The sequence below is a fragment of the Sphaerisporangium album genome, assembly GCF_003323745.1.
In the GTDB taxonomy this organism is placed as follows: domain Bacteria; phylum Actinomycetota; class Actinomycetes; order Streptosporangiales; family Streptosporangiaceae; genus Sphaerisporangium; species Sphaerisporangium album.
In genome coordinates this window covers 57,672-114,371 of record NZ_QOIL01000026.1, presented here as the reverse complement: position 1 = coordinate 114,371, position 56,700 = coordinate 57,672, and the positions used below count along the sequence as shown (strand labels likewise).

Genomic DNA, 56,700 nt, shown 5'->3' with positions numbered 1-56,700 from the left:
TACGCGCGCGGCCCGGCGGTGTGGGACGCGGTGCTGGCCGACGACGAGGAGGCCCGCAGAGGCAGGTCCTCGTTGCGCTGCGTGGTGGCCGAGGACGACGGCGGCGTGCGGGGGTACGTCCTGTTCCGCACGAAGGCCGGCGTGACCGACCACGACCTGCCCGACGCCGAGCTGCGGCTGTCCGACCTGTTCGGCCTCGACCCCGCGGCTTACGCGCTGTTGTGGCGGCACGTGCTCGACCGCGACCTGATCGCGCGGGTGTTCGCCCCGAACCGCCCGGCGGACGACCCGATCATGCACCTGCTCGCCGAGCCCCGGCTGCTGAACGCCGGCTGGCTGGACGACATGTGGGCGCGCGTGGTGGACGTCGACCGCGCGATGCCGTACCGCGCCTACTCCTCTCCCGTGGACGTCGTCCTCGACGTCACCGACACGGTCTGCCCGTGGAACGCCGGGCGGTGGAGGCTGTCCGCCGACACCTCGGGGGCCACCTGCCACCGCACGAACGACCCGGCCGACATCGAGCTACCGGTGAACGTCCTGGGGGCGGCGTACCTGGGTGGGCGGACGCTCGGCGCCTACGAGGCCGCGGGGGTCATCCGCGAGTCGCGCCCGGGGGCGATCCGCGCGCTGTCGGCCGCGATGTCGTGGGACACCCTCCCGTGGGGAGGTCTCATGTTCTGAGTCGGGACGTTTCCGGCGCGGCGGCCTACCATCTGGACATGGCACTCCAGAGCTTGCAGATCACCCCGATCACGGCGATGCGGGCGCGGGACGTCTCGCGCCCGACCGGCGAGCAGCAGGACGCCGCGGACCGGCGCCCCCTGCGCGACGAGGCCCCGCGCAAGGCCGAACCCCCGGCCAGGAAGACCGACCAGATTCGCGGCACCGAACCGCACCGCAGACCCGAATCACGCCGCCGCGACTCCTGACCTGTAGTCCGGCCCTCCAAAGCCCCCGACCCGTCGAACGGAGCAAGACCACAGGCACGTTCGGCGCGCAGCGGTGATCTTCCGTCGTGCCGGAGGCGCGGCCATGAACAAAGTTCGGGGGGCGGCGGTGTTCTGGAGCCGTTGGGGCAAGGGTGGGGAACGATCCCTTGCCCCAACGGTGGAAGAACGCCGACTCTCAGGCGCCCCGAACCGCCGCGCCGGAGGCGCGGCCGTAGACACCGGCTCTACGGCAGGGGTGGGATCACTCCGGTGGCCTCGTAGGCCTCGATCTGGGCGATGCGGCGCCTGTGCCTCTCGTCGCCGGAGAACGGCGTCGCCAGGAAGACCTCGACGAAGCGCGCGGCCTCCTCGGCCGAGTGCATGCGCGCGCCCAGGCTGATGACGTTGGCGTCGTTGTGGCGGCGCGCCAGCTCGGCGGTCTCCTCGCTCCAGGCGAGGGCCGCACGGACGCCGCGCACCTTGTTGGCCGCGATCTGCTCGCCGTTGCCCGAGCCGCCGATCACCACGCCGAAGCTGCCCGGGTCGTGGACCACGGCCTCGGCGGCGCGGAGTATGAAGATCGGGTAGTCGTCCTCGGCGTCGTAGACGAAGGGACCTTCGTCCACGGCCTCGTGACCCCGCTCCTTCAGCGTCGAGACCAGGTGGTTCTTGAGTTCGTAGCCGGCGTGGTCGGCGGCGATGTAGACGCGCACTTTCCCATTGTCGCAGTCGCGCCTGGCGCGGGTCCATCAGGCCGCGCCGTAAGGCCGGCGGGCGCGCCACCGGTGCCGATTCCGTTACAGTAATGGGCACTACGCCAGGTGACCTCTTACAGGAGAGCTTCATGCGCGAGATCCGCGTGATCGGTGACCCCGTCCTGCGCACCCCCACCGAGCCGGTCACGGACTTCGACAGGGATCTTCGCAGGCTCGTCGACGAGATGATGGAGGCGATGTACGCCGCCGACGGCGTCGGGCTGGCGGCGCCGCAGATCGGCGTGTCCAGGAGGCTGTTCGTCTACGACGCCGCCGGGCGGAAGGGGCACGTGATCAACCCCGAGCTGACCGTCGACGACGCCGAAGAGGTCCTGGACGAGGAGGGCTGCCTGTCGGTGCCCGGCCGCGAGACCGGAAAGCCCCTGTACGCGCGCACGCCCCGCGCGGCGGGCGTCACCGTGCGCGGGTTCGACCGGCTGGGCCGGCCGGTCCGGCTGAAGGCGCGGGGCCTGCTGGCCCGCTGTTTCCAGCACGAGTACGACCACCTGGAGGGCGTCCTGTACGTCGACCGCCTGGCCAAGGACGCCGCGCGCAAGATCCTTCTTCAGGCCCCCTGACCACGCGCCGCCTCAGCGTCCGCAGTGATCTGCTCCCGGCGGGGGCGGGGACGAGGCCGCCGCAGCCGCAGAACGGGCCTGAGCACCAGCGCAAGGCCCGCGAGCAGCAGCCCGGCGACGACCGTCCACTCGTTCGAGCCCCCGGGGCCGTACACGTGGCCGCGCCTGCCGGTGTCGAAGGCGGGCGAGGTCGCCCCCGGGGTGAAGGTGCCACGCTCGCTGCCGTAGAAGGCGATTCCGTCCCGCGCCACCCTGGCGTCCCCGGACCGGAAGGTGCCGAGCCACGAGCACTGCTCGTGACCGGGGTGCTCCACGCATTCCAGCCGCCGCGCGGTGAAGGTGCCCTGCGTGCCCTCGCCCCGCAGTGCCGCCAGCGCGGGGCCGGCGTTCTGGAGGGCGAGCACGACCAGCAGCAGGCCGCCGAGCGCCAGCGCGACGTCGAACGCGCCGATCCGGCGGGCCGACCGCGTGCCCGCGCCCTGCCCGGCCGTCGCGCTCTGCCCGGCCGTCGCGCCGTCCCCGGCCACGGCGCTCACAACTGCAGGGACTTGAGCTCGAAGTACTCCTGCAGCCCGAACTCGCCGAGCTCGCGGCCGATGCCGGACTGCTTGTAGCCCCCGAACGGCGCCGCGGGGTTGAACCGGCCGCCGTTGATCGCCACCTGGCCGGTGCGCAACCGCCTGGCCACGGCGACCGCCTCGTCCTGGGTGTGCGCCCAGACCGCCCCCGCCAGGCCGTACGGCGTGCCGTTGGCGATCTCGACGGCCTGGTCGGCCGTGGTGTAGGGGATGATCGACAGCACCGGGCCGAAGATCTCCTCCTGCTCGATCACCATGCCGGGCTCGACCCCGGCGAAGACGGTGGGCTCGACGTAGTAGCCCGGCCCCGGGGGCAGGCCGCCGCCGGCGACGAGCCGAGCGCCCTCCTCCTGGCCCCGGGTGATGTAGCCGGCCACGCGGTCGCGCTGGGCGGCCGACACCAGCGGGCCGAGGCGGGTCTCCGGGTCGAAGGGGTCGCCGACGGTGTAGGCGGAGGCGGCGTCCACGGCGCGCTCGACGGCCTCGTCGTACAGGTCGCGGTGGACGAGCATGCGCGTCCACGCCGAGCAGGTCTGGCCGGAGTTCACGAAGGCGTTGGCGACGCCCGCCTTGACGGCCGTGCCGAGGTCGGCGCCCGGCAGGATGATGTTCGCCGACTTGCCCCCGAGCTCCAGCGCCACCCGCTTGACCGTCTCGGAGGCCAGCGCCGCGACGCGCCTGCCCGCCCGCGTGGAGCCGGTGAAGGAGACCATGTCGACGTCCGGGTGAGCGGCGATGGCCTCGCCGACGACCGGGCCGCGGCCGCTGACCATGTTGAACACCCCGGCGGGCAGGCCCACCTCGTGGAAGATCTCGGCGAGCGCGTACGCGGCCAGAGGGGCCACCTCGCTCGGCTTGAGCACGACGGTGCACCCGGCCGCGAGCGCGGGGGCGACCTTGCACACGACCTGGTGCAGCGGATAGTTCCAGGGGGTGATGGCCCCGACGACGCCGGCGGGCTCGCGCAGGACCAGCGAGTTGCCGACGCGTGTCTCGGCCTCGCCGTGCTCCTCGGCCAGGCGGGCGTGGTCGGCCAGCACCCCGGCGGGCATGAGCGTCTGTACCTTGAGCGCCAGGCCGTAGGGCGCTCCCATGTCGGTCGCGATCGTCCGCGCGACCTGCTCGGCGCGGGCCTGCAGCAGGTCGGCCGCCGACCTCAGCAGCTTGCCGCGCTCGGCCGGCGCGGTGGACGCCCAGCCGGGGAACGCCTCGCGCGCGGCGGCGACGGCACTGTCGACGTCGGCGGCCGCCCCGGCGGGCACCTGGTCGACGACCTTCTCGGTCGCCGGGTCGACCACGTCCACGGCCTCGCCCGACGCCGCGCCGGTCCAGGATCCTCGCACGTAGATCTGCCGCATGCCCCTCCACCCCTCGCGCGGGCTAACACCCTTGAGTCGACCACGGCCTCGAGGGCGCCGCAACCCTCGGCGGCGCCCCGAGCGCGGGCCGTGATCAGTCGAAGATCGGGGAGCGGGTGCGCGAGCGCTTCAGCTCGAAGAAGCCGTCGGTGCCGGCGACCAGGAGCACGCCGTCCCAGAGCTTGGCCGCGTCCTCTCCCTTCGGGGCCGGGGAGACGACGGGGCCGAAGAAGGCCACGTCGCCGACGGCGATGACCGGGGTGCCGACCTCCTGGCCGACGAGCCCGATGCCCTTGGCGTGCGACGCGCGAACGGCCTCGTCGTGGTCGGTCGAGTCGGCGGCCTCGACGAGGCCCGGGTCGAGGCCCGCGGCCTCCAGCGCCTCCCCCACCACCTCGCGGAACAGCGTGGAGGCGTCGCCCTCGTCGCCGCCGATCTGCGAGCTCCTGAGGCGGCCCTCGTTGTGGATGCGGGTGCCGAGCTCGGTGTAGAGCGTGCCGAGGACGCCCTCGCCGTACTTCTCGGCGGCGGCCTGGAGCACGCGGACCGGCTTGATCGCGTGCTCGAGGGCCCGGCGGTACTCCTCGGGGATGTCCTTGTCCTCGTTGAGCACGGCGAGGCTCATGATGTGCCACCGCGGCTCGACGGGCCGCACCGCGGCGACCTCGTGCAGCCAGCGTGACGTCATCCAGGCCCATGGGCAGAGGGGGTCGAACCAGAAGTCCACCGCGGTTCGTTCAGTCATGGCCGTCTTCCTGCTCGTGATTCCAGTAGCACAGCCACAACCTCCGCCGCCGCGCCTCCTATTCCGGTGAACTCGGTAGGTAATTGTCCGGCAAAGAAGACGATCACCATAGGCACATTCGTAACCCGCGTCACGGGCAGGATCTCCACGGGCCGGGCGTCCTTGACTGAATCATGACTTTTCTCGCTATCGCCCTTCACGAGGACCTTCCTCCCCGGCGCTTCGCGCGCAGCGTAAGCCCCTCACCGGCGGGGGAAGGAACGCTTCCGGTGCGGCATTCCGCCCACCGACGTGGCAGGATTCATGCATTCCTCTCGCGAAGGGGCGGGGGAGATTCGTGACGAGGAGCGGATGTGGCAGGCAACCTGACCCGCGACGAAGCCCGGGAGCGGGCCCGACTGCTGAAGGTCGAGTCCTACTCGGTCGAACTGGACCTCACCGAAGGTGACGAGCGGTTCGAAAGCATCACAACGGTCCGCTTCTCCTGCACCGACCCCGGCGCGGCCTCCTTCATCGAGCTGGCGGGGGCCAAGCTCCGCTCGGCCGTCCTGAACGGCGCCGACCTCGACATCTCCGCCTACGACGCCGAGACGGGCCGTCTCCCCCTGCCCGCGCTCGCGGCCGACAACGAGCTGCGCGTCGACGCCGACTGCACCTACATGCGCACCGGCGAGGGCCTCCACCGCTTCGTCGACCCCGTCGACCAGAAGGTCTACCTGCACTCGCAGTTCGAGACGGCCGACGCCCACCGCATGTACGCCTGCTTCGACCAGCCCGACCTGAAGGCGACGTTCGAGCTCGCGGCGCTCGCCCCGGCCGACTGGGAGGTCATCTCCAACGCCGCCCCCGACTCCGTCGAGGATCTCGAGGAGCACCACGGCCGCCACGGCACGCTGCGGACGGCCAAGCGCTGGCACTTCCCGCCGACCCCGGTGATGTCGACCTACATCACGGCCCTGATCGCCGGGCCGTACACCGCGGTCCGCGACGAGCACGACGGCATCCCGCTCGGCGTCTTCTGCCGCGCCTCCCTCGCCGAGCACCTCGACGCCGGCAACGTGCTGGAGGTCACCAAGCAGGGCTTCGACTTCTTCCACCGCGTGTTCGGCCTGCGCTACGCCTTCGGCAAGTACGACCAGATCTTCGTGCCCGAGTTCAACGCGGGCGCGATGGAGAACGCCGGCGCGGTCACGTTCCTGGAGGACTACATCTTCCGCTCCCGCGTCACCGACGCGATGGTGGAGCGCCGCGCCGAGACGATCCTGCACGAGATGGCGCACATGTGGTTCGGCGACCTGGTCACCATGCGCTGGTGGGACGACCTGTGGCTGAACGAGTCCTTCGCCACCTACATGTCGGTGCTGTGCCAGGCCGAGGCCACCCGCTGGGGCCAGGCGTCCTGGACGAGCTTCGCCAACGTCGAGAAGTCCTGGGCCTACCGGCAGGACCAGCTCCCCTCCACCCACCCCATCGCCGCCGACATCCCCGACATGCAGGCCGTCGAGGTCAACTTCGACGGCATCACCTACGCCAAGGGCGCCGCGGTGCTCAAGCAGCTCGTCGCCTACGTCGGGCTGGACAACTTCCTGGCGGGCGTGCGCGACTACTTCGGCGAGCACGCCTGGGGCAACACCGAGCTGAAGGACCTGCTGTCCGCCCTGGAGCGCACCTCCGGCCGCGACCTCTCCTCCTGGTCCAAGGAATGGCTGGAGACGGCATGGGTGAACACGCTGCGCCCGTCCTTCACGGTCGACCCCGAGGGCCGGTTCCTCAACTTCGAGGTGCTCCAGGAAGCCCCGGCCGACTACCCGACGCTGCGCTCCCACCGCGTGGCCATCGGCCTCTACTCCCGTGACGGCGGCGCGCTCGTGCGCGTCAAGCGGGTCGAGCTCGACGTGGTCGGCGCCCGCACTCCGGTGAAGGAGCTCATCGGCGAGGTCCAGCCCGACCTCGTCCTGATCAACGACGACGACCTGACGTACGCCAAGATCCGCCTGGACGAGCGGTCGCTGCGCACGCTGGTCGACGGCGGCATCGCGGCCTTCACCGAGTCCCTGCCCCGCGCCCTGTGCTGGTCGGCGGCCTGGGACATGACGCGCGACGCCGAGATGGCGACGCGCGACTACGTCCGGCTGGTCGCCGCCGGGGTGCACTCGATCAGCGACATCACGGTGCTGCAGACCGTGCTGCGCCAGGCGCGCCTCGCCGCCCAGCAGTTCGCCGACCCGGCCTGGCGCGAGACCGGCATGGCCGAGCTGTCGGCGGCGCTGCGCGGCCTGATCGCCTCGGCCGAGCCCGGCTCCGACCACCAGCTCTCCTACGTCAACGCGTTCACCGCCGGCGCCACCACGCCCGGCGACCTGGCCTTCGTCAAGGCGATCCTCGACGGCACCGACGTGCCCGCCGGCCTCACCGTCGACGCCGATCTGCGCTGGACGTTGATCCACGCCCTGGTGTCCGGCGGGGTCTACTCGGCCGAGGACATCGCCGAGGAGCTGCGGCGCGACCCCACGGCCACCGGCGAGCGGTCCGCGGCCCTGTGCCAGGCGTCGATCCCGACCGCCGAGGCCAAGGCCGACGCGTGGGCGTCCATCACCGGCGGCACGCTGAGCGGCGCGGTGCTGCGCTCGACGGTCGTCGGCTTCATGGACCCGCACCACGTCGACCTGCTCCAGCCGTACGGCGAGCGGTTCTTCGAGGAGGTCGGCCGCATCTACAAGGAGTGGACGTTCGACACCGCGCAGCGCTTCGCGATCGGGTGCTACCCCGTGCTGCTGATCGACCCCGCCACGGTCGCCCGCACGCAGGACTACATCTCCGCCGAGGAGCCGCCGCACGCGCTGCGCCGCCTCCTGCTGGAGGGGGCCGACAGCATCAGCCGGGCCCTGCGCGCCCGCGCCAAGGACGCCGCGGCCGGCTGACCCTCCTCCACGGAAAGCCCCATCCCCGGGCGGGCGGGCACGCCCGTCCGGGACGCGTCCTTCTCCGAGCCCGGGCCGCCCGGCGCCCAAGTCCGGTTGAGCGTCGGGCGGGCCGGTCGGCCTCGCGGCCGGGGTGTGGCTTCAGTGCTCTGTAAGCGCGCTGCAACCACCTGGGGGTGACATGGGACCCTGAGCGCGACAGCGGCCGTTTACAGCGGACCACCGCGGGTCTACTGTGCGCGCTGTCACCGTACGTCCGGGAGGCCCCCCTTGATCGCTCTAATCGTCTTCGGCGTCCTTGTCCTCCTCCTCGCCTTCCTTCTCGTCACCACCTACAACGGCCTCGTCAGGAGGCGCGGCGCGGTGGACAACGCCTGGGCGCAGATCGACGTCCAGCTCAAGCGTCGCCACGACCTGATCCCGAACCTGGTCGAGACCGTCAAGGGATACGCCGCCCACGAGCGCCAGACGCTCGAGGCCGTGGTCGCCGCCCGGCAGCAGGCCGTCACGGCCCAGGGCCCGCATGACCAGGCCTCCGCCGAGAACATGCTCACCGGAGCGCTGAAGAACCTGTTCGCGGTCTCCGAGGCCTACCCCGACCTGAAGGCCAACGCGAACTTCGCCGCCCTGCAGGAGGAGCTGGCGACCAGCGAGAACCGCATCGCCTACTCCCGGCAGTACTACAACGACGCCGTCCTCGCCTACAACAACGGCATCCAGACGGTGCCGGCGAACGTGGTGGCGGGCATGACGGGGTTCCAGGCCCGCGAGTACTTCCAGGCCCCGGGCGAGGAGCGCGGCCCGGTCCAGGTCCGCTTCTAGCACCCCGGCCATGATCTACTTCCTCGCCGCGGCCGTCGCCGCGGGGCTCTGGCTGCTGCTCGTGGCGATGTTCGCGATCGCCACCCGTAATCCGGACATCACGCCCGGGCCCCCTACCGGTGAGCTTCGCGAGGAGTCCCCCGCGCTGGTCGACCTGGTCACCGGCAACTGGCGGCTCTGCGACGAGGCCGTCGCGGCCACGCTGCTCGACCTCGCGGCGCGGGGCGCGGTCCAGATCGAAGAGGTCGGCCCTGAGCTGTCCCTCGTGCGGCTGCGCGAGCCGAAGACCCCGCTTCGGCCGTACGAGAAGCTCGTCCACGACCACGTGCGGTCGCTGGCCACCGACGGCGTGGTGGCGACCGGGGCCCTGGCCGAGGGCGCGCGCAACCTCGGCCGGTGGTGGAAGAGCTTCCGCAGGAAGGTGATCGCGGAGGCGCGCGAGCAGGGGCTGTCGCGGCCGCGCTGGAACCGGTTCCAGGTGACGGTGCTGACCGCCGCCGCGGCGCTGCCCGCGCTCGTCTGCGGCGGTGCCGTGGCCGGGACCGCCGACAAGGACGGCTTCGGGGCGGGCCTCGGCGCGGCGCTCGTGTCGTTCGGCCTGCTGACCACGCTGATGGGCCGGCTCAACGGCGAGCGCGGCACGGCCGAGGGCGCCCGGGTGGCCGGGTACTGGATGGGCGTGCGCGAGCACCTGGCCGCGGGCGGCGGGTTCGCCGAGCGGCCCGCCGCCGCCATCACGATCTGGGGGCGGCACCTCGCGTACGCCGCCGCCCTCGGGCTGGCGGGACGGGCCGTGAACAGCCTGCCGGTCAGCCGTCCCGCCGACGACCGGCGGGCCTGGTCCGACTACGGCGGCATGTGGCACGTCGTCAACGTCACCTATCCTCGGCGGATCATCCGGGGACGCCCGCCGGGGCAGGCCGTCCTGCGCGGTCTGGCGGCGGCGTTCTTCACCGGGTTCTGGCTCTGGTTCATCGGCATCGCCGTCCACGCCCTGATCGGCTGGCCGGAGGCGCTGGTCGTGCCGGTGGCCCTCCTCGGCGCGGGCCTCGTGGCCGGCGCGCCGATCGTCTTCGCCCTCGCCGACCTCGCCGGCAAGGCCGAAGTGGAGGGGCGGATCGTCCGGCTGCGCGCCTTCCAGACCGGCGGCAACGGCAACGACGACCCCAAGTACGCCTACTGGGTCGCGCTGGACGACGGCCGCGCGCGCGACGTGCGGGCGTACGGCATCACCGCGGCGCTGTGGCAGCCGCTCACCGAGGGGGACCTGGTGAAGGCGCGCGTGTTCCGCAGGCTCGGCTGGGTCGACGCCATCGAGGTCGTCGGCCGGTCGCGGCACCGGGAGTCCGCGTCGTACGACGACACCGGCGAGCACGTGCTGGAGGCGCCGGAGAACCTCGGCGAGATCCCCCTGCTCGGCCGTTCCCCGGCCGGCCAGGGGCAGGAGGCGGAGGGCGACGCGCCGGGAGGCCCGTCCTCGCTCCTCACGCCCGCCGACCTGCGGCGGGCGCTCGGCGTGGACTTCGGGCCCGGCGGCCCCTTCCCCGAGGGCGAGCTGCCCATGCCGCCCTGGCTGCGGGTGCGCTCGCGGCGCTTCGAGGCCACCGGGCCGACGCCCGTCACCGTCGACGTGCACACCGCCGAGGGCGCGCGCGGCGGCTACCTGATGGCCCTCGGCGGCCTGATCAGCCGGGTCCAGGGCAGCCAGGTCCCCGGGCTGGGCCAGGGCGCGATGCTCTACCCGGGCGTGATCTCGGCCCGGACCGGCAACGGCGCCTTCGCCGTCCACGTCCACTCGCCCGCGGGCCCGCCGCACCCCGACGCGCTTGTGAGCCTGGCCCGGACCGCGGCCGGGCGTTCTGAGGGGAGATCGCCGGTTGCGTGAGAGGGTGGCTTGGTGAACTCGCCCCTCGACCTTCTCACCGAGCTCGCACGCAGGTACGCGTTCGCCGACCTCGGCGCCCTGGCCCCCCAGGTGGTGCCGGAGGCCGTGCTGATCCCCGCGCTGTGCGAGTTCGGGCAGCGCCTGCTGACGCTGGACGCCGAGGATTTCGCCGCCGAGGTCGACCACAAGGCCGTACGCGGGGACCTGCGGCGGCGGGCGCGTGACTGCCACATGCCGCAGACGCCCCGCGAGCAGCCGCGCGGAGCCCTGGCCTCGCTCAGACCCGCCTACGGCCTGCTGCTGGAGGTCATCAGGATCCGCTGGGAGCGGCGCGAGCTGAGCTCGATGATGGCCGCGCTGCACATCGCCGGGGAGTACCTGCCCCTGCTGGCGTTCGAGCCGGTGCTCGGCCACTCGGGCGACCCGGCGCGCTGGCCGGAGGGGCTGCGCGCCGAGGGAAGCCGGTTCGGCGTGATCGGCGACCGCGACTGCGACCACACGAAGTCGGAGAAATCGGCCGCCGAGCGCACGCTGCGGGTCGCCCACGAGCCGCCGGAGGGCTGGCGGGCGTACTTCGACCGCCAGCACAGCCAGCTCGCGGGGGCGCTCGCGACGTGCGTGGCCCGGTGCCGCAGGCCGTGCACGGCGATGGACTGGATCCCCGAGGGGGAGCGCGAGACCCTCGCCGTGCGATGCAAGGTGGCGCTGACGTTCGCCGACACCCCGCTGGTGCGCCTGCGCCACGCCGCCCCCGTGGGCCACGGCTTCGGGGTGCCCTCGCCGGAGGAGGTGCTGGACGCCTGGACGCGCAGCCGTGCCCACCTGGACAAGAACGGCGTGGGCAACCGCGCGACCCGGGACGACGGCTTCCCGCTGCCGGGCCTGCCGAGCCTGTTCGGCGCGGTGGCGGGCGCGCCGATCCCGCCCGCGACGCTGCTCGCGGACGTCGCGGGCGAGCTGGTCAGGCTGCTCGGCGTGCCGGTGACGCACGGCCGCCACCTGTGAGCGTCACGAAGGCGCCCCGCGATCTCACCAGATCGCCGGGCGCCGCTCCCCCCAGAACCCGCCGACGGCCGCCTCGACCTGCGCCGACAGCGAGATCAGCGTGGCCTCGTCGCCGAAACGGCCCGCGAGCATCACACCGATGGGCAGCCCGGCGTCCGTCCAGTACAGGGGCAGGTTGACTGCGGGCTGGCCGCTGACGTTGTACGTCGCCGCGAAGGGCGCGAAGCGCTCCATGCGGTCGAACGTCTCCTTCGGGTCCTCGACGTCCTCGAACCAGCCCACGGGCACGGGAGGCTGGGTGACGGTGGGCGTGAGCACCGCGTCGAACTCGTTCATCACGAGGAACGCGAACCGCGTCGCGGTCTGCAGGGCGGCCTGGGCCTGCAGGAAGGCCGGGGCGCTGGTGGCGAAGCCGCGCTCGCGCAGCCACCGCGTGAGGGGCCGCAGCTTCGGCTCCAGCGAGGGGTCCACCGGGTGCATGCACGCGAAGCAGAACCACAGCTTCTCGAACTCGCCCACGATGGAGGCGTCGAAGGGCGAGGGCATGTCGACGATCTCGTGGCCGAGCGAGGCCAGCAGCTCCGAGGCGCTCTCGTAGGCGGCGAGCACGTCGGGGTGGACCTCGGTGCCGGGCACGACGGCGGTGGCGTACCGGCCGATCCTGAGCCGGCCGGGCGGGCGCGTGACCGCCTCGGTGAAGCCGACCGGGGACGGCGGGGCGAAGTACAGGTCGCCCGGCTGGTTGTGCGCCATGATCTCGAGCAGCGCGGCGGCGTCGGCGACCGTGCGGGTGATCGGGCCGTTGGTGGACAGCCCCGCCAGGTCGGGGACCACGGGCGCGAACGAGATGCGCCCGCGCGTGGGCTTCAGGCCGAACAGGCCGCACACCGAGGCGGGGATGCGGATCGACCCGGCGCCGTCGCTGCCGTGCGCGGCGGGGGCGAGGCCCGCCGCGACCGCCGCCGCCGCGCCGCCACTGGAACCGCCCGCCGACCGGGTCAGGTCCCACGGCGTGCGGGACGGGGGCGAGACATCGGTCTCGGTGTAGCAGGGGAGGCCGAACTCCGGCGTGGCGGTCTTGCCCAGCATGATCGTGCCGGCGTCCCGCAGGCGGTCGACGACGCTGTCGCTCACGGGCGAGACGAAGCCGTCGTAGGTCGCCGAGCCGAACCGGACGGGGACGTCCTTGACGAGGTTGAGGTCCTTGATCGGGACGGGGACGCCGAGCAGCGGCGGAAGGTCGCCGCCGCGCATCGCCAGTTCCTCGGCCTCGCGCGCCTGCTCCAGCGCGCGCTCGCGGGTCAGCGTGACGAAGGCCCCGACCTCGGAGTCGAGCCGCTCGACGCGCTCCAGATAGTGCTTGGTGATCTCGACCGGCGACAGCTCCCTGGATCGCACGGCCGCGGCCTGCTCCAGGACTGTGAGATCATGTATGTGCGCCACGCTTTCGCACAGTAGGGCCTGTGACCACGAGTTATCTAGAGAGAAAAGAGCTAGATACCCGGCTTTTCGCCCTACGATGCGGGAACGTGCGGCCACAAAAATGTGAACTAGACAACACTAGGCACACCCTTGAGTCTCAACTACCGTGAGTTACGTGGATTCCGGTCTAGAACCTGACGACGGTCACAATACGTCACCAATTTGGGTGAGTGACCGCCCCTCGGAGCCGAAATCACGGCCCCCGGCCCCCGAGGCGACGTACGCGCCCATCGAGCGCGTCTCTCTCGTCGCGCTGCTTCAGCAACCCAAATACCGGCATCTGCGGGTGCGCGCCCTCATCTCCGCCGGCGCGGCGCTCCTCGTGGGCATCCCCATGTGGAGCTGGCGCCTCGGGCTGGTCGCCGCGATCCTCGCCGCGATCGCCCATACCGTCTACCGTGCGCGCACGAGCTCGACGATCGGGCCCTGGCGGCGCGCCTCGGCGGCCGAGCGCCGCACCGAGGCGCAGCTGAAGAAGCTCGAACGCAACGGCTACCTCACGCTGCACGCCCGCGGCTTCCCGGACAGCGACGCCCAGGTCGACCACCTGGTCGTCGGGCCCACCGGGGTTTACGCGGTCGACTCCGAGAACTGGGACAAACGGCTTCCGGTCCGGGTCCAGTCCCACCGCAAGCTGTTCCACGGCCCGTTCAACCAGAAGCCTCGTCTCGACGAGGCCCGCTGGGAGGCGTCCCAGGCGAGCGAGCTGATCGGCAAGGCGCTGGGGCGCGAGATCACCGTGGTGCCGTCCCTGGCGATCTACGGCCCGGCGATCCCGTGGAAGATCCTCAACATCCGCGAGGTGGACGTCTTCGACGGCTCGCGCGTGCGCAAGTGGATCACCAACCGGGAACGTTCCCTGACCGAGGACGAGGTCGAGGCCATCTACGCCGCCGCCGAGCAGGTCCTCCCGGCGCGCTATCCCGAGAGCTGACCGTCCAAAGGTCCTTCGGGGTTCCCGTCACCTGATCCACCACTGCCCCCGGGAACCCCGAAGGGTCTCCGCACCCACGGTGTCCGGCCCGTGGACCGCGGGTCTCGTCAGGCGGGCGTTGGCCGTACCATTTGAAGACTCAGCGTGGAACCTTCCGCCTGGAAGGCTCAGCGGTAGTCGTCGGATGGGAGAACGGTCATGCCGGCCCTCAGGTCTCGTACGGTCACTCATGGCAGGAACATGGCGGGGGCCCGCGCCCTGCTCCGGGCCACGGGCGTAGCCGGCGGCGACCTCGGCAAGCCGATCGTCGCGGTGGCCAACAGCTTCACCCAGTTCGTCCCCGGCCACGTGCACCTGCGCGAGGTGGCCGACGTGGTGGCGAGCGGCGTGCGCGAGGCCGGGGCCATCCCCCGCGAGTTCAACACCATCGCGGTCGACGACGGCATCGCCATGGGCCACGGGGGCATGCTCTACTCCCTGCCCTCCCGCGAGCTGATCGCCGACGCGGTCGAGTACATGGTCAACGCCCACTGCGCCGACGCGCTGGTCTGCGTCTCCAACTGCGACAAGATCACGCCCGGCATGCTGCTGGCCGCGTTCCGGCTCAACATCCCGACGGTCTTCGTCTCCGGCGGACCCATGGAGGCCGGCAAGACCTCGGGCCGCAAGCTCGACCTGATCGACCCCATGATCGCCGCGGCGGACGACAGCGTGTCGGACGCCGAGCTGCTGGAGATGGAGGAGAACGCCTGCCCGACCTGCGGGTCCTGTAGCGGCATGTTCACCGCCAACTCGATGAACTGCCTCACCGAGGCGATCGGCCTGGCCCTGCCGGGCAACGGCACCACGCTCGCCACCCACAAGGCCCGCAAGGCCCTGTTCGAGCGGGCCGGGCGCCAGGTCGTCGAGATCACCCGGCGTTACTACGAGCAGGACGACGCGTCGGTGCTGCCGCGCGGCATCGCCACCCGTGACGCGTTCGAGAACGCCATGGCGCTGGACGTCGCGATGGGCGGCTCGACGAACACGATCCTCCACCTGCTGGCCGCGGCCCGCGAGGCGGGCGTCGACTTCGGCCTGAAGGAGATCAACGAGCTCTCGCTGCGGGTGCCGTGCCTGTGCAAGGTCGCGCCCGCGACGGCGAAGTACCACGTCGAGGACGTCCACCGGGCGGGCGGCATCCCGGGCATCCTGGGCGAGCTGGACCGCGCGGGGCTGCTGCACCGCGACGCGCACAGCATCCACGCGTCCTCCCTGACCGAGTACCTCGCCGCCTGGGATCCTCAGTCCCCCACCGTCACCGACGAGGCGCTGGAGCTGTGGCACGCCGCGCCGGGCAACGTCCGCACGGTCAAGGCCTACTCGCAGGACGCCCGGTGGGACTCGCTGGACGTGGACCGCGCCGAGGGCTGCATCCGCGACCTCGACCACGCCTACACCCGTGACGGCGGCCTGGCGGTGCTGTACGGCAACCTCGCGCCCGACGGCGCGATCGTCAAGACGGCGGGCGTCGACGAGTCGATCTGGAAGTTCAGCGGCCCGGCGGTGGTGTTCGAGTCGCAGGAGGACGCGGTCGAGGGCATCCTCGGCAAGCGCGTGTCGGCCGGCGACGTCGTGGTGATCCGCTACGAGGGGCCCAAGGGCGGTCCCGGCATGCAGGAGATGCTCTACCCGACGAGCTTCCTGAAGGGCAGGGGCCTCGGAAAGGCGTGCGCGCTCGTCACCGACGGGCGGTTCTCCGGCGGGACGTCCGGTCTGTCCATCGGCCACGCCTCGCCCGAGGCCGCCGAGGGCGGCATCATCGCCCTGGTCGAGGACGGCGACCTGATCGAGATCGACATCCCCGGGCGGAGCATCGAGCTCAAGGTCGCCGAGGCCGAGCTGGCGGCGCGCCGCGAGCGCGTGCTGGCCGAGCTCGGCTCCTACCGCCCGCGCGAGCGCACCCGCCCGGTCAGCGCGGCGCTGCAGGCGTACGCCGCGCTCACGACCTCGGCCTCGACGGGCGCCTCGCGCGACCTGTCCCAGCTCTCCCGCTGATCTTCGGACCCGGGTGCGGCCCGCGCGGGCCGCACCCTCGCGGGGGTTAGGTGACCGTCACCCGCAGGTCACGAAGAGTCGCCCCGCAGATGGCCGTTCCGGGGTCGGGTGTTCGAAAAATGTCGGTGCCCGGCGGTACTGTTGGCGTATGGCAAACGTCACCACGCCCCTTCTGACGACCGCCGAAATCGCCGCTCTAGCCTTGTCTTTGGCCCATCTCGGAGAAGGTCCCCAAGCGGTGACCGCCCGCCGGGGCCTGCGCTCGGTTTTCGAACAGCTCGACCTCGACGACGAGGTGATCACCGAGACGCTGGACACGCTGACCACACCCCTGCCTCCCGATGTCGCGAGGCGCGCACGCACGATCGCCGGCGCGGTGACCGGCCGTCAGGTCGTGCGGCTCCACTATCGCGACGCCGGCGGCCGCGTCACGTCGCGTGACGTCGAGCCGGTCACCTGCCTGGTCCACCGCGACCACTGGTATCTCGTGGGCTGGTGCCGCACGGCGGCGGGCATCCGGGCGTTCCGGTTCGACCGCATCGTCGCGGTGGAGCCGACGCTGGTCCCCGCGCGCCCCCACCGCGCCGAGCGGTACCTGCCGTTCCAGCGCAGAAAGGCCGCCTGACAGACACCTTCGGCCCCGGCCGGGCCCTGATCCCGGCCGGTGGCTCTCCTGCACGCGTGCCGGGACGTGAGCGCAGGGACGCGGTCACGTCCCGCGGGCGGTGTGGACCGGGGTGGGGTGACCCGGGGAGCGAAGGGCGTCAGCCGCAGCAGCCTCCGCCGCAGCAGCCGCCTCCCCCGCTGGGGCGGGGGGCCTGGGCGCCGCCCGTGACGGCGACCGTCGACAGCAGCTTCACCGTGTCGTCGTGCCCCTCGGGGCAGACGGCGGCGTCGCTCGCGGCGGACATGGGGCGCGAGAGCTCGAAGGTCGATCCGCAGGCGCGGCAGCGGTAGTCGTAACGCGGCATGCCCTCAGGGTACGACGAACAGGGCGGCCGGCGGCACCCGCCAGGGCACACCGGCCTCGCCGTACGACCCCTCGGGGCCGGAGCCTGGATGGCGTTCCGGCCCCCGAGGACGCGCGTCAGGCCGCCGTCTCGGCGAGGTAGGGCGCCCACTGCGGGTCGCCGTCGAACTGGGCCCCGATGAGCCGCCAGTGGACGCCTCTCGGGACGATCGGCGCCACGCGCAGCGACCAGCCGATCTCTTCCAGCAGACGGTCGGCCTTGCGGTGGTTGCACTGCATGCACGAGGCGACGCAGTTCTCCCACGTGTGGAGACCGCCCCGCGAGCGGGGCAGCACGTGGTCGATGGTCTCCGCGCGCTGGCCGCAGTACGCGCACCGGTAGTCGTCCCTGCGCATGAGCGCGGCCCGGGTCAGCGGGATGCGCGAGCGGTAAGGAATGCGGACATATCTCCTCAACCGGATGACCGAGGGGACGTCCACCGTCCGCGACGCGGAGCGCAGCACCGCACCCCGGCCGTCACGATGGACGACGTCCGCCTTCTCCCTGATCACGAGCACGACGGCCCGGTGCAGGTTGAGCGTGGTCAGCGGCTCGAAGGTGGCGTTCAGCAGCAGGACCTGGCGCATCAGCCGGCCCTTCTTGCCATGTAGGTCGTCGAAAGGGATGCGCCGCAGCGCACCCCGTCTTGCGGCCCGTCGTCTTGGGCCCCGGATGATTCCGTCACGTGGACCTCCGCCGGACGGCCCAGCGGATGGGTTCCACGGCACCGCCCTTCAGCAAGTGTGGCCTTTCCGTCGACTCTCCCGCCACCCCAATTAACGGTCGTGTCTCCAAGACCCCGCCTTCCGTTTTATGTCCGGTTGGCCCTGGTAAGCAAACCTATTGGGTAAAGATCACTCTGGATCGGTGACGATCCACCAGATCCGCCACCGGGGCGGGGATTGTCAAAACCATGTCTCACGACCGGTAAGGGGGGTGCCATAAGCTCGCTACATGACGCGAGTGCCGTACCCGAACGCACGCCGGGACACTGTGGTGGACGACTACCACGGGACGCCGGTGCCGGATCCGTACCGCTGGCTGGAGGACGGCGAGAGCCCCGCCGCCAAAGAGTGGCTCGACGCGCAGGGCGAGCTGTTCGCCAAGGCCATGGCCGCCTCCCCCCGGCGCGAGGGCTTCCGCGACCGCATCACCGAGCTCGTGCGCTCCGGCACGGTCGGCGCCCCCGCGTGGCGCGGCGACCGGCGCTTCTTCATGCGCCGCACGCCCGGTCAGGAGCACGCCGTGCTCTACACCGTCGGCCCGGACGAGGTGGAGCACGTCCTGCTCGACCCGATGGCGATCGACGCCTCCGGCCTGACCACGATCGACTCCTGGCAGCCGGACAAGGAGGGGCGGCGGCTCGCGTACCAGATCTCGGTGGGCGGCGACGAGGAGTCCCTGCTGCACGTGATCGACGTCGCGACCGGCGAGCGGGTGGACGGGCCGATCGACCGCTGCCGCTACTCCCCCATCGCCTGGCTCCCGGGCGGCGAGGCGTTCTACTACGTCCGGCGGCTGCCGCCGGAGGACGTGCCCGAGACCGAACGGCAATTCCACCGCCGCGTCTACCTCCACCGCCTCGGCACGCCTGCCGAGCAGGACGTCCTGATCTTCGGCGAGGGCCTGGAGAAGACCAACTACTACGGCGTCTCGGTCTCCAGGGACGGCCGCCGGCTCACGGTGTCGGCCTCGCGGGGCACGGCTCCGCGCAACGACCTCTGGGTCGCCGACCTCTCCGCGTCCCCCCTGGAGGCGCCCGCGTTCGTCACGGTCCAGCAGGACGTGGACGCGCAGACCGGTCTGCTGTTCGGCCGTGACGGCCGGCTGTACGTCTTCAGCGACCGCGACGCGCCCCGCGGCCGCCTGTGCGTGACCTCGCCCGACCGGCCGCAGTACGAGAGCTGGCGCGACCTCGTCCCCGAGGACCCCGAGGCGGTGCTGAGCGACTTCGCGATCCTGGACGACCTGGAGCGCCCGGTCATGCTGGTCGGCTGGACTCGCCACGCCATCAGCGAGATCTCCGTGCACGACCTGGTCACCGGCGAGAAGATCGGCGAGGTGCCGACCCCCGGGCTCGGCTCGATCGGCGGCATCACCGAGCGTCCCGAGGGCGGGCACGAGGCGTGGTTCGGCTACACCGACCACACCAGCCCGGCGAGCATCCAGCGCTACGACGCCCGCACCGGCGAGACCACGCTGTGGGCGGCCTCCCCGGGCGCCGTGGAGGTTCCCGAGGTCACCACCGAGCAGGTCGTCTACCGCTCCGCCGACGGCACCGAGGTCCACATGATCGTGGTGTCCCGGCCCGGCTCCGGCCCCCGCCCGACCATCCTGTACGGCTACGGCGGGTTCGGCCTGCCGATGACGCCGGGCTTCTCCGCCACGACCCTGGCCTGGGTCGAGGCCGGGGGCGTCTACGCGGTGGCCCAGCTCCGCGGCGGCGGCGAGCAGGGCGAGGAATGGCACCGCGCCGGCATGCTCTCCCGCAAGCAGAACGTCTTCGACGACCTGCACGCCGCGGCCGAGCACCTGATCGCCACGGGCGTGACCACGCCGGGGCAGCTCGCGATCTCCGGCGGCTCCAACGGCGGCCTGCTGGTCGGCGCGGCCCTCACCCAGCGTCCCGAGCTCTACGCGGCGGTGGCGTGCTCGGCGCCGCTGCTCGACATGGTCAGGTACGAGAAGTTCGGCCTCGGCGCCACCTGGAACGTCGAGTACGGCTCGGCGGACATCCCCGAGGAGTTCTCCTGGCTGTGGGGGTACTCGCCGTACCACCACGTCCGCGAGGGCGTGCGGTATCCGGCGACGCTGTTCATCGTCTTCGCCTCCGACACCCGGGTGCACCCGCTGCACGCGTACAAGATGTGCGCCGCGCTGCAGCACGCCCAGGCTCCGGACGGGCCGCCCGTCCTGCTGCGCAACGAGGCCGAAGTCGGGCACGGGGCGCGGGCGGTGAGCCGCTCGGTGGAGCTGCTCGCCGACCAGCTCGCGTTCCTGGCCCAGCACACCGGTCTCACCGGCTGAGGGGCGACCTCAGCGCGGGAAGACGATCGTCTTGTGGCCGTCCAGCAGCACGCGCTGTTCCGCGTGCCAGCGGACGGCCCGGGCGAGCGCGAGCCGCTCGACGTCCCGGCCCATCGCGGCCAGGTCGTCGGGCGAGTGGGTGTGGTCCACCCGCGCGACCTCCTGCTCGATGATCGGCCCCTCGTCCAGGTCGGCGGTCACGTAGTGCGCGGTCGCGCCGATCAGCTTCACCCCGCGTGAGTACGCCTGGTGGTAGGGCTTGGCGCCCTTGAACGACGGCAGGAACGAGTGGTGGATGTTGATCACCCTGCCGCTGAGCTTGGCGCACAGGTCCGCCGAGAGCACCTGCATGTAGCGGGCGAGCACGACCAGGTCGGCGCGGTAGTGCTCGACCAGCGTGAGGACCTCGGCCTCCTGGCGCGGCTTGGTCTCGGGCGTCACCGGCAGGTGGTGGTAGTCGATGCCGTAGGACTGGGTGAGCGGCCGCATGTCGGGGTGGTTGGAGACGACGGCGACGATCTCGATGTCCAGCAGGCCCGAGCGCGTGCGGTACAGCAGGTCGTTCAGGCAGTGGCCGAGCTTGCTGACCATCACCAGCACCCGGGGCTTGACCGCGAGGTCGTGCAGGCGGAACTCCATGGCGAGCTCGGGGACGAGCGCCGCGAAGGCCGTGCGCAGCTCGTCCTCGATCAGCGAGGAGGTGAACTGGACCCGCATGAAGAAGCGCCCGGCCACCGGGTCGCCGAACTGCTGACTCTCGGTGATGTTGCACCGGCGCGCGGCCAGCAGCCCGGAGACCGCCGCCACCACGCCCGGCTTGTCCGGACAGGACAAGGTCAGTACATACTCGGAGCCCACCGACGTCTCACCCTTTCCTCTGCGCCTGAGGCAGATTACCGCTCGGCGAGGGCCGGGGCGCCGTCCACGGCCGAACGCAGTGCGCCGGGCCGGACGGACGCCCCCGGCAGACGCGGGCAAAAGGTGCATTGCACTCGCCCAACGGTACTGAGGCGCAAATCCACAGCATCTCTTGCCCCCCGTTGACCTGCGGCTTCATAGCCTCTAATGCGTGAAATGGGTCGACAGCAGAGGATTCGAGGTCGAGGCCCTGGTCCTCGGCAACCAGCCCTTGTTGCGCGTGCGCCGAGGCCGGGATTACGTGGCCTACTACACGGACGTGGCCGAGCTGTCCCGGCACCTCGACCTGGCCGACCTCGTCGTGACCGACTGAGCCTCGCCGGGGCCGGCCGGACATGTTCCTCGCGGCGGGCCCGGACGAGAGTTACAGTGGCGCCCGAGGGAGCGGAGAGGAGCCGGCGGGTGCTGAAGTGGGACACCTTGTCACCGGGAGAGAAGAGGGCGGCCGTCGCGCTGGCGGCGATGCTTCCTGGGTACGTCAACGCGGTGTTCGTGGCCGAGCATCTCGCCGAGACGATCGCGTGGCGGCGCGGCGAGCTCACCGACGAGCAGCTGCTCGCCCGCACCGGCTGGAAGTTCAACGCGACGCCGGAGCAGTACGCCGACATGGCGCTCAGATCCGCCCAGGCGGCCGGCATCGACCCGGTCGAGTGGCTCGACGCGATGAAGGACGCCTACGAGGAGCAGCGTGCCATCGCCGCCGAACTGGAGGCCCACTCCAACCGCCCCAAGGAGTCCCCCGACGAGTTCTGGAAGATCGTCAACGCCAACACCTGGCCGGACATCCCCGGTGAACCCCAGCCCTAGGACCGCACGACCGACCGACCGAACGCCCACGCACCGGCGAGGGCTCCGTTCACGTCGGTGGATCGGTGCGGTACCGTCCGGGGATCGGATGACGGGCGAGGGTGTCGATGGCGAGCAGTGACCGGCCGGCCGCGCGGGTGGTCTGTGTCGACGGCCAGGGACGGGTGTTGTTGTTGCGCTGGCGGGACACCGTCAGCGGGGTGGTGTTCTGGGAGCCGCCGGGGGGTGGCATCGATCCCGGGGAGACGCCGCTGGAGGCGGCGCGCCGGGAGCTCGCCGAGGAGACCGGGCTGCCCGGTGACGCGGTGGCCGACGTGTCGGTGCCGGTGGAGCGCGACTACCACTGGCTCGGCGTCCACTACGTCAAGGTGGAGCCCTTCTACCTCGCGCGCTTCCCCGGATCCCCGCGGGTGGCGCCCGCCACGCTGACCGGCGAGGAGCAGGAGACCTTCCTCGGGCACGGCTGGTTCACCCCGGAGGAGATCGCGGCCCTGCCCGAGCCGGTCGAGCCGCCCGCCATGGCGCGGATCGTCGGCCTGCTGGAGGAGACCTGCCGGCCTCGCGAGGAACCCAGCCCGCCTCGTGAGGAACTACCCGGCCGGCGTCGCGAGTGACACTGGCGGCGTCCTCGTCCTCCGGTCAGCCGGACGGGTGCTCGCGGAGGGCGGTGAGGATGTCCTCGTCGTCCGGGGCCAGTTCCTGGGCCCGGCGCAGGTCGGCCAGGGCGGCGGCCCGGCGGCCGAGGTCTCCGAGGGCGACGGCGCGGTTGAAGTAGAGCGCCGCGTCCTCGCCCAGGCCGAGGGCGCGCGTCAGGTCGGCCACCGCGCCCTCCAGGTCGGCCGTCTCGTACCGCAGGCTCGCCCGTCCGGCCCACGCCGGGACGAGGCCGGGCGCGGCCGCGAGCGCCCCGTCGAACGCCTCGCGCGCCCGCGCGTACCGCCCGGCCACGGTTTCGAGCTGCCCGAGGACGCACAACAGGTGGGGGTTGCGCGGGGCGAGCGCCAGCCCGGCGTCCACGTCGGCCCGCGCGGCCCCGTCGAGGCCGAGCTGGGCCAGCAGCCCGGCGCGGTTGATGTAGGCGTCGAGGTAGCCGGGGTCGAGCTCGATCACGCGGTCGAGGTCGGCCCTGGCCGCCGGGAGGTCGCCCTCGGCGAGCAGGAGCTGGGCGCGGTTGTAGTGCGCCTCGGGCAGGGGCGGGCTCAGCCGGGCGGCGGCGTCGTAGTCGGCCAGCGCCGCCTCCGTGCGGCCCATCTGGAAGAGCAGGTTGCCGCGGTCCAGGTGATAGTCGGGGTAGTCGGGGTCCATCGCCACGGCGGCGTCCAGGTCGGCCAGGGCCTCCTCGGGGTGACCCATCACGCCGAGGAGCTGCGCCCGGTTGGCGCGCAGGATCATGCGGTGGACCAGGTGGCGCTCGGGGGGAAGATCGGTCTCGGCGAGCTTGATGGCGGATTCGACCAGCGTGAGCGCCGCCTCGACGCGGCCCGCGCGCATCTCGATGAGGGCCTTGCCGTTGAGGTCGAAGCCCAGCTTGAAGGCGCGGACGGCGCGGTCGGGCAGCAGCGTGGAGATCGCGATGGCCTCGTTGACCCAGCCCTGGGCGCGGCCGAGGTCGCGCCGGGCGGGGTCGGGGTGGCGCGCGTCCAGCATGGCGGCGCCGTAGGCCGCCGCCGAGTGCACCTCCGGATCCAGGCTGGCGCGGCGGGCCCGCTCGTACAGCTCGCGCGCCTCGTCCCGGCGTCCGAGGCCGGCCAGCGCGGTCGCCGTACCCTGGAGCAGGTTCCACCACCGGCCCGTCGCCGGCTCGGCCAGGGCCAGGCCGCGCAGCCCGAAGTCGGCGGCGGCGTGCAGGAAGCCCTCGCCCAGGCAGTGGTCCAGTGCGTCCCACAGCGCCTCCACCCCCGCGCCGGACGGGTCGCTCCCGTGCTCGCGGTGGTAGGGGATGGCGCCCAGGGCGTGGGACCGCTCCCCGGTGGCGGCGAGCGCGTCGGCGCGCCGGTCGTGCAGGCGGGCACGCTCTGCGGGGGGCAGGGCGTGGTAGGCGGCGGGCGCCCGGGGGTCGTCCAGGGTGCCATCGAAGGCGACATAACGGTCGGCAAGATCCCGTGGATCTTCCGTAGCCGATAAATCCGCTTTTATCGCCTGCCCGCTAAACCAATCTTGGGGCGCTTTACTCGAACACACGACAATTGTCAATCGAGCGGAGTCGAAACGGCGCGACAGCGTGTGGAGAAGTTCGCGGTCGGTCTCGTCCGCCTCGTCGACGTTCTCGGCCACGATGGCCGGGAGCTTCACCCCGCAGTCCCGGACGAATTCGGCGATTCCATTCGCGATCCGCAGCGTGCGGCGCGGGGCCGGCACGAGGATGCGCTCCTCGTCGGGCAGGCGGACGTACAGGGGATCCCGGCGGGCGGGCACCCGGTCCCGAAGATCGGGTGCCGCCGCTCGGATCTCGATGTCGTGGTCCGCCACGACACCGGGGGCGCGCTCAAGCGCGGCCGGCACCAAGGCATGGAGCAGCGCTCCCCCGAAGGTGTACGGCCCTCGAAGGCGCCGGTGGGCGTCGACGACCGGGATCGGCCACCACGGCAGGCCGAGCCCGTCGAGCACGGTCAGGCGGTCGCGCGAGCGCCCCCCGTGGATCCAGAGGTGGCCGGGACGGCCGGTCACCCCTTGTGGATCGCACTCGCGCTGCCGGTGAGATGGACCATGCCAGGCTTGCGGACGACGATCTTCTTCATCGGGTGCCCTCTCCTCAGGTCTTCACTACAAAGACCTAATTATCGGACAAATCGATAAATCCGCAAGCATAGGCAGCGTCTGGATCGAAATAAGATATATTTTGCCGCCTAGCGGGTAAGTTGCGATGAAGGCTGCGACGTCAGGGGCTTCTCCCCGTAAACAACCACAAGTCCGCCCCTCTGCTCCCGGCGGACTTCCCGCCAGCCGTACTTCCGGTAGAGCTCCAGCGCCGCACCCTGCGCCAGCGTCGTGTCACCACGCAGCGTGCTGTAGCCGAGCCTCCGCGCGGACTCCTCCAGCGCGTCGATGATCAGCGTGCCGAACCCGCGCCGCTGGAAGTCGGGACGGACCCGCAGCCGGCACAGCTCCGCGCACGCGTCGTCGACGCGCCGCAGGCCGCCCATGGCCACGATGCCGGCGCCCTCTACCTCGCCGACCAGGAACTCGCCCCGGTCGGCCAGGTAGACCTCGTTGATGCGCGGGATGTCATCGTCGTAGTAGACCCCGTCTCCCAGGGTGATCCCGACCTGGGCGAGACAGGTGCGGTGCAGGTCCCAGACGGCTTCCCGATCCGACCAGCGATACCGCCTGAGCGCAAGCGTCATACATCGGCCTCCGCCGGTGCCTGAGGGGGCGGGCTCATCGTCGCGAGACGCTCGATGAAGTCCCTGAGCCCGTCGATGTCACCACATTTGACCTGAATCGCCTTGGCAAGATCGGCGGCCCGGCGCACGATGATGTCCGTCCGGAAGCCGTCGCCCACCCGGTTCACCGCCTCCTCGCCGAGCCGCAGCGCCTCGCGCCCGTCGCCTTCGAGCAGCCTGCACTGCGCCTGGTCGAATCTGATGAGCGTCTGGTCGAGCAGGTCGCCCTCGTACTTCTCCAGCGCCTGCTCCAGGATCAGGTCGGCCTCGACCGTCTGCCCGAGCCGGGTCAGGGCGTCGCCCTGGTGGAAGTAGAGCTGGCGCTCGGTGTAGCCGAAGACGGTGTCCTCCTGCTGAGCCGGGTTCATCTGGGCGAACGCGGCCCTGGCACGGGCCAGCGCCCGCTTGGCCTGGTCGACGACGTCCTTCTTGCCTCCCGCGTTGGCGAGCATCGACAGCGCCCTGGCCTCCACGACGGGGGCCATGGCCTTGGCCGCGCACGGTGTCTGCCCGGCGAGGTCGCGGCTCTTCTTGGCGAGGTTGAGGGCCTCGCGCGGATCTCCGTAGAACAGGGGCACCAGTGCCTCGCGCGCGGTGACCCAGGCCCGCAGCGCGCGGTCCCCGGTCTCGTCCGCGGCGGTGCGCGAGGTGCGGAAGAACGACCGGGCGAGGCGCTGGTCGCCGAGGTCGATCATGATGATGCCGGCCAGGCCCGAGAGGCGGGCGGCCAGCGCGCAGAGGCGCTCCTGGAGGTCGATCGGCTGGTGGCGCTCCATCGCCTGCCGGACCGTGCTGAACTCCAGGAGCACGTCGCAGAGCTGCCGCAACGGCGGGGTGTTCATGTACTGCCGGCCGAAAGAGGCCGCGGCCTCTTCCCAGTGATCGAGCATGGCCGGGGACACGGTGGTCGACACCAGTGTCTCGTCCATGCGCCTGCGGATGTTGTCGGCCGCACCGAGTACGGAGTCGTTCAGCGGCACCGCGGTACCCGCGATCATCGCCAGCAGCGTCCTACGTAACACGTTCTCGTCCTCCTCACCCCCGTCCGCGGTCGAGTCGCTGAGCGGCTTGACCCACAGCTCGCGCGATTCGGGGGAACTCTCGGGTTTGACCTCCTGGAGGCCGCCCCGCACGACGCCGGGCATGCGGTGGCCGTGGCCACAGATGCACGGGCCGTCGTAGCCGAGGGCGGCCGGTTCGACCCGGTAGACGGAACACAGATAGTGGAGGTACTCGGGCCCGGGGCGTTTCAACCCGCTTTCGTATGCGCTGAGAAGCGTTTCCCCTATGCCGGGTACCGGTTTGCCGTCGCGTTCGAACAGAGCGCGTACCTGTTCGATCACATCGGCAAGGGCGACCCCATGGGCGAGGCGGTGTGATTTGATTCGAGTTGTCCCGAAATGAGGGGAGCACTCTTCATAAATCTCCTCGGCGATTCGGGCGGAACTGCGCCCGGTCGCCAGACCTCGCGCCCGGGTTCGCCGGGCCAACTCCGTTTCCTTGTGCTGTCTGCCGGACATCCCGGCCCCTCCCTTGCGGCCAGCCGCTCATGCTGGCCACATCGCCGACCGGTTCATCACCTGCGATGACGCAGCATCACGCCCGGGTTACGCTGCGTCTATTGAGAATGATGGACCAGTTATGACCCGCTGTGAAAGGACGATAGAAGCTACTGGCATAGGATCGTCCCCCGCCGGACGTGTTCTTTCAACCCACTTGAAATAACCGCCCACCCGACAAGCCGTGAACCTTCGTTGACCCATCGGCCGACGTGAGTCAGATTTGGCCAACCGACCGCGATTCACCTGGGAGATTAACGCCGGGGAAATCGCACAGGACGAGGGAAGGCTCCCAGTGGACGACAGCTTCCAGCACCTGGAACGACTGGCCGATGAGCTCGACGCTCGTGGGCTGCTCGCCAGGGTGGTGCGCACACAGTCGGGACGGGCGTTCGTCCGCGTGATCAATCCGAACGCCACGAGCCTGGCCGAGAACGTCACCTACCGCGCGCAGGCGGCCCCCGCATACTTCTGGTGGTCGTGGGGCGAGCGCATGCACACGGCCGACGACCCGGCGGGCGCGGCGACCAAGGTCGCCCGAGTGCTGGCCGCGGTGAGCGAATAGGCACGAGGCGGGCGTGGTGCAGCGCAGTCATCGCGTCCGCCTGTGTCACACCGCGGCTCTTCGGGTCGGCGGGGCGTCCGGTGCGGAGCGCTCCGGCCTGTGGCGACACAGCCACCGGAGCGCTGGGCGCCCCGCCGGCTCCGTATATCGATGATCGGAGAGCGGCCACTGGACGCACGATCCTGATCGAACAGCAGTCACCCGACGCATCTTCATGATCGCAAAGCCGCCACCGGCGCGGATGACCTCCGCGGCCGGCGGTGATCGGGGATCCCCCGATCGGAAACGGCGCGGGACACGCTTCCGGGTGCGTGTCCCGCCCGGGCCGTACGTCACCGGGGTGTCCGGGCCCGCCCTCCGCGGCCCGGGCCGGGCACTCCCGTCTTCCCCGGCGCGGTGTGACGTCGGCCGGGCCGGTCGGCGGAGTCGCTTCGGTCAAGTACCGTTTTCTCTAGGTCAAGGACCGACATCGTCTTCGCCGACCGACCCGATCCGAAGGGGATCAAACCGCGTGTTCCTGCCGGACCCTAGCCCCTCCCCGTCTTCCTCTCCGTCGCCCGATGACGTCATCCCCGATGTGGGCGACACCGTGCAACAACTCATGAAGACATGCGCAGGTAGCAGTAATGACAACCCCTTCTGTGGCATGCTGCTGAGCGTGCTACCCGCCGACTGGGCGTCCCCGGTGGCCTGGATCATCGGCATCGTCCTGATCATGGCGATCGCCCTCATCGTGCGGAAACTGCTCCACCGGGTGGTCGACCGCGTGATCCGCCGCGCCGCCGACGGCGTCATGCCCGAGCGCCTGCGCTTCCGGGCGCAGCCCGTGGACGCCACCACGGCCGTGATCACCGAGCGGAGGCGGCAGCGGGCCGAGACCCTTGGGTCCGTCCTCAACAGCCTGATCACCGCCATCGTCTTCGGCACCGCCGGGCTCATGGTGCTCAGCCGCTTCGGCCTCGACCTCGCCCCCATCCTGACCAGCGTCGGCATCCTCGGCGTCGCGGTCGGCTTCGGCGCCCAGGAGCTGGTCAAGGACTTCATCGCCGGCATGTTCATGCTGGTCGAGGACCAGTACGGGGTCGGCGACCTGATCGACACCGGGATGGCGGTCGGCACCGTTGAGGCCGTGACGCTGCGCATCACCCGCCTGCGCGACGTCGACGGCCGGGTCTGGTACGTCCGCAACGGCACGATCACCCGGGTCGGCAACGAGTCGCAGGGGTGGTCGCGGGCCGTCGTCGACGTGCCGGTGGCCTACGAGGCCGACATCTCTGGCATACGGGACGTCCTCAAGGGCATCGCCGAGGACGTCTGGAACGACCCGAACCTCCGCGACATCGCGATCGTCGAGGAGCCCCAGGTGTACGGGCTGGAGCAGATCTCCGACAAGGCGATGATCTTCAGGATCAGCGTGAAGACCGTGCCGTCGCAGCAGGCCGAGGTCGCCCGCGAGATGCGCATGCGGGTCAAGATGACGCTGGACCGCGCGGGCATTCCCCTCGCCGGGGTCTGAGTAGGCTGGTGAACGTGTCCGCTACTCCTCCGGAATCCATGTCCTTCTACGACGCCGTGGGCGGCTCAGAGGCTTTCGAACGCCTCGTGCACCGCTTCTACCAAGGCGTCGCCGACGACCCGCTGCTGCGCCCGCTGTACCCCGAAGAGGACCTCGAGGGGGCCGAGGAGCGCCTGCGCCTGTTCCTCATCCAGTACTGGGGCGGCCCGAACACGTACGGCGAGCGCCGCGGGCACCCCCGGCTGCGCATGCGGCACGCGCCGTTCGTGATCGGCCATGCCGAACGGGACGCCTGGCTGCGCCACATGCGCGACGCCGTCGAGTCCCTGGAGCTCCCCGGCGAGCTGGAGGCCAAGCTCTGGAACTACCTGGAGTACGCCGCGCAGAGCCTCATCAACGCCCACTGAACCACGCCCACTGAACCACGCGGCCGTTTCACGGCTCAGGGTCGAACTCAGGCCGTCCGACCACGACGTGGTGCGCATGCCCGCCCCGACACCGTCGCGCGGAAGGGATCGTCTCTCACCCTTCCGCGCGACGACTCCGGAAGCACCGCCGCGCCCCGAACAGCTCAGTCGCGGGTGAGCTTGCGGTACGTCACCCGGTGCGGGCGCGCCGCATCGGCGCCCAGACGCTCGATCTTGTTCTTCTCGTAGTCGGCGAAGTTGCCCTCGAACCAGAACCAGTTCGAGCCGCCTTCCCACGCGAGGATGTGCGTCGCGATGCGGTCGAGGAACCACCGGTCGTGCGAGGTGATCACCGCACAGCCGGGGAACTCCAGCAGGGCGTTCTCCAGGCTGGACAGCGTCTCGGTGTCGAGGTCGTTGGTGGGCTCGTCCAGCAGCAGGACGTTGCCGCCCTGCTTGAGCGTGAGCGCGAGGTTGAGGCGGTTGCGCTCGCCGCCGGACAGGATGCCCGCCGGCTTCTGCTGGTCGGGGCCCTTGAAGCCGAACGCCGCGATGTAGGCCCGCGAGGGCATCTCGACGTGGCCGACCTTGATGTGGTCGAGCTCGTCGGAGACGACCTGCCAGACGTTCTTCTTCGGGTCGATGTTGCCGCGGCCCTGGTCGACGTAGGAGATCTTGACCGTCTCGCCGATCGTGATGTCGCCGGTGTCGGGCGTCTCGGCGTTCATGATCATGCGGAACATCGTGGTCTTGCCCACGCCGTTGGGGCCGATGACGCCGACGATGCCGTTACGGGGCAGGTCGAAGGTGAGCCCCTCCATCAGCAGGCGGTCGCCGAAGCCCTTGGTGAGGCCGGTCGCCCGGATGACGGTGGTGCCGAGGCGCGGGCCCGGCGGGATCTGGATCTCTTCGAAGTCGAGCTTGCGGTACTTGTCGGCCTCGGCCGCCATCTCTTCGTAGCGCTGCAGACGTGCCCGGCTCTTGGTCTGGCGCGCCCGCGCGTTGGAGCGGACCCACTCCAGCTCGTCCTCCAGGCGCTTCCTGCGCTTGGCGTCCTTCTGGCCCTCGACCTTCAGACGGGCGGTCTTCTGCTCCAGGTAGGTGGAGTAGTTGCCCTCGTAGGGGTAACACCGGCCGCGGTCGAGCTCGAGAATCCACGTCGCCACGTTGTCGAGGAAGTAGCGGTCGTGGGTGACGGCCAGGACGGTGCCGGGGTACTTCTCCAGGTGCTGCTCCAGCCACTGGACGCTCTCGGCGTCGAGGTGGTTGGTGGGCTCGTCGAGCAGCAGCAGGTCGGGCTGCTCCAGCAGCAGCTTGCACAGCGCGACCCGGCGGCGCTCACCACCCGACAGCTTGGTCACCTCGGCGTCGGGCGGCGGGCAGCGCAGCGCGTCCATCGCCTGTTCGAGCTGGCTGTCGACGTCCCACCCGTTGCGGTGGTCGAGGGCCTCCTGCAGCTTGCCCATCTCGTCGAGCAGCTCGTCGCTGTAGTCGGTCGCCATGAGCTCGGCGATCTCTTCGAAGCGGGCGCGCATGGCCAGCGTCTCGGCCACGCCCTCCTGGACGTTGCCGAGGACGGTCTTGGACTCGTTGAGCGGAGGCTCCTGCTGGAGCATGCCGACCGTGAACCCGGGCATCAGCCGGGCGTCGCCGTTCGACGGCTGCTCCAGGCCGGCCATCATCTTCAGAAGCGTGGACTTACCAGTACCGTTGGGGCCCAGTACACCAATCTTGGCTCCGGGCAGGAAATGCAGCGTGACGTCGTCAAGGACAACCTTGTCGCCGTGCGCCTTGCGCACGCGCTGCATCGTGTAGATGTACTCGGGCATGCTCCTAAGACTAGGGGATTCCACCGTCGGAGTTGTCCGCTCGCGCACGAGGCGGCGGGACGGGGGCGACCGGCAGGCAGATGCGGTCGCGGCCGAGCTCCTTGGCCCGGTAGAGAGCGAGATCGGCCGCGGCGAGCAGCTCGATCAGATCGTCGCCGTGGACGCTCATGATGGCCACGCCCGCCGACACCGTGACGGTGATCATCGCGTCGTCGACCGGGATGGCCATCCTGCCGACGCGGGAGCGCAGGCGCTCGGCCACGCGGCGGGCCTCGGTGACGTCCGCACCGGGCAGCAGGACCACGAACTCCTCGCCGCCGAACCTTCCGACGACGTCGTATTCGCGGAGCTGGCTGCGCAGGGCCGTGGCGACGCCCGCGAGCACCTGGTCGCCGACCAGGTGGCCGTAGGTGTCGTTGACCCGTTTGAAGTGGTCGATGTCGACGATCAGGAGCGCGAGCGTCTCGCCGGTGCGCCGGGCGCGGACGATCTCGGTGTCGGCCTCCCGCTGCCAGGCCGTCGCGTTGAGCAGGCCGGTCTTGGCGTCGGTGCGGGCGGCGGCCTTGAGCTGGGCGTGCAGCAGGCTTCGTTGCAGGAGCACCACCGGCGGGAGCGTGAGCACCAGCAGCAGAGGGCTGACCCAGCAGGCGATGGCGACCAGGACGCCGAGGCAGAGCTCGACGACGTCGAGGATCACGCGCTCGCGGTCCCACAGGACGTCGCGCCACCGGGAGTCGGGGTCGGAGATCTGCAGGGCGACGGCGATCAGGGCGGTGTTGAGCACGGTGAACAGCACCGCGCAGCCCACGGCCAGCGCGATCGGGCCGCCCGCGCCGAGCGAGGGCCCCGTCGGGGCGCGCACGAAGGCGTGGAAGACCATGGACGCGACGCCGGCCGCGAGGCCGATCGCCGCCGCGCTGAACACCCGGCGGTAGAGCACCGTGGCCCTGACCCGGATCTGCAGCAGGAACTGCAGCGGCAGGGGCGCCAGCAGGGCGTACACCGGGGGCAGCAGGAGCGCGACCGGGAGCCACCACGCGGAGAGCAGGTCGCGGGAGACACCGGCCGGCATGCCGAGCCGGCGGGTCGCCTCGATGCAGACGGCCCCGCAGGCCACCAGGGCCAGGAAGGTCAGGAACTCCGACCAGCGGAACTCGGTCGACACGGCGAGGTAGCCCGCCGCGCCCGCGGCGAGGCCCACGGTCGCGCAGAGATAGAGGACCAGCATGGTCGGCTGAGCCAGCAACGGCCAGCGGTCGGCCAGCGATTGCACGCCGCCGCGTGACTCGTCCGAGGAATGACCGAGCGCCGTCATCGCATCCCCCAAGCTCACATCCGTCCGGACGGGTTCGAAGTCTCGACTGTACGTCTCACGATGTGTAACACAATAGTCGCAGAGTGTGCGGCCCGCGACGAGAACCGCTACGTTGGAGCACTGCGGCCACGCCTCCACCGATTGGAGGCCCAGGCCGAGAACCGACCGCTCCACGACGAGCGGCTCCCCTGCGGGAAAGGAGCAGCCATGGTGCGAGGCGTCATCTGGACCTGATCAGACGCACCCACACATGACCCACGGCGGCCCCTCGACCGGCGCGCCGCCCCAAGCTCCGCCCCGTTGGGCACGCCGACCTGACCACAGGCGGCGCACTCTGGCAAGGAACCGTCAAGAAGCGGAGCTGCCAGGGAGCTCAGGCGGCCAGACGCCCGGCCGCCTCGATCACCTCGCCGGGCGGCGCCTCGTCGGCGGGGCCGGAGGCCGGCGGCGCCTGGAGGTCACCGCCCGTCGTCTCCGGCACACCGGCCGCCGCCGTGACCGGCGCACCGGCCCCGGCGGCCGTCCGCTGCGACTTCTCGAAGGTGCTCACGCCCCGGCGCAGATCGTGGCCGACGGAGATGGCCTCCACCTCGGGCACCGCCCCCCGCCTGCCGTCGCGCTCGAAGGAGCGGACGCGCAGCCTGCCGTGCACGACGATGGGCTGACCGGGCCTGACGCACCGGGCGACGTTCTCGGCCAGCACCCGGTAGCAGCGGACGGTGTAGTAAGTGGTCTCGCCGTCGTACCAGGACCGGCTGGACCTGTCGTAGAGGCGCGGCGTGGAGGCGAGCCGCAGCGACGTGGCGCGAAGGCCGTTGTCACCGGCGAACTGCCGGGGTTCGGCGATGACGTTTCCGCTCAGCGTGATGTAGATGTCGTTCATCGTGCCTCCCATGGCGGGCCGGCGGACCGTCTCCACCGGCATGGGAGTCAGCTTGGCCCGGCCCGTCACCCTCCATGATTGCCGAACCACGTTCTGTGGATGGTTCGCCACGCCGCGCGCCCGGCTGTGGACAACCGGCCGCGGGACGGCGGGAGATCACGCGCGGGCGCGCGCGGAGGAGACCGTCAGCGCCGGGCGGCGGCGAGCGCGGCGAAGAACTCGTTGTACCGCTGGAGCTCCTGCTCCACCGGCTTGACCACCATGTCCTTCGACACGATCGAGATGCGCCGCCGCATGTCGCGTTCGAGCCGGTCCCGCTCCTTGCCCGCGCCGAGCACGACGAAGTTGCGGCTCGCGATGGCCGACAGAAGGCCGAGCCCGAGCACACTGACCACCATCACCCCGAGCCAGGGCAGCACCGAGACGTCTCCGAGCAGGTCGGCGGGGGGCTGCCCCAGCTTGAGCACGCCGTACACCACGATGGCGGCGGCCCAGGCCAGCCCGGCGGCGAACAGCGCCACCAGCAGGTACTGCCAGACCTTCAGCAGCCGCCACCACCCCGGCACGCGGTCCAGGCGCGGGGCGGTCTCGGACAGCTCTCCGGACAGGACCTCGGGCAGCCGGCTCACCTGCGAGCGCGCGGCGTCGCGGACGCCGTCGCGCCAAGCCTCGGGCATTCCGGACGTCAGCCCGTCGGCCAGCGCGTGCACGGCGTTCTCGACCTCGGCGGGCTGGGCGCTGACCTTGGCCGCCGTCACGGCCTTGATCTCGTCACGCAGATTGCCGATGCGCAGGCTACTCAAGGGGTCGGGACGCAGGCGGGAGGCCCAGCGGGCGAACGGCCAGCCGACCCAGTCGAGCGACCGCACCCCGTAGACGTTCTCCATGGCCTCCCCGACGGCCGGGACGCCGACCGCGTCGCTCAGCGCGTCGGTCAGGCCCTCCTGACGGGCGAGGTCGACCGTGGGCTGTACCATCATGGCCTCGGCCTTGGGCATGACCTTGGTCAGCCGGGCCGTGACGCGGTCGAGGTCGGCCTCCAGGCGCTGGACGGCGGCCCTGCGCCCGGCGACCGACTCGGCCAGCACGCTCTTGAGGCTGTTGACCCCACGGCCGGTCGTCGCCGAGGTCGGGACGATGCGCGGGTGCTGCACGCCCTCCCGCTTGAGCAGGTCGGACAGGTCCACGACGCACTCGGCCAGCTCCTCGGGGGCCAGCCGGTCGGCCTGGTTCAGCGCGAACACCGTGACCGCCTCGTGCCCGGCGAGCTCGGCGACGTACTTGCTGTGAGTCGCCGCGTCGGCGTACTTCTGCGGGTCGAGCACCCAGACGATGACGTCGGCGATCTGGATCAGCCGGTCGGCCTCGTGGTCGGTGATCGCGCGGATCGAATCGTGGTCGGGCAGGTCGAGCAGGATCAGCCCGTGGAGCTGGCTCTCGCCCCTGTCAAGGGCGCTGGCGCGGGCGAAGCGGTGGCGCCACTGGATCTGCAGCCAGTCGAGCAGCGGCCCGGCGCCGTCGATGCCCCACACGCAGGCGTGCGGCCGGGCGGTGGTCGGCCTGCGGACCCCGGTCGGGGACAGCTCCAGCCCCGAGACGCGGTTGAACAGCGACGACTTGCCGCTTCCCGTGCCGCCCGCGAGCGCCACCACCGTGTGCTCGCCGGACAGCTTGAGACGATCGCCGGCGCGCAGCAGCAGCCGCCCCGCCTCGGCGATCAGCGCGGGGTCGACCCTGCCGGGGCCGAGCTCCACGACCTTCGCCAGGGCCGCCATGCGGTGGCCCAGGTCACTTCTCGTCTCCATCGTCCCGGCACGTCCGCCGCTGACCGTCATCGGGCGACCTCGAGGTTGTACGTTGCCTGGTAGAGCCGCTTGGCGGCGGCTTCGTCCGGGATTCCCGCCTCGTCGAGCACCTGCACGTATCTCAGGGTCTCCTCGTCGAACAGGAGGCTGATGCGGGCGCGCAGGTCGCTGCGCGCCCTGGTGCCGATGGTGCGCAGCGAGTCGGCCCCGAGCACGCCGCGCAGCAGCCGCTCGGGCAGCGTGCCGGTGCCCGAGGCCTCCGCGACCTCCGAGCTCCCGTACCCCAGCAGGCCGATCATGAAGACGAGCGAGAGTGACTCCTCGTCGAAGGAGACCAGCTTGGCCACCGACCGCTTGGCCACGCCGCCCGTCCGGACGAGGCCCACCACGTGCTCCTGCCAGGCGCCGACCATGCGGCCGACCCTGCGGACGAACTCCTCCGACGGCCGGCCGAGGCCCGGCGTGGCGGCGAGGCGGTCGCCGGCGCGGTCGCGCTGCCGCCACCGGGTGACGACCTCCTCGGCCGCGCGCTGCCCGGCCGCGACGATGACGGACTCCAGCGCCGCGCGCAGCGCGTGCTTGAAGGCGCGCGACCGGGCGGGGGCCTGCTGGGACGCCTTGGTGGCCAGGCGGCCGGGGCGGCGCATGTGAAGGGTGCGCATCAGGTCGCCCGAGCCCGCGAAGTCCTGCCAGCGGGCGAGGACCTCCCCGCGCAGCAGCGACCCGTTGGTGGTGACCTCGTCGATCTCGGCGAGCGCGGCCATGTACGCGGCGTCGACGTCCGTCCGCAGCTCGGCGCGGAAGGCGACCTGGGCCTCCAGGTGCCGGGCGAGGGCGGGGACGCGGGCGCGGAAGCTGGACATCACGCCGTCGAGGGTGGCCTGGATGGCCTGCTCGCGGCGCTGGCCGTCCACCGAGAGCTCGGTCAGCCACATGCGCAGCTCGGCGACCTCCTCCTCGGGCAGGCGGCCGGCGGTGACCGTCGACTCGTTGATCACGAAGCGCTCGACGTCGCCGAGGCCGTACTCCTGCAGCATGCGGGCGAAGTGCTTGTCGATCACGTCCCGGGACCTCACGGGGACGCGGGACAGGACGATGGCGAGGCGGGCGCCGCGTTCCTTGGCGCGGCGTAAGACGCTCCAGGACGGGGCGTCGGCGTACCGCGCGGCCGTGGTGACGAAGACCCACAGGTCGGCGGCGTCGAGCATGCGGTGGGCGACCTCGTGGTGCGCCTCGACCACCGAGTCGATGTCCGGGGTGTCCAGCAGCGCCACGCCCGGGGGCAGCCGCTCGCTGGAGGACAGGACGAGGCTGTCGAGCGTGCCGTCCGTCCCGGGCCGGTCGACGCGGATCATGCCGCCGAGCACCTCGCCCTTGGCGAACCAGTCGCGGTCGTCGGGGTGGCAGGCCAGCACGGGGGTGCCGGTGGTGGGGCGGCGCACTCCCGTGGCGCTCAGCTTGGCCGCGGCGAGCGTGTTGACCAGCGTGGACTTGCCCGCGCCCGTGGAGCCGACGACGACGACCAGGGCGGGCGCGACGCTCATGTGCACGCGCGGGATCACGTAGTTCTCGAGCTGGGCGAGGATCTCGGCCTGGGCCTTGCGCGCGTCCTCGACCCCGGGCACGTCCAGGCCGAGCCGGAGGCCGGTGACGCTGTTCTTGAGGTTGGAGAGCGCGGCGGTCAGGGCGCGGGAGACGGGCTTGGGCAGCGGCAGCTCGCGGACGTGCGCGGACTCCTCGGGCGGGTCCGGCGGGGTTTCGGCCACGACCTCCGGGACGTCCTCGGCCGACGCCGTTCGCTCCGCGCCGTCCGATCCCTCCGCGCCGTCCGATCCCTCCGCGCCGTCCGATCCCTCCGCGCCGTCCGATCCCTCCGCGCCGTCCGATCCCTCCGCGCCGTCCGATCCCTCCGCGCCGTCCGATCCCTCTGTGGCGTCCGATTCCTTCGTGCCCTGCGATTCCTTCGTGCCGTCCGACCCCTCGGCGCTGTCCGGTTCGTCCGTGTCGTCCGCTTCGTCCGTGGCCGGCGATGTCGTCTCGGAGGCGTCCGAGCCCTCCGCGGCCGTGGCGTCGTCCGTGGTCGCGGGCTCTTCCGGCTTCTCCGGCTCGTCCTGCGCCTGCGAAGCCGGAGCGCCGGCCACCGCATCCGAGTCCGCGCCCTCCGAGGCGGCGAGGGCCTGCGCGTCTTCGCCGGACGCGCCGTCCGGGGCCAGGTCGTCGTCGACCCCGATCGCCTGGAACGTTATGGTCTGTTCCTCCAGGGCCTCGGGGAAGTCCTTCCCCTTGGTCACCTCGTCACCCGACCGCTCGGTGTGCTCATCGGCGCACTCCGTCTTCTTCGCAGCCGATTTCACGGAACCCGCTCCGCTCGCACCATCTTGATCTCCTGGCCGACCCTGACGACGTCACCGACGACCACGATCGCCGGAGGCCGCGTCCCAGCGGCGATCACGCGCTCCGCCACCGTGGTGAGGTCGGCATAAAGAGCTCGCTGGGTGGGAAGAGTACCGTCCTGTACCACCATCACGGGTGTTTCCGGCGAACGTCCTTCTCGTATCAGTGTGTGAGCGATCGCGGCAATTCTCTCGACAGCCATCAGAAGTACCAGGGTTCCCGGTGATCTCGCCAGTCCCGGCCAGTCAACAGTTGATTTCGGATCATCGGGTGCCACGTGAACGGAGATGACGTGGAACTCCTGGCTGACTCCGCGGTGGGTGACGGGCACTCCCTCGGCCGCGGGCACCGCGACCGCGCTCGTCACGCCCGGGACCACCACGACGGGAATTCCGGCCCGCGCGCAGGCCAGCATCTCTTCGCCGCCGCGGCCGAAGACGAACGGGTCGCCCCCCTTGAGCCGGACGACGAACCTGCCGCGTCTGGCGTGCTCGACCAGCAGCTCGTTGATCTTCTCCTGGGCGAGGTAGCGGCCGTAGGGGATCTTGGCGGCGTCGATCAGCTCGACGTCCGGCGCTAGCTCGTCCAGCAGGGCGCGTGGCGCGAGGCGGTCGGCGACGACGACGTCGGCCTGGGCGAGCAGCTGACGCCCGCGCACGGTGATCAGCGCCGGATCGCCGGGGCCGCCGCCGACCAGCGCGACGCCGACGGGCTTGGTGCGGTTGCGCCGGGCGTCGACCGTTCCGTCGCGCAGCGCGTCCACCACGGCGTCCCGGATGCCGGCCGCGCGGCGCGGGTCTCCCCCGGCGGTGACGGCGACGCTGATCTCGTCGACGCGGCCGCTCGCCGGAGTCCAGGCGGCGGAGGCGTCGCGGTCGTCGGCGCGCACACACCAGACGCGCTTGGCCTCGGCCTCGGCGGCGACGGCGGCGTTGACGGCGCGGTCGGACGTGCAGGCCTGGACGAGCCACGCGCCGTCGCAGTCGCCGACCTGGTACGCGCGGCGCTCCCAGGTGATCGCGCCGTCGGCGATCAGATCGTCCAGGGCCGGGGTCACGCTCGGGGACACCAGGGTGATCGAGGCGCCCGCGTCGAGCAGGGTGGGCACCCTGCGCTGGGCCACGCGCCCGCCGCCGACGACGAGCACACGCCTGCCGTCGAGGCGGAGACCGAGCAGGTAGGGCGACGACATTGGGACGGTGTTCCCTTTCCCGGGAAGTGGCAAAACCGTTGTGCGTGGAGTAAACCTACAGGCCGTCCGCGGCCGGAGGCACGGCTGCGCCGCGTTCGTCCCCCGCCGCGCGCCTGCCTTCCAGGAGCGGCCTGCGGGGATCCCAGGGTTCGCCTCCCGCCTCCACCTCGCGCCTGCGGGCGAGGGCGGACAGCGCCTCCAAGATCACGCGGTTACCCAGGTAGGCGGTGATCTCGGCGTGGTCGTACGGCGGGGCGACCTCGACGACCTCCATGCCGACGACGGGCAGTTCGTAGCAGATGCGCCGGACCGCGTCGAGCAACTCCCGGGCGGACAGCCCGCCGGGCTCGGGGGTGCCGGTGCCGGGCGCGTGGCCGGGGTCGCAGACGTCGATGTCGACGGAGAGGAACACGCCGTCGCAGTCGTCGGTGGCGATGGCGAACGCCTCGGTGAGGCATTCGGTGAGGCCGCGCTCCACGATCTCGGTCATCTCGTACGAGCGCATGTCCTGCTCGGCCATCCAGGTGAGCGTCTCGGGGCCTGGCCAGTAGCCGCGCAGCCCGACCTGCAGGAACCTGTCGCCGCGGATCGCCTCGGACTCGATGAGGCGGCGCATGGGCTGGCCGTGGCCGTACAGGTGGCCGAACTCGATGTTCCCGGTGTCGGCGTGCGCGTCGAAGTGGATCATCGAGACGCGCCCGAAGCCGTGGTGGCGGGCCACGCCGCGGGCGTCGGGCAGGGCGATGGTGTGGTCGCCGCCGAGGACGAGCGGCAGGGCGCCGGACGCGGCGATCGTGTGGACGGCCTCCTCGATGTTCGCGATCGAGGTCTCGATGTCGCCGGAGTAGCACTCGACGTCGCCGGCGTCGAGGATCTTCAGGTCGCGCAGCGGGTCCACGCGCAGGGCCAGGCTGGGCCGGGACCCGTCGTGGGGAAGGTAGCAGGCCTGCCGCAGGGCCATCGGGCCGAACCGCGCGCCGGGCCGGTTGCTCGTGCCGCCGTCGAACGGTGCCCCGAGGATGACGACGTCCGCGCCCGCGTAGCTCGCCGGGTCGCCGAGATCGCAGCGCTCCACGCCGAGGAACGTGATGTCGGGGCCGAACATGGGGCCGTAACGCATCGGGGTCCAATCATGCTCTGGCAGCAGAATGTCACCATTTAACCGTATTAACGGAACGTGCCCACCCCAGCGCGAGATCCGGCCTCGGCCCTGCCCTCACGACGGACGCACGCCCCCTCTGCCGCCGTACGGACGCCGCCTGTCAGGACGTACGCCCGGCGCCGTCCTTGCCGGTCACCCCCGCCGAGTCGAACGTGGCGACCTCGTGCATGACGCGCACGGCCGCGCCGACCAGCGGATACGCCAGCAGCGCCCCCGTCCCCTCGCCCAGCCGGAGCTCCAGGTCCACCAGAGGACGAAGGCCCAGATGGCCGAGCGTGATCGCGTGCCCGGGCTCGGCCGAGCGGTGCCCCGCCACGCAGTGGTCGACGGCCGCCGGGGCCAGCGCGGCGGCGGCCAGCGCGGCGGCCCCGGCGATCACGCCGTCCAGGATGACCGGCACGCGCGACGCCGCGGCGGCGAGGACGAAGCCCGTGATGGCCGCGTGCTCAAGGCCGCCGACCGCCGCCAGCCTGCGCAGCGCCTCCCGCCGCCCCCGGTCAGGCCCTTCCGGGGCGGGCGGAGGGGCCGTGACCCCGTTGACCTCCAGCCCGCGCCGGACGATCTCGATCTTGCGGGCGAGCGAGCCCGCGTCGGCGCCCGCGCCTCCGCCGGTCACCTCGGCCGCGTCCCGGCCGGTGAACGCGCAGATCAGCGCGGCGGAGGCGGTGGTGTTGGCGATGCCCATGTCCCCGGCGACCAGGCAGGCCGCGCCGGCGTCCACCAGGTCGAGCGCGACCCGCACGCCGACGCCGACCGCCGCGAGCGCCTGCTCGGCCGACATCGCCGGTCCGCGGGACAGGTCGGCGGTGCCGTACGCCACCTTGCGCGCCAGCAGGCGGGGCGACTCGGGCAGGTCGGAGGCGACGCCCACGTCCACGACCGTCACCGACGCGCCCGCGTGCGCCGCGAAGGCGTTCGCCACCGCGCCGCCCGCCACGAAGTTCGCCACCATCTGCGCGGTGACCTCCTGCGGCCAGCGGCTCACCCCGTGGGCGTGCACCCCGTGGTCGGCGGCGAAGATCGCCAGGGCGGCGGGCACGGGAAGCGGCGGCGGGCAGACGCCCGCGATGCCCGCCAGCCGTACGGCCACGTCCTCCAGCTCGCCGAGGGCCCCGCGCGGCTTGGTCAGGCGGTCCTGGTGGGCGCGGGCCCTGGCCATCGCCCCGGCGTCGGCCGGGCCGATCGCGGCCAGCGTCCGCTCCAGGGCCTCCATCGTCCAGGGCGCCGTCCAGGGCTCGGGCGCGCTCATGCTCAGACGCGCCCCTCCGCCATCGCGGGCCTCTCCCGAGGTGTCCGCCGCGCGCGCAGGACGTCCTGCCCGGCGGGCTCCAGGGGCTCGACGCCGTCCAGCGCGTCCGTCAGGGACTCGACCTCCTCCAGCACGCCCTCCAGCGTCTCGACGTCCTCCACAGGCTCGGCTCCGACCGGCCCCTCCAGGGTCGCGCCGAAGGACACCTCCAGGCGGTCCCCCTCGGGCTCGCCCGCGGTCAGCGTCCGCTCGTACCTCTCGATGATCAGGTCGGCGAGGCCCTCGCAGTCGCCGATGACCTCGGCGCAGCGCACGTCCAGGTCGATGTGCCCGGCGGCGTACGCCAGGGCCTCGGCCCAGATGCGTTCGAGGACGGCGCCCGCGAACAGCAGGTACGGAAGCACGACGACGCGCTTGGCGCCGAGGCGGCGGCAGCGCTCGATGCCCTGGGCGACGCTCGGCGGCGCGTCGGACACGTAGGCGGTCTCGACGGTCAGCAGGCCGGGCGCGTGGGTCTCCCAGAACAGCCGCGACACGCGGTGGACGTCGGCGTTGGCGGCGGCGTCGGAGGAGCCGTGCCCCACCAGCACCACGGCGGTCTCGGCCGGGGTGACCGGCTCCCGGTGGGCCTCGTGGTCGTCGGCCGGGGAGACGGCGGTGAGGCGCGGCATCTCGGCGAGCGCGTCCGCGAGCCGCTCGCCCATCAGCGCCAGCGCCCCCGGGGACGCGGCGAGCGACTGACCGTAGTCATAGGTCAGGGTCGGGTGGGCCACCCGCGCCCGCGCGAGCGCGGCGGTGATGGCGGCCTCGTCACCCAGCGTGAGGGGGAGGGCGACCATGCGGTGGTGGCCGCGGGCCACGAGGGAGGCGACCGAATCGCCGAGCGAAGGGCGTCCCCGGGCGGCGAACCCGCCGGACACGTCGGCGGCGACCCCGTCGAGGCGGCACCGCAGGCGGTGGACGAAACGGCCGAACTCGGCCGCGCCCGTGTCGTCGTGGGCGCCGTGCCCGATGAGCAAGAGCGACGGCTTCATATGGATCTCCGATACGTTGACCTGCGGTTATGTTGGCCGGGTCGCGAGGATATACGAATCTGCCAATCCATGGACATGACTTTGCGCCCTATTTGGCCAAGTCAAGACCGATGATTCATCGTGATCTTGCGGACGGAGCGACCGGCGGAGACACCCCTCCGCCTCCGTTACCTGCCGCTTAGAAGGGTTCGCCCTTGAGCAGGCTGAACAGGACGGCGTCGGAGAGGCCGCCGGAGACGTGCAGGGCGCGCCGCAGGATTCCCTCCTCGGTGAAGCCCGCCTTCCTGGCCACCCCCTGGCTCGCGTGGTTGCCCACCGCGATGAGCAGCGTGACCCGGTGGAACCCGCGCATCATGAGGAACGTGGTCAGCGCCCGGGTCGCCTCCAGCGCGACGCCCTGACGCCGCGCCCAGGGCGAGATCCAGTAGCCGATCTCGGCGTCCCCGCGTTCCCAGTCGGCCCGCTGCACTCCGGCCGAGCCGGCCAGCCGGCCCCCGGTCCTGGGCTCGATGGCGAAGTGGACGCCGTTCACCGAGTCGGCGTGGGCGTACCGGGTGCACCAGTCGTACGCGCGCTGGAGGTCGTACCCCTCGGCCCAGGGCATCCAGCGGTTGATCTCGGGGTCGCCGTCGACCGCGGCGTGGACGTCGCGGGCGTCGGTGCCGGTGAAGGGACGCAGCAGGAGCCGCTCGCTCTCCAGGCGGACGCCGGTGCCGAAGCCGCGGCCGTTCACCGTCGGCGGCCCCATGGCGAGATCGCGGGAGATCATGCCGAAGACCACCAGGTCGTGCGGCCCGTCGTCCTCGTGGCCGCCGCCGCGCAACAGCCCCTCGCGGGTGAACCCGGCCTTCTCGGCGACGCGGAGCGACGAGGTGTTGTCCAGGTTGGCGCGCAGCTCCACCCGGCGCAGGCCGCCCTCGGTGAGCGCCCACTCGGTCAGCCCGGCGAGGGCTTCGGTGGCGTACCCCCGGCCGCGGTGCATGGGGTGGACGCCGTACCCGACCTCGGCGGTCCCGGCGGCCCACACGGCCTTGAAAAGGCTGATCGCGCCGACGATGACGCCGTCGGCGAGCATCGCGAGGTGGACGCCCTGGCCGGACCGCCACAGCTCGTGCACGCCGTAGGAGAGCCACTGGGACACGCCGGAGACGTGAGCGGGGACGCCCGGCGGGAGGAACCGTGCGCCGGACTCGACGATCACCCTCACCCTGTCGGCGTCGTGCGGGCCGAAGGGCCGGAGCACGAGCCGCTTGGTCGTGATCGTCAAGTGCTGTTCAAAGCCGGACAATTTCATCCCCCCTGTGCGGACATATCAGCTCACCGCACAAGGGGGATGGTTCGCAACTCAGGACGCCGAGGCGAGTGCCTCGCGCCACTTCACCCGGGCGCCGGTGCGCAGGACCGCCCGCTGGTAGATACGCCCGCCGAGCAGCAGCACGGCGACCGCCGCGACGATCATCAGCCCCGCGGCCAGGCCCGTCTCCCAGAGCGGCACGTCGACGACCGCCGAGCGTACCGGCATGACCATCGCGGAGAACGGCGGGACGATCGACAGCACGTGCGTCAGAGTGCTGTCGGGCGCGCCCGCCGCGACGAACCCGACCAGGTAGCTGGCCATCAGCAGCATCGTCGCGGGGGTCAGCACTCCGCTGAGCTCCTCCTGCCTGGACACCAGCGAGGCGATGGCCGCGAACATCGCCGCGTAGAAGACGTAGCCCAGCAGGAACCACACGACGGCGCCCGCCACCACCCCGTACGTGCCCTCGGGCAGGTCCGGAACCGCGCCGGTGATCTGCGCCGCCGCCAGGCCGACCACCGCGATGACGATCACCTGGGACAGCCCGAGCACGCCCAGGCCGATGACCTTGCCCGCCAGCAGCTGCCACGGGCGCACCGCGGTGAGCAGGATCTCGACGATCCTGCTGCCCTTCTCCTCCACCACGCCCATCGCCACCCAGGTGCAGACCTGGATCAGCAGCATGAACAGGATGACGACGATGACCATGGCGAGCACGCGCCGGATCGTGGCGTCCTCGCCGGTGCCGTTGAGCGACACGGCCTTCATCGGCCCGACCCGCTGGGCCTGCCCGACCTTGGCCGGGTCGAGGCCCGCGGCCGTGAGGTTCGCCTCGGTGGCGACCGCGCGGTGGGCCGTGTCGAGCATCACCGCCAGGCTGTCGCCGACCACGGTCTTGGCGATGACGGTGGCGTTGTCCACGACGGCCGCCTCGACGTCGCCGTCCTCGACGCCCTTGCGCGCCGCGGCCTCGTCGGCGTACCGCGTGACCGTGACGGTGACGTCGCCCGCCTGCGCGGCCTGGGCGGCGAGCGCCGCCTGGAGCCGGTCGGCCTGCTGCCCCGCCAGGCCCACGGTGTAGTCGGAGCCGCCGCCGATCAGCTTGGGAAGGGCGGCGAGCACGGCCACGAGCACCGCCGTCACGAGCAGCCCGTAGCGGAAGCCCTTCGTCCGGCTCCGAACGTCGATCTCGCGGCGGGCGACGAGCGTCACGGCGTTCACGCGACCACCTCACGGAAGATCTCGGCCAGCGAAGGCTCCTGCCAGGCGAAGTGCTGGACCTGGCCGGCCTGGGCGGCGACGCGCAGGGCCTCCTGGTCGTCGGTGGGCGTGAGGATCACCTCGTCGTACCGCGCGCCGTCGCCGAACGTGCGGTCGGTCTTGGCGACGATCTCGCCGGGCAGCCGGTCGGCCCAGCCGGGCAGCGCGCCGGTCACGACGATGCGCAGGCGCTTGCGGGACTCCCGTGCCCGCAGCTCCTCGACCGTGCCCCCGGCGATCATGCGCCCCGCCTTGATGATGCCGACCGAGTCGCACAGGCGCTCGACCAGGTCGAGCTGGTGGCTGGAGAAGACGACCGGCACCCCCGCCGCCTTGCGCTCGGCGAGGACGCCGGCCAGCGCGTCGACCGCGATCGGGTCGAGGCCGGAGAACGGCTCGTCCAGGACCAGCAGCTCGGGGCCGTGGATGAGCGCCACGGCGAGCTGCACGCGCTGCTGGTTGCCCAGCGACAGGCTGTCGACGTCGTCGCCGCGCCGCTCGGTCAGGCTCAGCCGCTCGATCAGCTCGTCCGCCGACCTCTTGGCGGCCTGCGGGCTCATGCCGCCGAGCCTGCCGAAGTACTCGATCTGCTCGCCCACGCGCATCTTCGCGTACAGCCCGCGCTCCTCCGGCATGTAGCCGAACCGGCGGCGGGTCTCGTGGCCGGCCCGGTCGCCGTTCCAGCGCACCTCGCCGCCGTCGCTGCTCAGCACGCCCATCACGATGCGCATCGTCGTCGTCTTCCCCGCGCCGTTGGCGCCGACGAAGCCGAACATCTCACCGGAGCGCACCGTCAGGCTGACGCCGTCGAGTGCCACCGTGTCGCCATACCGTTTTCTCAGGCCGTCGACCTCAAGCATGGGGGGATCCCTTCATGATCTTTTCGAGCACCGCGACGTAGTCCTGGAAGGCCGCGCGGCCCGCCGGGGTCAGCGAGAGCCAGGTGCCGGGCTTCTTGCTGATGAAGGCCTTCTCGACCTTGACGTAACCCGCCTCTTCGAGGGTCAGCATGTGCTTGGACAGCAGGGAGTCGCTGACCTCGATCGTGTCGCGCAGGAAGCGGAACTCGACCTTCTCGGCGGCGGCCAGAGCGGCCATGATCGACAGCCGGACCGGCGCGTGGATGAGTTGGTCGAGGTCGTGCCGGGGATGCGTGCCGCTCTCGGTCACCTCGCGCCTTCCCAGGGCCGCAGGCGCCAGGCCGCGTACAGCACGGGCAGCGCCGCGAGGATCGTAGCGGCCAGGCCGGCGGCGACCCACCAGCCGGAGGGGTGCTCGGGTATGACGTACAGCCCGAAGAGGGCCACGCCGACCATCGCGGCCACCCATACGGCGGCCACCCGGGAGTGCATGCGCGCGCGGTCGTACACGCCGAGCCGGCAGGCGTACACCAAGGAGAGCACTGTCAGCGCCATCCACGCCAAGGCCGCGACGCGCGGAACGGGCGACGGGGCGAAGAAGATCGCAGGCCAGTAGAGCAGCGCCGCGACGCCCCAGGCGAGGTACAGCCACCCCATGGACGTAGCGGACCGCCCGACGCTCCTGCGCATGCGGCCGATCTCGGCGAGCGCGTCGTCCGCGCTCAGATCATCACCGGCGTTCACGTACTCACCCCTCCGTCGCGCACTTCCTTCACGCACTCAAGACGCTAGCAGCATTCAACTCCCGTTCAAGTACATTACCGGCCTTCAAACGCGAGGAAACCCCGGCGCGGCGGGCGAAGCCGTACCGGGGTTTCCTCGCGAGGCGGAGGCTAAAGAGCGATGACGACCTCCAGCGTGCGGGGGCCGTGGACGCCCTCGACGCGGTTCAGCTCGATGTCGCTGGTCGCCGAGGGACCGCTGATCCAGGTCAGGGGACGGGCCGGGTCCAGGCGGGCCACCGCCTCGGGGACGGAGGGCACGATCTGCTCGTCCAGGACCACGCACAGGTGGTAGTCCGGGACCAGCGTGAGCGCCCTGCGTCCCTGGCCGGGGCCGGTGCCCAGGACGATCGTGCCCGTCTCGGCGACGGCGACCGCGCAGCCGGTGATCACGCCGTCCGCCGCGTCCAGGAGGGCGGCGGTCAGCGGAGGGTCGTCCACCAGGCGCTCCACGGACGGCGCGGCGCTCAGCCACCGCTCGGGGAGCCCGTCCGGGACGACCAGCCGGCGCGCGCCGCGCCGCGACAGCGCGTCCGCGACCGTCGCGGCCACCTCGGCGGCGGGGACGACGTGCACGACGGCCTTGTAGTCGCGCACCCGTTCGGCGAACCGCTCGACGCGCCCCGCCTCGGCCCCCGTCGTCCGGTAGTCGCGCGGGATCCGCACCTCGGGCGCGCCGGCCACCGCCGCGCGGACCCGCGCCAGGATCTGCTCTCGTGAGCTCACCGAGCACCTCCCTCGGTGCGGTTCCACCAGTCGCGGAAGGACTCCTCCGGAACGGCGGGAACGTCACGGGTGTCGGTCCAGGCGGCCCCCGGGCCCGGCAGGCGGCGCCGGGGCAGGAGACCGCGCAGGCGCGAGGCCAGGCGCTGGGCGCGGCGCAGGCGGGACGGCCGGTCCAGGGTCCAGGCCGCCACCTTCAGCCCGAGCCGCTCGGCCGGGGCGTGCGGGGTCTTGGCGCGCAGGTGGACGAGCACCTCCGGGATGTCGATCGCCACCGGGCACACGTCGTAGCACGCGCCGCAGAGGCTGGAGGCGTAGGGCAGCGAGGCGTCCAGCTCCGAGGCCGTCCCCCGCAGCTGCGGGGTCAGGATCGCCCCGATCGGCCCCGGATACACCGACCCGTACGCGTGCCCGCCGACCCGCTCGTACACCGGGCAGACGTTCAGGCACGCCGAGCAGCGGATGCACCGCAGCGCCTGGCGGCCGATCTCGTCGGCCAGCACCTTGGTGCGGCCGTTGTCCAGCAGGACGAGGTGGAACTCCTGGCCCTCGACGGCGCCCGTCCACGTGGAGGTGTAGGGGTTCATCCGCTCGCCCGTGGAGCTTCTCGGCAGGAGCTGCAGGAACACCTCCAGGTCGCGCCACGTCGGCAGGACCTTCTCGATGCCCACCACGCTGATCAGCGTCCGCGGCATGGTGAGGCACATGCGGCCGTTGCCCTCGGACTCCAGCACGACCAGCGTGCCGGTCTCGGCGATCAGGAAGTTCGCCCCCGAGACGCCGACCTTGGCGGACAGGAACCGCTCGCGCAGGTGCAGGCGCGCGGCCTCGGCCAGCGCCTTCGGGTCGTCGGTCAGGTCGGCGGGGGCGGGACGTCCCCACTCGCCCATGTGCTCCAGGAAGATCTCGCGGATCTCGGAGCGGTTCCTGTGGATCGCGGGCACCAGGATGTGCGAGGGCCAGTCGTCGCCGAGCTGCACGATCAGCTCGGCGAGGTCGGTCTCGTTGGCGGTGATGCCTTCGCTTTCCAGCGCCTCGTTCAGGCCGATCTCCTGCGTGGCCATCGACTTGACCTTCACGACCTGGGTCTCGCCGGTGGCCCTGACGAGGTCGATGACGATGCGGTTGGCCTCGGCGGCGTCCGCGGCCCAGTGGACGTGACCGCCCGCGCGGGTGACGGCCTCCTCCGCCTGGATCAGGTAGCGGTCGAGGTTGCGCAGCGTCTCGTCCTTGATCGCCTTGCCCGCCGCGCGCAGCGCCGCCCAGTCGGGCAGCTCGTCGACGACGGCCTGGCGGCGGGCGCGTATGGTGTGCGTGGCCTTGCGCAGGTTGAAGCGGAGCTGGGAGTCCTCCAGGGCCTCCTCGGCGTTCTTCGGGAACGCGGGCATTCCGAGGAACGTGCCCGGTCCGGCGCTCATCGGGCCTCCCCGTTGACGGCGGGGTCCACGGCGGGAACCTCGCGGCTCATGGGGCCGCCCACGTCGCGTTCCGTCGCGGCGAGGATCTCGGCCAGGTGCATCACCCGGACGCCCGTGCGCTGGCGGCTCAGCGTGCCGCCGATGTGCATGAGGCAGGAGTTGTCCGCGGCGCACAGCACCTCGGCGCCGGTGGACTCGATGTTCGCGACCTTGTCGGCGCACATGGCGGCGGAGACGGCCGCGTTCTTGACGGCGAACGTGCCGCCGAAGCCGCAGCACTCGTCGGCGCCGGGGAGGGGGACGAGCTCCAGGCCGCGCACGTTCCGCAGGAGGCGGGTCGGGCGGTCGCCGACGCGGAGGCCGCGCAGGGAGTGGCAGGTGGGGTGATATGTCACCCGGTGTGGGAAATATGCGCCTACGTCGGTGACGCCGAGGACGTCCACCAGGAACTCCGACAGGTCGTACACCCGGGGCGTCACCTCGGCCACGGCCCGCGCGAACCCCGAGCGCCCGCCGTGAACGCTCGCGAAGGCCCCCGGCCGCGTCGCGCCCATGCCGTCCGCGAGCTTCGGATACTGCTCCCGGACCATGGCCGCGCACGACCCCGAGGGCGCCACCACGGCGTCGTACCCCGCGAAGACGTCCAGGAAGTGGCGCGCGAGCCGCACGCCCTCGTCGCGGTAGCCGGTGTTCACGTGCATCTGCCCGCAGCACGTCTGCCCCTCGGGGAACTCCACCTCACAGCCGAGACGCCGCAGCAGCGTCACGACCGCCTTCCCCGTGCCGGGGAACAACGTGTCGTTCAAGCACGTGACGAACAGGGCGACCCGCATCGGCACCCCTTCCTCGAAATCCCGCGGTCACCACGCCGCGCACCGGCCCACGCCATCCGGCCCGAACCTCGCCACGATCGTGTCGATCCATGTATGTCCAGTATGGTCAGACCATACTCTAGAGACCGCGTCCCGGATCACTCCAGGAGCCAGGGAGGGGCAGGTGGCGGACAAGGAGCGGCGCACGCGCGCCTTCGAAGACTTCGCCGACCGCACCCACAGGATCGCGCGACTCCGCTTCGCGTTCGATCGATCACCCATAGCATTCAGTTCACGCTCGCGCCAGAGGCCGAGGCTCGGCGCTATCTGATATCAGAATGGAGGAGTGATATCATATGCTCATGAAGCAGCTTCTCCTCAGAGTGGACGATCAGCTTCACGCGCGCCTTCGCGAGCGCGCGCAACGGGAGAACCGGTCCATCAACGCGATCGCCAACGACATCCTCGCAGTCGCGGCCACCGTCGACCCGGAGTCACCCCGCGATCGGCTCAGGTCCCGGGCCGCAGCGCTCGGCATGCTGGCGGTGCGCAGCCCACGCGCCCCCGCCACGGAAGCGGCCTCCCCTTCCGGGCGAAAGCCCGTGGACATGGACCACATCGCGCGGCTCACCGCCGGCTGGGGACCGCAACTGGACGAGATCCTCGGCGAAGACCGGGAACGCCCTTGATCGTCTACGCCGACTCCTCAGTGCTGGCCCGCGCATACCTGGCCGATGAGCCGTACCACGATGAGGCCCGCTCGCTCCTGGAAGATCCCGATGTCGTGCTCGTCACGGGATCATGGACCGACATCGAAGTGAGCGGCGCCTTGGTGCGGGCTGCGCGCAGCCATCGAGGGGACCTTCCGGAGCTTCTGGCCGCCTGGGACAGCCATACCGACCCTGAGGGCGGTCTGATCACCCTGCTGACCGCCCCGCAGGAGAAAGTGGAGGCCCGGGCGCTCGGCATCGTCCGCCAACACGGACTTCGGGCCATGGACGCATGGCACGTGTCCATCGCGTCGCTGACCGTTCCCGAACTCTCCGACGGCGAGGCGTACGGCTTTGCGTCGCGCGACAAGACCCAGTCCGAAATCGCCTCCGCTTACGGCTTCCTCACGATCTGAGTCAGCCCATACGGCGGGAAGCTCGCCATGATCGTGTCGATCCATGCGTGCCTCAGTATGGTCAGACCATACTCTGGTGACTGGATCCCGCATCACTCCAGGAGCGCAGGAGGGGCAGGGTGGCGGACAAGGAGCGGCGCACGCGCGCCTTCGAGGAAGTACTCCTCCAGATCGAGCGGCGCATCGAGGACGACGGGCTCAGGGTCGGCGACCGGCTCCCCGGCGAGCGCAACCTGGCCGAGGAGCTCCAGGTCAGCCGGTCCTCCGTACGCGAGGCGCTGCGCGTGCTGGAGACCCTGGGCGTGGTGTCGTCACAGGCCGGACGCGGGCCGGACGCGGGCGCGATCCTCACCTCCCGCCCCGACAGCGCGCTCAGCGACCTGCTGCGCCTCAGCCTCGGCATGTCCAGCCTCTCGACACGCGAGGTCATCGGCACGCGGCTGATGATCGAGCGCTGGTCCGCCGAGACCGCCGCCCGCAGGACCGGGGCGGCCGCGCGTCCCGGGTCCGTCACACCCATCGAGATGGACGCCCTGGACGCCGCGACGCGGGCCATGGAGGCGGCGACGCGCGGCATGGACGCCGCCGAAAGCGCCGCCGAGTTCGTCCGGCACGACATCGCGTTCCACGTGGCCATCGCCGAGGCGTCCGGGAACCGGCTCGTCGCGGCCGTGATGCGCGCCCTGCGCGACGCGATGCGCCGCCACGCGATCGACGCGGTGGAACGCCTCGGCGACACCACGGCCCTCCGCGAGGACCACCGCCGCATCCACGCGGCCATCCTCGCCGGCGACGCCCCCGCCGCCGTCGAGGCCGTCTCAGCCCACCTCGCCCACGCCTACCCCGAGCACTTCTGAACGCGACCTCGTCCTCGCCTGCCCCGCCCTAGAGATCGCAAGACTCGGCGCGTTGACATGCAACCGCCCGGCTGCCTATGGTGGACAGGCAGCCGGACGGTTGCATATTCGAGGTGGCGGGCGATGGACGAGGTGTTCAAGGCGTTGGCCGACGGGAGTCGGCGGCGGCTGCTGGACAGTTTGAACGCGCGGAACGGGCAGACCCTGCGGGAGTTGTGCGCGGGGCTGGAGATGAGCAGGCAGTCGGTCAGCAAGCATCTGGCGGTGCTGGAGGCGGCCACGCTGGTGACCACGGTGTGGCGGGGACGGGAGAAGCTGCACTACCTGAACGCCGCGCCGATCAACGCCGTGGCCGAGCGATGGATCGGCCAGTACGACCGTCGCCGCGTGCACGCGCTCGCCGACCTGAAGATAGCATTGGAGCAGGAACCGATGAGCAAGCCCGAGTTCGTCTACACGACCTACATCAACACCACGCCCGAACGCCTCTGGCAGGCGCTGACCGATCCCACGTTCACCCGGCAGTACTGGGGCGTCGCCTTCGAGTCCGACTGGAAGCCGGGGTCGATGGTGGTCTGGCAGGAGTCGGGCGTGACGATGGCCGACCCCGAGCAGGTCGTGCTGGAGTCCGACCCCTACCGGCGTCTCGCCTACACCTGGCACACCGTCACGCCGGAGTTCGCCAAGGCCCACGACATCGACGACGAGACCTTCGCCCGGTTCAGCGCCGAGCCCCGTTCCAAGGTGTCCTTCGACATCGAGCCGCAGGGCGGGGTGGTCAAGCTGACCGTCGTCCACGACGGCTTCGAGCCCGGCAGCCTGGTGCTGGAAGGCGTCACCCAGGGCTGGCCGTCCATCTTCGCCAATCTCAAGACCCTGCTGGAGACGGGCCGCACCCTGCCCGAGCGTGAGCCCGGCAAGGCGGCTCAGGCCCGCTGAGAACGATGCGCGACCGCCGCGTTCATCCCCCGCCTGGACCTGCTCCGGGCGGATCCGATCCTGACGCGGCGCTTGTCGGCGGGCGTCTCCCCGCGCCCGGCGACGGCGGTGAGGGCTTCGGCCACGACGGGCGCGAGGTCCGGGTTCGCCGCCTCCGAGACGTCGATGGGACGCCGCAGGAGATTCTGGGCGTACAGGATGTCGGCGGCCTCCTGCTGCTCGTCGAGGAACCGGGGAGTGATCGGTTCCAGCCGCCAGGGAAAGCGTGCCAGAGCGACCTCCCACGCGTCCACCGACCCGCCCAGCGCCTCCTCGGCCAGGTGGGCGGCCTCACGGGGATTGGCCTTCACCCACTCGTCGGCCTGCCGGAGCGCGCCGGCCAGGGCGGCGACCGCGCGGGGGCGCGTCGCGGCGAAGTCGGGACGGGTGAAGAACACCGAGCGGTCCGGGACCACCCCCGCCGTGCCGGCGAGGACCACCAGGTCCGGTGAGGCCTCGGCCCTGACGAGGTCGGCTCCCTGCGCCACCCAGGCGGCGACCTCCCCCTTCCGTAACAGGTCGGCGGTCTTCGGGCCGGGGGCGCGCGGTTCGACGTCCTGGTACGCCAGGCCCGCGCCGTCGAGCAGTTCGGCGAGGAAGTGGGTGTGCCACGACCCCTCGGCGAACGCGACGGGCTTCCCCCGCAGGTCCGCGACAGTGTGAACCCCGCCGTCCGGGCCGGGGACGGCCGTGACGAGGGCGCCGTGGCCGGGGCGCGGGGCGGAGGCGGCGACGTACACGAGGGGCAGGCCGTCGGCCTGGGCGATCAGCGGCGGAGTGGAGCCGGTGCCGCCGATGTCGATCGTCCCTTCGGCCAGCAGCCGCGCCGTACGGGTGCCGTCACCGTAGAAGTACAGCTCCAGCGGCTCGTCGAACGTGTCGAGCACATGCTCCAGGCGCGCCAGGAAGAACAGCGACGGGTTGCCGTTGTGCACGCCGATGCGGATGGTCACGGCCGGCTCCACGGGGAGGCGAGGGACGGGTGGGCGACGGCCCGCCGCGCCGGATGGCGGGCGGGCGGGGCACCGGGAGGGAGGGCGGCCAACCCCGAAACGTCCTCCCCCTCCGGTGCCCCGAGGTACGGCGAGCCATCCTCTGAGCGCGCCCCGCTCGTCGCCGTACCGGCTCGTGGACGCGGGACGGCCGGTCCCGCGTGGTCGGTTCGGTTCATACGGTCTGTTCCTGGTACGTACGGCGGCCGGCGCGGGCGCTCGCGAGCGCCGTGCCGTCGGCCCAGGCGTGCACGTCGACGGCGGATTCGAGGAAGCCGTGGGCGCGCAGGAAGCGTTCCTGCTCGGCGAGAAGGCCGAGACGCTCGGTGGACAGGGCGGGCTTGAGGCCGGGCGGGCCGTCGGATCGGTCCGCCGGGCCATACGGTCCCGCGAGCAGGTCCGTCAGATCGGTCACGTCCGGCAGGTGACGGTTCCCTGACGCGTGGTTCCCTGACGGGTTGTCCTCGGGCGAGTCGTTCTCGCCCGGGAGGAGGACCGCCTGTTCCGGGTAGGCGGCGGCCCAGTCGGCGGCGTCCAGCACCACGCGCAGGAACCGCGCGACGATGTCGGGCCGTACGTCCAGGAGCAGCTGGTCGACGGTGATGAGCTTGAGCGTTCCGTCGTCGACGCGGACCCGCCTGTCGGGGTGGGCGCCGAGGTCGATCGCGACGGGCAGCCCGCGGGCCTCGCCGGCGCGCACGGCGGCCGGGCCCCGGACGTAGACCGCGTCGACCTCTCCGCGTGCCAGGGCCTCCACCTCGGGGGCCCACGCGCCGTCGCCGGAGGTCGCCGGCACGTCGATCAGGTGGGCGTCGTTGAGGGTGAGACCTCCCGCCCACAGCGCGTTGCGCAGGCCGCGCAGTGCCGAGGCGCGCCGGACGTCGACGGGCGCGTCCAGCCGCAGGGGCAGGCCGAGGCGCCGTCCGCGCAGGTCCTCCGGTTCCCGGATGGTGACATAAGGGCGGGCGAGGATCACCTGGCGGGTCTCTGTCCAGGTGAGGCCGATGAGCCTGGTGGAGGCGCCGCGCGAGCGGGCCCACAGGGCGGGGACGTTGCCGCTCTCGTGGAAGAGCGTCCTCAGCGGCCTGCCCAGGCGGCCTTCCAGGCCGGGGGTCTCCCTGAAGGCGCGCACGGCGATGCCTTCGGGGGTGAACTCGTCGTCGAGCCAGCCGAGGTCAGCGGCGATCCCGGTCGCCGTGGGCTCGGTGCGGCGGGTGTACCACAGCTCCTGCATCTTCTTCTCCCGTCGTCGTCGGTCGGCCGGTGGGCGTCTCGGCGTGACAGAGAGAGCCGGTGATCCGGCATAGATCGACGTGCCGACGGGTGGTCAGGTGGGCGGCGCGGTTCACGTCTCCCACGGTAATCCCGCGCTCTCGGCTTTGCAACTATCCCTACTTGTTTTGTCTGAAATTCGACATCCAAGCCATCCGCAAGTCAGCCCGCGTTCCGACAAGCCGCGGTCAAGTCCGCCGCGTCAGGGTGGCAGCGTCCAGCGAACGACGCCCACCGGCCTCCGGGCGAGGCGGGCCTTACGCCTTCACGAGTGGAGATCGGCGCATGAGCAGCACCGTGCTCATCCTCACCGAGGATGACGACGCCCAGGCACGGCACGTCGCCCGCGCCCTCGCCGGACGCGGGGCCGACGCGCTCGTCCTGGAACCCGGGCGGTTCCCCGGCCTGGCCAGGCTCTCCGTCACGCTGGACCACTCCGGGGCCGCCCGGCGCGTGCTGCTCACCGCCGGGCGGCGCCTGGACCTCGACGGGCTCACCTCGGTCTGGTTCCGCCGCTCCGAGCCGCCCGGCGAGGGCGCCGTCCAGCAGCAGGACGGGTTCGCCTCCGACGTGTGGGACACGCTGGCCTGCGCCGCCGTGCCGGCCTCGCGCCCGGTGATCCACCGCGCCCGGCGCAAGCTGTACCAGTTATCGGTCGCGGGCCGGGCGGGGTTCGCGCTGCCGTCCACGCTGATCAGCACCGACCACGAGGAGTTGCTGGACTTCTACCTCGCCCACCACGGGCAGATCGTCACCCGGGTGCTGGACCACCCGTGGGCCATCGGCGACCCGGCCCCCGAGGAGGAGCCCGGGGCGCTCACCGACCCCGCGGGCACGGGGCCGTTCCCCCTCGTCGCACAGGAGCGGGTGCTGCGCAGGCTCGCGCTGCGGATCATCGTCAGCGGCTCGCGGGTGTTCGCCGCCGAGATCCACTCCCCGAGGAGCTCGCGGCGGCTGCGCCCGCACGACCTGCCCGACGACGTGCGGGGACGCTGCCTCGGCGTCATGGCGGACCTCGGCCTGTCGTTCGGGACGATCGACCTGACGCTGACCCCCGAGGACCGGTACGTGTTCCTGGAGGTGAACCCCGGCGGCGGCTTCCTGCTGATCGAGGAGATCACCGGCATGCCGATCACCGACGCCCTGTGCGACCTACTGCTGACCGACACCCCGGAACGACGGCTTCCCGGGCCCGGCTATTCCGGGCGAGGCTAGTCGTTGCAGGACCGTGCCCGCCCGTCCGTACTGGCCGGTGCCGTCGGTGCTAGTCGGGGCGGGGCGCCGGGTCGGTGGCGACCGCGCGCAGGAGTGGCCTGGTGAGCGCCCCGGCCGCGACGACCCCGCCGAAGCCGAGGACCACGCAGCACAAGAGCGTCAGAACGCCGTCCCGGCTCGGCGACAGCGAGGCGAAGGGCGCGGCGCACAGCACGCCGGTCAGGATCGACCCACCGCCCATGATCGTGAGCGGGACGAGCGTCTCCATGCGCCGGGCGCGGTCGAGCACCTCCAGCGGCGTCCCGGCCAGGCGCAGCAGCGCGTACGTCTGCCGCCGGTCGAGGACCGACGACGCCGCCGTGACGCCCGCGCTGACGATGGCGATCAGGAAGGACACGGCGAGCACGACCAGCGTGCCGACGCGCACGTCGTGCAGGAGCAGTGCCGTCATCCTGTCCGAGCCGGCCTCCGCGGACGGGGTCAGGATGCCGGTGAACCCGGCGACGAACCCGGTCAGCGCCACCCCGCTCACCGTGCGCCAGGCCGACTTGGGGTCGTCGGCGAGACGCCGTCCGGCCAGCAGCCGCGCGGGGGTGCGCGCCCCGGCTGCGCTGATCCGCCCGATCAGCCCCACCACCCACGCGCCCGCGAAGTTCAGGGCGAGGAAGGCGAGGGTGAGCACGACCAGGATGGTGGTCGGCCGCGCCCCCGCGCCGAGGGCGGGCACCAGGGCGAGCGCGCCCATCAGGACGACGACCCGGACGAACCGCATCGCCGGCGGGGTCGCGCGCCTGGCCACGCCCAGCGGGCTGACGACGACCCTGCGCAGGCCGGCGATCCCCGACAGCCCGACCAGCAGCGGCACCCCCGCCAGCACGGCCGCTACGGGGAGGATCCCGGGCCACAGGTCGGAGGCGAACCAGGTGCCGCCGGTGATCTCGATCCGCTGGAGGGACGGGGCCGCGGCCGCGTAGAGCACCAGCCCCAGCACCGCCCCCGCCAAAGCGGTCATGACGGCCTC

54 protein-coding genes (2 of these 54 running past the window's edge) are annotated in these 56,700 nt (G+C 71.8%); 22 read left to right on the top strand and 32 right to left on the bottom strand.

Annotated features, from left to right (window positions below; all coding sequences use genetic code 11):
• A protein-coding gene (locus DQ384_RS34445) for a GNAT family N-acetyltransferase (protein WP_114033057.1) crosses the window boundary here: on the top strand, positions 1-684 show its 3' portion. 570 nt of this gene lie to the left of the window's left edge; only the last 684 of its 1,254 coding nucleotides appear in the window; its start codon lies beyond the left edge, outside the window; the stop codon is at positions 682-684.
• 38 nt (positions 685-722) lie between these two features.
• Positions 723-932 (top strand): hypothetical protein, encoded by a 210-nt coding sequence (locus DQ384_RS34440; protein ID WP_147268988.1) that lies wholly within the window; start codon positions 723-725, stop codon positions 930-932.
• A gap of 245 nt (positions 933-1,177) precedes the next feature.
• Here the strand turns inward: DQ384_RS34440 and DQ384_RS34435 are convergent, their stop codons facing one another.
• Positions 1,178-1,645: a ribose-5-phosphate isomerase gene (locus DQ384_RS34435; protein WP_114033055.1), complete on the bottom strand. Its 468-nt coding sequence runs from the start codon at positions 1,643-1,645 to the stop codon at positions 1,178-1,180.
• Positions 1,646-1,776: 131 nt separating this feature from the next.
• Between DQ384_RS34435 and def the strand changes: the two genes are divergently transcribed.
• Positions 1,777-2,265: a peptide deformylase gene (gene def, locus DQ384_RS34430; RefSeq protein WP_114033054.1), complete on the top strand. Its 489-nt coding sequence runs from the start codon at positions 1,777-1,779 to the stop codon at positions 2,263-2,265.
• Here def and DQ384_RS34425 read toward each other — a convergent pair.
• From DQ384_RS34425 to DQ384_RS34415, 3 genes are all read right to left on the bottom strand, one after another.
• Positions 2,253-2,801: a hypothetical protein gene (locus DQ384_RS34425; RefSeq protein WP_114033053.1), complete on the bottom strand. Its 549-nt coding sequence runs from the start codon at positions 2,799-2,801 to the stop codon at positions 2,253-2,255. The two genes, def and DQ384_RS34425, sit on opposite strands and share 13 nt — an antisense overlap.
• Complete coding sequence (locus DQ384_RS34420; RefSeq protein WP_114033052.1) at positions 2,798-4,201, bottom strand: aldehyde dehydrogenase family protein; 1,404 nt, start codon at positions 4,199-4,201, stop codon at positions 2,798-2,800. Before DQ384_RS34420 ends, DQ384_RS34425 begins: the two co-directional genes overlap by 4 nt.
• 94 nt (positions 4,202-4,295) lie before the next feature.
• The gene (locus tag DQ384_RS34415; RefSeq protein WP_114033051.1) at positions 4,296-4,946 is read right to left on the bottom strand and encodes a mycothiol-dependent nitroreductase Rv2466c family protein; all 651 of its coding nucleotides are present in this window, start codon (positions 4,944-4,946) and stop codon (positions 4,296-4,298) included.
• 353 nt (positions 4,947-5,299) lie between these two features.
• On the opposite strand from DQ384_RS34415, the gene pepN reads away from it, so the two are divergent.
• The 4 genes from pepN to DQ384_RS34395 all read left to right on the top strand — a co-directional run bounded on the left by pepN (position 5,300) and on the right by DQ384_RS34395 (position 11,579).
• On the top strand, positions 5,300-7,867 hold the full coding sequence (gene pepN, locus DQ384_RS34410) for an aminopeptidase N (RefSeq protein WP_114033050.1): 2,568 nt from the start codon (positions 5,300-5,302) through the stop codon (positions 7,865-7,867).
• A 270-nt stretch (positions 7,868-8,137) separates the two neighbouring features.
• Positions 8,138-8,689 (top strand): LemA family protein, encoded by a 552-nt coding sequence (locus DQ384_RS34405; RefSeq protein ID WP_114033049.1) that lies wholly within the window; start codon positions 8,138-8,140, stop codon positions 8,687-8,689.
• A gap of 10 nt (positions 8,690-8,699) precedes the next feature.
• Positions 8,700-10,574, top strand: a complete 1,875-nt coding sequence (locus tag DQ384_RS34400) for a DUF2207 family protein (protein ID WP_114033048.1) — start codon at positions 8,700-8,702, stop codon at positions 10,572-10,574.
• A gap of 12 nt (positions 10,575-10,586) precedes the next feature.
• Complete coding sequence (locus DQ384_RS34395) at positions 10,587-11,579, top strand: hypothetical protein (RefSeq protein ID WP_114033047.1); 993 nt, start codon at positions 10,587-10,589, stop codon at positions 11,577-11,579.
• 24 nt (positions 11,580-11,603) lie between these two features.
• Here DQ384_RS34395 and DQ384_RS34390 read toward each other — a convergent pair whose 3' ends face one another.
• A complete protein-coding gene (locus DQ384_RS34390; protein WP_114033046.1) occupies positions 11,604-13,022 on the bottom strand; it encodes an amidase in 1,419 nt (472 codons plus the stop codon).
• A 205-nt stretch (positions 13,023-13,227) separates the two neighbouring features.
• Here DQ384_RS34390 and DQ384_RS34385 point away from each other — a divergent pair, with 205 nt between their 5' ends.
• From DQ384_RS34385 to DQ384_RS34375, 3 genes are all read left to right on the top strand, one after another.
• A complete protein-coding gene (locus tag DQ384_RS34385; RefSeq protein ID WP_245966982.1) occupies positions 13,228-13,995 on the top strand; it encodes a nuclease-related domain-containing protein in 768 nt (255 codons plus the stop codon).
• A gap of 198 nt (positions 13,996-14,193) precedes the next feature.
• A complete protein-coding gene (gene ilvD / locus DQ384_RS34380; RefSeq protein ID WP_114033044.1) occupies positions 14,194-16,032 on the top strand; it encodes a dihydroxy-acid dehydratase in 1,839 nt (612 codons plus the stop codon).
• 238 nt (positions 16,033-16,270) lie between these two features.
• Positions 16,271-16,657: a helix-turn-helix transcriptional regulator gene (locus DQ384_RS34375; RefSeq protein WP_245966981.1), complete on the top strand. Its 387-nt coding sequence runs from the start codon at positions 16,271-16,273 to the stop codon at positions 16,655-16,657.
• Positions 16,658-16,796: 139 nt separating this feature from the next.
• Here DQ384_RS34375 and DQ384_RS34370 read toward each other — a convergent pair whose 3' ends face one another.
• Positions 16,797-17,003 (bottom strand): FmdB family zinc ribbon protein, encoded by a 207-nt coding sequence (locus tag DQ384_RS34370; protein ID WP_114033042.1) that lies wholly within the window; start codon positions 17,001-17,003, stop codon positions 16,797-16,799.
• 116 nt (positions 17,004-17,119) lie between these two features.
• A complete protein-coding gene (locus DQ384_RS34365; protein WP_114033041.1) occupies positions 17,120-17,629 on the bottom strand; it encodes an HNH endonuclease in 510 nt (169 codons plus the stop codon).
• Positions 17,630-17,996: 367 nt separating this feature from the next.
• Between DQ384_RS34365 and DQ384_RS34360 the strand changes: the two genes are divergently transcribed.
• On the top strand, positions 17,997-20,069 hold the full coding sequence (locus DQ384_RS34360) for a prolyl oligopeptidase family serine peptidase (RefSeq protein ID WP_114033040.1): 2,073 nt from the start codon (positions 17,997-17,999) through the stop codon (positions 20,067-20,069).
• A gap of 9 nt (positions 20,070-20,078) precedes the next feature.
• Here the strand turns inward: DQ384_RS34360 and purU are convergent, their stop codons facing one another.
• On the bottom strand, positions 20,079-20,927 hold the full coding sequence (purU, locus tag DQ384_RS34355) for a formyltetrahydrofolate deformylase (RefSeq protein WP_245966980.1): 849 nt from the start codon (positions 20,925-20,927) through the stop codon (positions 20,079-20,081).
• Between the two features lie 211 nt (positions 20,928-21,138).
• Here purU and DQ384_RS41730 point away from each other — a divergent pair, with 211 nt between their 5' ends.
• The 3 genes from DQ384_RS41730 to DQ384_RS34345 all read left to right on the top strand — a co-directional run bounded on the left by DQ384_RS41730 (position 21,139) and on the right by DQ384_RS34345 (position 22,408).
• Positions 21,139-21,300 carry a hypothetical protein gene (locus DQ384_RS41730; RefSeq protein ID WP_181871569.1) on the top strand — a complete coding sequence of 54 codons (162 nt, stop codon included), beginning with the start codon at positions 21,139-21,141 and terminating at the stop codon, positions 21,298-21,300.
• An 89-nt stretch (positions 21,301-21,389) separates the two neighbouring features.
• Positions 21,390-21,794: a hypothetical protein gene (locus DQ384_RS34350; RefSeq protein ID WP_114033038.1), complete on the top strand. Its 405-nt coding sequence runs from the start codon at positions 21,390-21,392 to the stop codon at positions 21,792-21,794.
• A gap of 107 nt (positions 21,795-21,901) precedes the next feature.
• Entirely contained in the window at positions 21,902-22,408 is a 507-nt protein-coding gene (locus tag DQ384_RS34345) for an NUDIX hydrolase (RefSeq protein ID WP_114033037.1), read from the top strand.
• Between the two features lie 25 nt (positions 22,409-22,433).
• Here DQ384_RS34345 and DQ384_RS34340 read toward each other — a convergent pair whose 3' ends face one another.
• The 3 genes from DQ384_RS34340 to DQ384_RS34330 form a co-directional block, all read right to left on the bottom strand.
• On the bottom strand, positions 22,434-24,461 hold the full coding sequence (locus DQ384_RS34340; RefSeq protein ID WP_114033036.1) for a tetratricopeptide repeat protein: 2,028 nt from the start codon (positions 24,459-24,461) through the stop codon (positions 22,434-22,436).
• A 179-nt stretch (positions 24,462-24,640) separates the two neighbouring features.
• The gene (locus tag DQ384_RS34335) at positions 24,641-25,138 is read right to left on the bottom strand and encodes a GNAT family N-acetyltransferase (RefSeq protein ID WP_114033035.1); all 498 of its coding nucleotides are present in this window, start codon (positions 25,136-25,138) and stop codon (positions 24,641-24,643) included.
• Positions 25,135-26,697, bottom strand: coding sequence for an NsdA family TPR-like regulatory protein (locus DQ384_RS34330; RefSeq protein WP_114033034.1), 1,563 nt, complete (start codon positions 26,695-26,697; stop codon positions 25,135-25,137). Before DQ384_RS34330 ends, DQ384_RS34335 begins: the two co-directional genes overlap by 4 nt.
• A gap of 334 nt (positions 26,698-27,031) precedes the next feature.
• Here DQ384_RS34330 and DQ384_RS34325 point away from each other — a divergent pair, with 334 nt between their 5' ends.
• The 3 genes from DQ384_RS34325 (at position 27,032) to DQ384_RS34315 (ending at position 29,224) form a co-directional block, all read left to right on the top strand.
• Positions 27,032-27,301, top strand: coding sequence for a hypothetical protein (locus DQ384_RS34325; RefSeq protein WP_114033033.1), 270 nt, complete (start codon positions 27,032-27,034; stop codon positions 27,299-27,301).
• Positions 27,302-27,947: 646 nt separating this feature from the next.
• Complete coding sequence (locus DQ384_RS34320; protein WP_245966979.1) at positions 27,948-28,817, top strand: mechanosensitive ion channel family protein; 870 nt, start codon at positions 27,948-27,950, stop codon at positions 28,815-28,817.
• A 14-nt stretch (positions 28,818-28,831) separates the two neighbouring features.
• On the top strand, positions 28,832-29,224 hold the full coding sequence (locus tag DQ384_RS34315) for a globin (protein WP_281274159.1): 393 nt from the start codon (positions 28,832-28,834) through the stop codon (positions 29,222-29,224).
• Positions 29,225-29,388: 164 nt separating this feature from the next.
• Here the strand turns inward: DQ384_RS34315 and ettA are convergent, their stop codons facing one another.
• The 17 genes from ettA to DQ384_RS34235 form a co-directional block, all read right to left on the bottom strand.
• Positions 29,389-31,053 carry an energy-dependent translational throttle protein EttA gene (gene ettA, locus DQ384_RS34310; RefSeq protein WP_114033031.1) on the bottom strand — a complete coding sequence of 555 codons (1,665 nt, stop codon included), beginning with the start codon at positions 31,051-31,053 and terminating at the stop codon, positions 29,389-29,391.
• Between the two features lie 10 nt (positions 31,054-31,063).
• A complete protein-coding gene (locus DQ384_RS34305) occupies positions 31,064-32,368 on the bottom strand; it encodes a GGDEF domain-containing protein (RefSeq protein WP_114033030.1) in 1,305 nt (434 codons plus the stop codon).
• Between the two features lie 373 nt (positions 32,369-32,741).
• Positions 32,742-33,293 (bottom strand): single-stranded DNA-binding protein, encoded by a 552-nt coding sequence (locus tag DQ384_RS34300; protein WP_114033029.1) that lies wholly within the window; start codon positions 33,291-33,293, stop codon positions 32,742-32,744.
• 143 nt (positions 33,294-33,436) lie between these two features.
• Positions 33,437-35,086, bottom strand: coding sequence for a GTPase (locus tag DQ384_RS34295; protein ID WP_114033028.1), 1,650 nt, complete (start codon positions 35,084-35,086; stop codon positions 33,437-33,439).
• Positions 35,083-37,410, bottom strand: coding sequence for a GTPase (locus DQ384_RS34290; RefSeq protein ID WP_245966977.1), 2,328 nt, complete (start codon positions 37,408-37,410; stop codon positions 35,083-35,085). Before DQ384_RS34290 ends, DQ384_RS34295 begins: the two co-directional genes overlap by 4 nt.
• Positions 37,407-38,642, bottom strand: coding sequence for a uroporphyrinogen-III C-methyltransferase (gene cobA, locus DQ384_RS34285; protein ID WP_114033027.1), 1,236 nt, complete (start codon positions 38,640-38,642; stop codon positions 37,407-37,409). Before cobA ends, DQ384_RS34290 begins: the two co-directional genes overlap by 4 nt.
• 55 nt (positions 38,643-38,697) lie before the next feature.
• Positions 38,698-39,762: an agmatinase gene (gene speB, locus DQ384_RS34280; protein WP_114033026.1), complete on the bottom strand. Its 1,065-nt coding sequence runs from the start codon at positions 39,760-39,762 to the stop codon at positions 38,698-38,700.
• A gap of 142 nt (positions 39,763-39,904) precedes the next feature.
• Positions 39,905-41,053 (bottom strand): nicotinate-nucleotide--dimethylbenzimidazole phosphoribosyltransferase, encoded by a 1,149-nt coding sequence (gene cobT / locus DQ384_RS34275; protein WP_342769481.1) that lies wholly within the window; start codon positions 41,051-41,053, stop codon positions 39,905-39,907.
• A 2-nt stretch (positions 41,054-41,055) separates the two neighbouring features.
• Positions 41,056-42,087 carry a sirohydrochlorin chelatase gene (locus DQ384_RS34270; RefSeq protein ID WP_114033025.1) on the bottom strand — a complete coding sequence of 344 codons (1,032 nt, stop codon included), beginning with the start codon at positions 42,085-42,087 and terminating at the stop codon, positions 41,056-41,058.
• 178 nt (positions 42,088-42,265) lie between these two features.
• Complete coding sequence (locus DQ384_RS34265) at positions 42,266-43,354, bottom strand: GNAT family N-acetyltransferase (RefSeq protein WP_181871568.1); 1,089 nt, start codon at positions 43,352-43,354, stop codon at positions 42,266-42,268.
• Between the two features lie 78 nt (positions 43,355-43,432).
• Positions 43,433-44,605, bottom strand: coding sequence for an ABC transporter permease (locus tag DQ384_RS34260; RefSeq protein WP_114033023.1), 1,173 nt, complete (start codon positions 44,603-44,605; stop codon positions 43,433-43,435).
• Complete coding sequence (locus tag DQ384_RS34255; RefSeq protein ID WP_114033022.1) at positions 44,602-45,504, bottom strand: ABC transporter ATP-binding protein; 903 nt, start codon at positions 45,502-45,504, stop codon at positions 44,602-44,604. The genes DQ384_RS34260 and DQ384_RS34255 overlap by 4 nt, the downstream gene beginning before the upstream one ends.
• Positions 45,497-45,814, bottom strand: a complete 318-nt coding sequence (locus DQ384_RS34250; RefSeq protein ID WP_245966976.1) for a winged helix-turn-helix domain-containing protein — start codon at positions 45,812-45,814, stop codon at positions 45,497-45,499. Before DQ384_RS34250 ends, DQ384_RS34255 begins: the two co-directional genes overlap by 8 nt.
• Entirely contained in the window at positions 45,811-46,248 is a 438-nt protein-coding gene (locus DQ384_RS43395; protein ID WP_245966975.1) for a hypothetical protein, read from the bottom strand. Before DQ384_RS43395 ends, DQ384_RS34250 begins: the two co-directional genes overlap by 4 nt.
• 149 nt (positions 46,249-46,397) lie before the next feature.
• On the bottom strand, positions 46,398-47,012 hold the full coding sequence (locus tag DQ384_RS34245; RefSeq protein WP_114033020.1) for a LutC/YkgG family protein: 615 nt from the start codon (positions 47,010-47,012) through the stop codon (positions 46,398-46,400).
• Positions 47,009-48,427 (bottom strand): lactate utilization protein B, encoded by a 1,419-nt coding sequence (locus DQ384_RS34240; protein ID WP_114033019.1) that lies wholly within the window; start codon positions 48,425-48,427, stop codon positions 47,009-47,011. Before DQ384_RS34240 ends, DQ384_RS34245 begins: the two co-directional genes overlap by 4 nt.
• The gene (locus tag DQ384_RS34235; protein ID WP_114033018.1) at positions 48,424-49,260 is read right to left on the bottom strand and encodes a (Fe-S)-binding protein; all 837 of its coding nucleotides are present in this window, start codon (positions 49,258-49,260) and stop codon (positions 48,424-48,426) included. Before DQ384_RS34235 ends, DQ384_RS34240 begins: the two co-directional genes overlap by 4 nt.
• 335 nt (positions 49,261-49,595) lie before the next feature.
• Between DQ384_RS34235 and DQ384_RS34230 the strand changes: the two genes are divergently transcribed.
• The 4 genes from DQ384_RS34230 (at position 49,596) to DQ384_RS34215 (ending at position 52,161) form a co-directional block, all read left to right on the top strand.
• Positions 49,596-49,928 carry a FitA-like ribbon-helix-helix domain-containing protein gene (locus DQ384_RS34230; protein ID WP_114033017.1) on the top strand — a complete coding sequence of 111 codons (333 nt, stop codon included), beginning with the start codon at positions 49,596-49,598 and terminating at the stop codon, positions 49,926-49,928.
• Positions 49,925-50,365: a type II toxin-antitoxin system VapC family toxin gene (locus DQ384_RS34225; protein WP_114033016.1), complete on the top strand. Its 441-nt coding sequence runs from the start codon at positions 49,925-49,927 to the stop codon at positions 50,363-50,365. Before DQ384_RS34230 ends, DQ384_RS34225 begins: the two co-directional genes overlap by 4 nt.
• A gap of 119 nt (positions 50,366-50,484) precedes the next feature.
• Positions 50,485-51,222: a FadR/GntR family transcriptional regulator gene (locus DQ384_RS34220; protein ID WP_114033015.1), complete on the top strand. Its 738-nt coding sequence runs from the start codon at positions 50,485-50,487 to the stop codon at positions 51,220-51,222.
• Between the two features lie 123 nt (positions 51,223-51,345).
• Positions 51,346-52,161, top strand: a complete 816-nt coding sequence (locus DQ384_RS34215; RefSeq protein WP_114033014.1) for an ArsR/SmtB family transcription factor — start codon at positions 51,346-51,348, stop codon at positions 52,159-52,161.
• On the opposite strand, the gene DQ384_RS34210 is transcribed toward DQ384_RS34215, so the two are convergent.
• The 3 genes from DQ384_RS34210 to DQ384_RS44320 form a co-directional block, all read right to left on the bottom strand.
• Positions 52,149-53,153, bottom strand: a complete 1,005-nt coding sequence (locus tag DQ384_RS34210; protein WP_114033013.1) for an ABC transporter substrate-binding protein — start codon at positions 53,151-53,153, stop codon at positions 52,149-52,151. The two genes, DQ384_RS34215 and DQ384_RS34210, sit on opposite strands and share 13 nt — an antisense overlap.
• A gap of 214 nt (positions 53,154-53,367) precedes the next feature.
• Positions 53,368-54,426, bottom strand: a complete 1,059-nt coding sequence (locus tag DQ384_RS34205) for an ABC transporter substrate-binding protein (RefSeq protein WP_114033012.1) — start codon at positions 54,424-54,426, stop codon at positions 53,368-53,370.
• Positions 54,368-54,541, bottom strand: a complete 174-nt coding sequence (locus DQ384_RS44320; protein WP_425451546.1) for a putative leader peptide — start codon at positions 54,539-54,541, stop codon at positions 54,368-54,370. Before DQ384_RS44320 ends, DQ384_RS34205 begins: the two co-directional genes overlap by 59 nt.
• A 208-nt stretch (positions 54,542-54,749) precedes the next feature.
• Here DQ384_RS44320 and DQ384_RS34200 point away from each other — a divergent pair, with 208 nt between their 5' ends.
• Positions 54,750-55,679, top strand: coding sequence for an MvdC/MvdD family ATP grasp protein (locus DQ384_RS34200; protein ID WP_114033011.1), 930 nt, complete (start codon positions 54,750-54,752; stop codon positions 55,677-55,679).
• Positions 55,680-55,728: 49 nt separating this feature from the next.
• Here the strand turns inward: DQ384_RS34200 and DQ384_RS34195 are convergent, their stop codons facing one another.
• Positions 55,729-56,700: the 3' portion of an ABC transporter permease gene (locus DQ384_RS34195; RefSeq protein WP_245966974.1), read on the bottom strand. The gene runs 723 nt beyond the window's last position; 972 of the gene's 1,695 nt are visible here — the last part of the coding sequence; its start codon lies off the right edge, out of view; it ends in the stop codon at positions 55,729-55,731.

What these genes read in the sequence shown, in the direction of transcription:
- DQ384_RS34230 (WP_114033017.1), top strand. Translation starts at nt 49,596, where the DNA reads ATGCTCATGAAGCAGCTTCTCCTCAGAGTGGACGATCAGCTTCACGCG.
- ettA (WP_114033031.1), bottom strand. Translation starts at nt 31,053, where the DNA reads ATGCCCGAGTACATCTACACGATGCAGCGCGTGCGCAAGGCGCACGGC.
- cobA (WP_114033027.1), bottom strand. Translation starts at nt 38,642, where the DNA reads ATGTCGTCGCCCTACCTGCTCGGTCTCCGCCTCGACGGCAGGCGTGTG.
- DQ384_RS34200 (WP_114033011.1), top strand. Translation starts at nt 54,750, where the DNA reads ATGAGCAGCACCGTGCTCATCCTCACCGAGGATGACGACGCCCAGGCA.
- DQ384_RS34360 (WP_114033040.1), top strand. Translation starts at nt 17,997, where the DNA reads ATGACGCGAGTGCCGTACCCGAACGCACGCCGGGACACTGTGGTGGAC.
- DQ384_RS34255 (WP_114033022.1), bottom strand. Translation starts at nt 45,504, where the DNA reads ATGCTTGAGGTCGACGGCCTGAGAAAACGGTATGGCGACACGGTGGCA.
- DQ384_RS34370 (WP_114033042.1), bottom strand. Translation starts at nt 17,003, where the DNA reads ATGCCGCGTTACGACTACCGCTGCCGCGCCTGCGGATCGACCTTCGAG.
- DQ384_RS34420 (WP_114033052.1), bottom strand. Translation starts at nt 4,201, where the DNA reads ATGCGGCAGATCTACGTGCGAGGATCCTGGACCGGCGCGGCGTCGGGC.
- DQ384_RS34300 (WP_114033029.1), bottom strand. Translation starts at nt 33,293, where the DNA reads ATGCCGGTGGAGACGGTCCGCCGGCCCGCCATGGGAGGCACGATGAAC.
- speB (WP_114033026.1), bottom strand. Translation starts at nt 39,762, where the DNA reads ATGCGTTACGGCCCCATGTTCGGCCCCGACATCACGTTCCTCGGCGTG.
- DQ384_RS34205 (WP_114033012.1), bottom strand. Translation starts at nt 54,426, where the DNA reads ATGCAGGAGCTGTGGTACACCCGCCGCACCGAGCCCACGGCGACCGGG.
- def (WP_114033054.1), top strand. Translation starts at nt 1,777, where the DNA reads ATGCGCGAGATCCGCGTGATCGGTGACCCCGTCCTGCGCACCCCCACC.
- DQ384_RS34345 (WP_114033037.1), top strand. Translation starts at nt 21,902, where the DNA reads ATGGCGAGCAGTGACCGGCCGGCCGCGCGGGTGGTCTGTGTCGACGGC.
- DQ384_RS34235 (WP_114033018.1), bottom strand. Translation starts at nt 49,260, where the DNA reads ATGCGGGTCGCCCTGTTCGTCACGTGCTTGAACGACACGTTGTTCCCC.
- DQ384_RS34365 (WP_114033041.1), bottom strand. Translation starts at nt 17,629, where the DNA reads ATGCGCCAGGTCCTGCTGCTGAACGCCACCTTCGAGCCGCTGACCACG.
- DQ384_RS34415 (WP_114033051.1), bottom strand. Translation starts at nt 4,946, where the DNA reads ATGACTGAACGAACCGCGGTGGACTTCTGGTTCGACCCCCTCTGCCCA.
- DQ384_RS34320 (WP_245966979.1), top strand. Translation starts at nt 27,948, where the DNA reads ATGCTGCTGAGCGTGCTACCCGCCGACTGGGCGTCCCCGGTGGCCTGG.
- DQ384_RS34440 (WP_147268988.1), top strand. Translation starts at nt 723, where the DNA reads ATGGCACTCCAGAGCTTGCAGATCACCCCGATCACGGCGATGCGGGCG.
- cobT (WP_342769481.1), bottom strand. Translation starts at nt 41,053, where the DNA reads ATGAGCGCGCCCGAGCCCTGGACGGCGCCCTGGACGATGGAGGCCCTG.
- DQ384_RS34240 (WP_114033019.1), bottom strand. Translation starts at nt 48,427, where the DNA reads ATGAGCGCCGGACCGGGCACGTTCCTCGGAATGCCCGCGTTCCCGAAG.
- DQ384_RS34295 (WP_114033028.1), bottom strand. Translation starts at nt 35,086, where the DNA reads ATGACGGTCAGCGGCGGACGTGCCGGGACGATGGAGACGAGAAGTGAC.
- DQ384_RS34335 (WP_114033035.1), bottom strand. Translation starts at nt 25,138, where the DNA reads ATGACGCTTGCGCTCAGGCGGTATCGCTGGTCGGATCGGGAAGCCGTC.
- ilvD (WP_114033044.1), top strand. Translation starts at nt 14,194, where the DNA reads ATGCCGGCCCTCAGGTCTCGTACGGTCACTCATGGCAGGAACATGGCG.
- DQ384_RS34270 (WP_114033025.1), bottom strand. Translation starts at nt 42,087, where the DNA reads ATGAAGCCGTCGCTCTTGCTCATCGGGCACGGCGCCCACGACGACACG.
- DQ384_RS34215 (WP_114033014.1), top strand. Translation starts at nt 51,346, where the DNA reads ATGGACGAGGTGTTCAAGGCGTTGGCCGACGGGAGTCGGCGGCGGCTG.
- DQ384_RS34400 (WP_114033048.1), top strand. Translation starts at nt 8,700, where the DNA reads ATGATCTACTTCCTCGCCGCGGCCGTCGCCGCGGGGCTCTGGCTGCTG.
- DQ384_RS34330 (WP_114033034.1), bottom strand. Translation starts at nt 26,697, where the DNA reads ATGTCCGGCAGACAGCACAAGGAAACGGAGTTGGCCCGGCGAACCCGG.
- DQ384_RS34305 (WP_114033030.1), bottom strand. Translation starts at nt 32,368, where the DNA reads ATGACGGCGCTCGGTCATTCCTCGGACGAGTCACGCGGCGGCGTGCAA.